At 73.9% G+C, this 55,852-nt stretch carries 54 protein-coding genes, 1 tRNA gene and 1 other RNA gene (2 of these 56 cut by a window edge); 42 read left to right on the top strand and 14 right to left on the bottom strand.

The features are described 5' to 3' along the window. The 9 genes from ACQP60_RS14875 to ACQP60_RS14835 all read left to right on the top strand — a co-directional run. A protein-coding gene (locus ACQP60_RS14875) for an LLM class F420-dependent oxidoreductase (protein ID WP_429734127.1) crosses the window boundary here: on the top strand, positions 1-218 show its 3' end. The gene continues 706 nt to the left of window position 1, outside the view; only the last 218 of its 924 coding nucleotides appear in the window; its start codon lies off the left edge, out of view; its stop codon occupies positions 216-218. 537 nt (positions 219-755) lie between these two features. Next, positions 756-1,448: a DUF624 domain-containing protein gene (locus ACQP60_RS14870; RefSeq protein ID WP_429734125.1), complete on the top strand. Its 693-nt coding sequence runs from the start codon at positions 756-758 to the stop codon at positions 1,446-1,448. Between the two features lie 32 nt (positions 1,449-1,480). Beyond that, the gene (locus ACQP60_RS14865; RefSeq protein WP_429734123.1) at positions 1,481-3,028 is read left to right on the top strand and encodes an extracellular solute-binding protein; all 1,548 of its coding nucleotides are present in this window, start codon (positions 1,481-1,483) and stop codon (positions 3,026-3,028) included. A gap of 67 nt (positions 3,029-3,095) precedes the next feature. Further along, on the top strand, positions 3,096-4,070 hold the full coding sequence (locus tag ACQP60_RS14860; RefSeq protein ID WP_429734121.1) for an ABC transporter permease: 975 nt from the start codon (positions 3,096-3,098) through the stop codon (positions 4,068-4,070). Continuing rightward, complete coding sequence (locus ACQP60_RS14855) at positions 4,070-5,026, top strand: carbohydrate ABC transporter permease (RefSeq protein ID WP_429734119.1); 957 nt, start codon at positions 4,070-4,072, stop codon at positions 5,024-5,026. The genes ACQP60_RS14860 and ACQP60_RS14855 overlap by 1 nt, the downstream gene beginning before the upstream one ends. A gap of 1 nt (position 5,027) precedes the next feature. Further along, complete coding sequence (locus ACQP60_RS14850) at positions 5,028-5,741, top strand: rhamnogalacturonan acetylesterase (RefSeq protein ID WP_429734117.1); 714 nt, start codon at positions 5,028-5,030, stop codon at positions 5,739-5,741. After that, positions 5,738-6,415: a DUF1961 family protein gene (locus tag ACQP60_RS14845; RefSeq protein WP_429734115.1), complete on the top strand. Its 678-nt coding sequence runs from the start codon at positions 5,738-5,740 to the stop codon at positions 6,413-6,415. Before ACQP60_RS14850 ends, ACQP60_RS14845 begins: the two co-directional genes overlap by 4 nt. After that, positions 6,412-9,123 (top strand): exo-rhamnogalacturonan lyase family protein, encoded by a 2,712-nt coding sequence (locus ACQP60_RS14840; RefSeq protein WP_429734113.1) that lies wholly within the window; start codon positions 6,412-6,414, stop codon positions 9,121-9,123. Before ACQP60_RS14845 ends, ACQP60_RS14840 begins: the two co-directional genes overlap by 4 nt. 116 nt (positions 9,124-9,239) lie before the next feature. Next, on the top strand, positions 9,240-10,598 hold the full coding sequence (locus ACQP60_RS14835) for a uracil-xanthine permease family protein (protein ID WP_429734111.1): 1,359 nt from the start codon (positions 9,240-9,242) through the stop codon (positions 10,596-10,598). 19 nt (positions 10,599-10,617) lie between these two features. On the opposite strand, the gene ACQP60_RS14830 is transcribed toward ACQP60_RS14835, so the two are convergent. Both ACQP60_RS14830 and ACQP60_RS14825 read right to left on the bottom strand, forming a co-directional pair. Continuing rightward, entirely contained in the window at positions 10,618-11,253 is a 636-nt protein-coding gene (locus ACQP60_RS14830) for a LytR C-terminal domain-containing protein (protein WP_429734109.1), read from the bottom strand. Positions 11,254-11,314: 61 nt separating this feature from the next. After that, entirely contained in the window at positions 11,315-11,611 is a 297-nt protein-coding gene (locus ACQP60_RS14825; RefSeq protein ID WP_380320948.1) for a type II toxin-antitoxin system VapB family antitoxin, read from the bottom strand. Between the two features lie 212 nt (positions 11,612-11,823). Here ACQP60_RS14825 and ACQP60_RS14820 point away from each other — a divergent pair, with 212 nt between their 5' ends. Continuing rightward, complete coding sequence (locus ACQP60_RS14820) at positions 11,824-13,128, top strand: glycoside hydrolase family 6 protein (RefSeq protein ID WP_429734107.1); 1,305 nt, start codon at positions 11,824-11,826, stop codon at positions 13,126-13,128. A gap of 7 nt (positions 13,129-13,135) precedes the next feature. Here the strand turns inward: ACQP60_RS14820 and ACQP60_RS14815 are convergent, their stop codons facing one another. Further along, positions 13,136-13,915 (bottom strand): methyltransferase domain-containing protein, encoded by a 780-nt coding sequence (locus ACQP60_RS14815; protein ID WP_429734105.1) that lies wholly within the window; start codon positions 13,913-13,915, stop codon positions 13,136-13,138. Positions 13,916-14,030: 115 nt separating this feature from the next. After that, positions 14,031-14,115: transfer RNA gene (locus ACQP60_RS14810), tRNA-Ser, on the bottom strand. Positions 14,116-14,274: 159 nt separating this feature from the next. Between ACQP60_RS14810 and ffs the strand changes: the two genes are divergently transcribed. From ffs to ACQP60_RS14775, 7 genes are all read left to right on the top strand, one after another. Then, an RNA gene (gene ffs, locus ACQP60_RS14805) (signal recognition particle sRNA small type) lies at positions 14,275-14,371 on the top strand. A 424-nt stretch (positions 14,372-14,795) separates the two neighbouring features. Further along, positions 14,796-15,689 (top strand): MetQ/NlpA family ABC transporter substrate-binding protein, encoded by an 894-nt coding sequence (locus tag ACQP60_RS14800; RefSeq protein WP_429734103.1) that lies wholly within the window; start codon positions 14,796-14,798, stop codon positions 15,687-15,689. Between the two features lie 116 nt (positions 15,690-15,805). Next, the gene (locus ACQP60_RS14795; RefSeq protein ID WP_429734101.1) at positions 15,806-17,017 is read left to right on the top strand and encodes a methionine ABC transporter ATP-binding protein; all 1,212 of its coding nucleotides are present in this window, start codon (positions 15,806-15,808) and stop codon (positions 17,015-17,017) included. Then, positions 17,017-17,679: a methionine ABC transporter permease gene (locus tag ACQP60_RS14790; protein WP_429734099.1), complete on the top strand. Its 663-nt coding sequence runs from the start codon at positions 17,017-17,019 to the stop codon at positions 17,677-17,679. The genes ACQP60_RS14795 and ACQP60_RS14790 overlap by 1 nt, the downstream gene beginning before the upstream one ends. A 223-nt stretch (positions 17,680-17,902) precedes the next feature. Continuing rightward, positions 17,903-20,545, top strand: coding sequence for a DNA polymerase III subunit gamma and tau (locus ACQP60_RS14785; protein ID WP_429734097.1), 2,643 nt, complete (start codon positions 17,903-17,905; stop codon positions 20,543-20,545). A 1-nt stretch (position 20,546) separates the two neighbouring features. Further along, positions 20,547-20,984 (top strand): NUDIX hydrolase, encoded by a 438-nt coding sequence (locus tag ACQP60_RS14780; protein ID WP_429734095.1) that lies wholly within the window; start codon positions 20,547-20,549, stop codon positions 20,982-20,984. Further along, positions 20,981-21,385, top strand: a complete 405-nt coding sequence (locus ACQP60_RS14775; protein ID WP_429734093.1) for a VOC family protein — start codon at positions 20,981-20,983, stop codon at positions 21,383-21,385. Before ACQP60_RS14780 ends, ACQP60_RS14775 begins: the two co-directional genes overlap by 4 nt. Positions 21,386-21,441: 56 nt before the next feature. Here ACQP60_RS14775 and ACQP60_RS14770 read toward each other — a convergent pair whose 3' ends face one another. After that, positions 21,442-21,963 (bottom strand): NUDIX hydrolase, encoded by a 522-nt coding sequence (locus tag ACQP60_RS14770; protein ID WP_429734091.1) that lies wholly within the window; start codon positions 21,961-21,963, stop codon positions 21,442-21,444. A gap of 124 nt (positions 21,964-22,087) precedes the next feature. Between ACQP60_RS14770 and ACQP60_RS14765 the strand changes: the two genes are divergently transcribed. The 7 genes from ACQP60_RS14765 (at position 22,088) to ACQP60_RS14735 (ending at position 27,934) form a co-directional block, all read left to right on the top strand. Beyond that, on the top strand, positions 22,088-23,068 hold the full coding sequence (locus tag ACQP60_RS14765) for an ABC transporter ATP-binding protein (RefSeq protein WP_429734089.1): 981 nt from the start codon (positions 22,088-22,090) through the stop codon (positions 23,066-23,068). Next, entirely contained in the window at positions 23,065-23,904 is an 840-nt protein-coding gene (locus tag ACQP60_RS14760; RefSeq protein ID WP_429734087.1) for an ABC transporter permease, read from the top strand. The genes ACQP60_RS14765 and ACQP60_RS14760 overlap by 4 nt, the downstream gene beginning before the upstream one ends. 25 nt (positions 23,905-23,929) lie before the next feature. Further along, positions 23,930-25,213, top strand: a complete 1,284-nt coding sequence (locus tag ACQP60_RS14755; protein WP_429734085.1) for a sensor histidine kinase — start codon at positions 23,930-23,932, stop codon at positions 25,211-25,213. Continuing rightward, entirely contained in the window at positions 25,210-25,815 is a 606-nt protein-coding gene (locus tag ACQP60_RS14750) for a response regulator (protein ID WP_429734083.1), read from the top strand. The genes ACQP60_RS14755 and ACQP60_RS14750 overlap by 4 nt, the downstream gene beginning before the upstream one ends. 60 nt (positions 25,816-25,875) lie before the next feature. Continuing rightward, positions 25,876-26,475 (top strand): recombination mediator RecR, encoded by a 600-nt coding sequence (gene recR, locus ACQP60_RS14745; RefSeq protein ID WP_429734081.1) that lies wholly within the window; start codon positions 25,876-25,878, stop codon positions 26,473-26,475. A gap of 73 nt (positions 26,476-26,548) precedes the next feature. Continuing rightward, on the top strand, positions 26,549-27,118 hold the full coding sequence (locus ACQP60_RS14740; protein WP_429734079.1) for a DUF5063 domain-containing protein: 570 nt from the start codon (positions 26,549-26,551) through the stop codon (positions 27,116-27,118). Positions 27,119-27,157: 39 nt separating this feature from the next. Next, positions 27,158-27,934, top strand: a complete 777-nt coding sequence (locus ACQP60_RS14735; RefSeq protein WP_429734077.1) for a TSUP family transporter — start codon at positions 27,158-27,160, stop codon at positions 27,932-27,934. Here the strand turns inward: ACQP60_RS14735 and ACQP60_RS14730 are convergent. Continuing rightward, positions 27,931-29,697: a peptidoglycan recognition protein family protein gene (locus tag ACQP60_RS14730; RefSeq protein ID WP_429734075.1), complete on the bottom strand. Its 1,767-nt coding sequence runs from the start codon at positions 29,695-29,697 to the stop codon at positions 27,931-27,933. The two genes, ACQP60_RS14735 and ACQP60_RS14730, sit on opposite strands and share 4 nt — an antisense overlap. A gap of 175 nt (positions 29,698-29,872) precedes the next feature. Between ACQP60_RS14730 and ACQP60_RS14725 the strand changes: the two genes are divergently transcribed. Together ACQP60_RS14725 and ACQP60_RS14720 are read left to right on the top strand one after the other, a co-directional pair. Next, a complete protein-coding gene (locus ACQP60_RS14725; protein WP_429734073.1) occupies positions 29,873-31,177 on the top strand; it encodes an aspartate kinase in 1,305 nt (434 codons plus the stop codon). A 7-nt stretch (positions 31,178-31,184) separates the two neighbouring features. Beyond that, entirely contained in the window at positions 31,185-32,300 is a 1,116-nt protein-coding gene (locus ACQP60_RS14720; protein ID WP_429734071.1) for an aspartate-semialdehyde dehydrogenase, read from the top strand. Positions 32,301-32,341: 41 nt separating this feature from the next. Here the strand turns inward: ACQP60_RS14720 and ACQP60_RS14715 are convergent, their stop codons facing one another. Further along, a complete protein-coding gene (locus tag ACQP60_RS14715; protein WP_429734069.1) occupies positions 32,342-33,085 on the bottom strand; it encodes a MerR family transcriptional regulator in 744 nt (247 codons plus the stop codon). Positions 33,086-33,124: 39 nt separating this feature from the next. On the opposite strand from ACQP60_RS14715, the gene ACQP60_RS14710 reads away from it, so the two are divergent. The 9 genes from ACQP60_RS14710 (at position 33,125) to ACQP60_RS14670 (ending at position 40,168) form a co-directional block, all read left to right on the top strand. Beyond that, positions 33,125-33,592 (top strand): DUF6194 family protein, encoded by a 468-nt coding sequence (locus ACQP60_RS14710; protein ID WP_429734067.1) that lies wholly within the window; start codon positions 33,125-33,127, stop codon positions 33,590-33,592. 114 nt (positions 33,593-33,706) lie between these two features. Further along, positions 33,707-34,102: a GntR family transcriptional regulator gene (locus ACQP60_RS14705; RefSeq protein WP_429734065.1), complete on the top strand. Its 396-nt coding sequence runs from the start codon at positions 33,707-33,709 to the stop codon at positions 34,100-34,102. Then, positions 34,099-35,061 (top strand): ATP-binding cassette domain-containing protein, encoded by a 963-nt coding sequence (locus ACQP60_RS14700; protein WP_429734063.1) that lies wholly within the window; start codon positions 34,099-34,101, stop codon positions 35,059-35,061. The genes ACQP60_RS14705 and ACQP60_RS14700 overlap by 4 nt, the downstream gene beginning before the upstream one ends. Beyond that, positions 35,058-35,834: a hypothetical protein gene (locus ACQP60_RS14695; RefSeq protein WP_429734061.1), complete on the top strand. Its 777-nt coding sequence runs from the start codon at positions 35,058-35,060 to the stop codon at positions 35,832-35,834. The genes ACQP60_RS14700 and ACQP60_RS14695 overlap by 4 nt, the downstream gene beginning before the upstream one ends. Before the next feature lie 5 nt (positions 35,835-35,839). Beyond that, positions 35,840-36,610, top strand: a complete 771-nt coding sequence (locus tag ACQP60_RS14690) for a hypothetical protein (RefSeq protein WP_429734059.1) — start codon at positions 35,840-35,842, stop codon at positions 36,608-36,610. Between the two features lie 34 nt (positions 36,611-36,644). After that, positions 36,645-37,628: an ABC transporter ATP-binding protein gene (locus tag ACQP60_RS14685; protein ID WP_429734057.1), complete on the top strand. Its 984-nt coding sequence runs from the start codon at positions 36,645-36,647 to the stop codon at positions 37,626-37,628. Then, positions 37,625-38,431, top strand: a complete 807-nt coding sequence (locus ACQP60_RS14680; RefSeq protein ID WP_429734055.1) for an ABC transporter permease — start codon at positions 37,625-37,627, stop codon at positions 38,429-38,431. Before ACQP60_RS14685 ends, ACQP60_RS14680 begins: the two co-directional genes overlap by 4 nt. Before the next feature lie 40 nt (positions 38,432-38,471). Continuing rightward, positions 38,472-39,440: a bile acid:sodium symporter family protein gene (locus ACQP60_RS14675; RefSeq protein WP_429734053.1), complete on the top strand. Its 969-nt coding sequence runs from the start codon at positions 38,472-38,474 to the stop codon at positions 39,438-39,440. Next, positions 39,437-40,168, top strand: coding sequence for a glutamine amidotransferase (locus ACQP60_RS14670; RefSeq protein WP_429734051.1), 732 nt, complete (start codon positions 39,437-39,439; stop codon positions 40,166-40,168). Before ACQP60_RS14675 ends, ACQP60_RS14670 begins: the two co-directional genes overlap by 4 nt. An 82-nt stretch (positions 40,169-40,250) precedes the next feature. Here ACQP60_RS14670 and ACQP60_RS14665 read toward each other — a convergent pair whose 3' ends face one another. The 4 genes from ACQP60_RS14665 to ACQP60_RS14650 all read right to left on the bottom strand — a co-directional run bounded on the left by ACQP60_RS14665 (position 40,251) and on the right by ACQP60_RS14650 (position 44,519). Beyond that, a complete protein-coding gene (locus ACQP60_RS14665; protein ID WP_429734049.1) occupies positions 40,251-42,608 on the bottom strand; it encodes an immune inhibitor A domain-containing protein in 2,358 nt (785 codons plus the stop codon). A 166-nt stretch (positions 42,609-42,774) separates the two neighbouring features. Further along, positions 42,775-43,161 carry a DUF5655 domain-containing protein gene (locus tag ACQP60_RS14660; RefSeq protein WP_429734047.1) on the bottom strand — a complete coding sequence of 129 codons (387 nt, stop codon included), beginning with the start codon at positions 43,159-43,161 and terminating at the stop codon, positions 42,775-42,777. A gap of 20 nt (positions 43,162-43,181) precedes the next feature. Next, positions 43,182-43,679 carry an NUDIX hydrolase gene (locus ACQP60_RS14655; protein WP_429734045.1) on the bottom strand — a complete coding sequence of 166 codons (498 nt, stop codon included), beginning with the start codon at positions 43,677-43,679 and terminating at the stop codon, positions 43,182-43,184. Between the two features lie 57 nt (positions 43,680-43,736). Further along, entirely contained in the window at positions 43,737-44,519 is a 783-nt protein-coding gene (locus tag ACQP60_RS14650) for an SDR family oxidoreductase (protein WP_429734043.1), read from the bottom strand. 486 nt (positions 44,520-45,005) lie between these two features. Here ACQP60_RS14650 and ACQP60_RS14645 point away from each other — a divergent pair, with 486 nt between their 5' ends. Beyond that, positions 45,006-46,073, top strand: coding sequence for a 3-deoxy-7-phosphoheptulonate synthase (locus tag ACQP60_RS14645; protein WP_429734041.1), 1,068 nt, complete (start codon positions 45,006-45,008; stop codon positions 46,071-46,073). 78 nt (positions 46,074-46,151) lie between these two features. On the opposite strand, the gene ACQP60_RS14640 is transcribed toward ACQP60_RS14645, so the two are convergent. Further along, positions 46,152-47,132: a type IV toxin-antitoxin system AbiEi family antitoxin domain-containing protein gene (locus tag ACQP60_RS14640; protein WP_429734039.1), complete on the bottom strand. Its 981-nt coding sequence runs from the start codon at positions 47,130-47,132 to the stop codon at positions 46,152-46,154. Positions 47,133-47,395: 263 nt separating this feature from the next. Between ACQP60_RS14640 and sigK the strand changes: the two genes are divergently transcribed. Both sigK and ACQP60_RS14630 read left to right on the top strand, forming a co-directional pair. Continuing rightward, on the top strand, positions 47,396-47,968 hold the full coding sequence (gene sigK, locus ACQP60_RS14635) for an ECF RNA polymerase sigma factor SigK (protein ID WP_429734037.1): 573 nt from the start codon (positions 47,396-47,398) through the stop codon (positions 47,966-47,968). Next, on the top strand, positions 47,961-48,689 hold the full coding sequence (locus ACQP60_RS14630) for an anti-sigma factor (protein ID WP_429734035.1): 729 nt from the start codon (positions 47,961-47,963) through the stop codon (positions 48,687-48,689). The genes sigK and ACQP60_RS14630 overlap by 8 nt, the downstream gene beginning before the upstream one ends. Before the next feature lie 124 nt (positions 48,690-48,813). Here ACQP60_RS14630 and ACQP60_RS14625 read toward each other — a convergent pair whose 3' ends face one another. Next, positions 48,814-49,500, bottom strand: a complete 687-nt coding sequence (locus tag ACQP60_RS14625) for a fasciclin domain-containing protein (protein WP_429734033.1) — start codon at positions 49,498-49,500, stop codon at positions 48,814-48,816. Between the two features lie 127 nt (positions 49,501-49,627). On the opposite strand from ACQP60_RS14625, the gene ACQP60_RS14620 reads away from it, so the two are divergent. Beyond that, positions 49,628-51,475 (top strand): cytochrome c biogenesis protein DipZ, encoded by a 1,848-nt coding sequence (locus ACQP60_RS14620; RefSeq protein ID WP_429734031.1) that lies wholly within the window; start codon positions 49,628-49,630, stop codon positions 51,473-51,475. Between the two features lie 96 nt (positions 51,476-51,571). Beyond that, positions 51,572-52,195: a hypothetical protein gene (locus ACQP60_RS14615; protein ID WP_429734029.1), complete on the top strand. Its 624-nt coding sequence runs from the start codon at positions 51,572-51,574 to the stop codon at positions 52,193-52,195. Between the two features lie 15 nt (positions 52,196-52,210). Here ACQP60_RS14615 and ACQP60_RS14610 read toward each other — a convergent pair whose 3' ends face one another. Continuing rightward, a complete protein-coding gene (locus ACQP60_RS14610; RefSeq protein ID WP_429734027.1) occupies positions 52,211-53,611 on the bottom strand; it encodes a DUF4232 domain-containing protein in 1,401 nt (466 codons plus the stop codon). A 139-nt stretch (positions 53,612-53,750) separates the two neighbouring features. On the opposite strand from ACQP60_RS14610, the gene ACQP60_RS14605 reads away from it, so the two are divergent. Further along, positions 53,751-55,034 carry a glycosyltransferase family protein gene (locus tag ACQP60_RS14605; protein ID WP_429734025.1) on the top strand — a complete coding sequence of 428 codons (1,284 nt, stop codon included), beginning with the start codon at positions 53,751-53,753 and terminating at the stop codon, positions 55,032-55,034. A 10-nt stretch (positions 55,035-55,044) separates the two neighbouring features. Continuing rightward, positions 55,045-55,852: the 5' portion of a glycosyltransferase family 4 protein gene (locus ACQP60_RS14600; protein ID WP_429734023.1), read on the top strand. Its footprint extends 449 nt past the window's final position; the window shows 808 of its 1,257 coding nt (coding positions 1-808); it begins with the start codon at positions 55,045-55,047; its stop codon lies off the right edge, out of view.

Genomic DNA, 55,852 nt, shown 5'->3' with positions numbered 1-55,852 from the left:
GCAAGGACGAGGCGGAGTTCGCGCGCCGCGCCGCCGCGATCGGGCGCGAGCCGGCCGAGCTGCGCGAGCACGGCGTCGCCGGCACGGTCTCCGAGGCCGTCGACCTGCTCGGCTCCCTGCGCGACCAGGGCATCCAGCGCGTGTACCTGCAGACGCTCGACCTGCACGACCTCGACCACCTGGACCTCGTGGCGCGCGAGGTCGCGACCCAGCTCTGACGGCTCGGGCCGCCCTCCGCCGAGGTAGTCCCAGGCCACGCGAAGTAGTTCCAGAGCCCGCGAGGTAGTCCCGGGCTGCGCGAGGTAGTGCGGAGCGCGCCGAGGTAGTCCACTCCGCTCCGACGTCGACCCTTCCTGGCGCCACCGGGTACAGATCTCGGCACGACCCGGCCGTCGGAACACCCCTCCGTGAGGCACGGGACCGCCTCTCGTGATCGAGGACGACTACCTCGCGGGGCTGGGAACTACCTCGCGTGCCCTCCGAACTACCTCGCGATGCCCCGAACTACCTCGCGGTGCCCTGGACTACCTCGGCACGGCTTGATGTGTTCCAGGACGGCGCACCGTCGCGCCCGGCCGAGTCCATACCGTGATCTCAACGTTGCAGACGACGTGTTGACGGGTGAAGTTCCGACCCCTACGGTGAATCCATTCAACGCGGGGAATCGCTTTCCTGCGCCGGGTCGGCGACGCCGCCGTCCCGGAGGCTGACCGGGCCGACGACGTGCCCGGCATCGACGGAGATGGGACCGGGCCATGGCACACGAGGGCACGCGCGCGGACGTCGCGACCGCGGCGCGCACGGTGGCCACCGCCGACGGCGGGGCCCGGCTCGAGCGGTGGTTCGGCTGGGTCGACACGCTCGCGTTCCTGGGCCTGCTCAACCTCCTCGTCCTCGCCGGCACGCTGGCCGGGGGAGTGGTGCTCGGCGTCGCGCCCGCGCTGGCGGCCGCGACCGTGGTCAGCCGCACCAGGTTGCGCGGCGACACCCAGCGCGCCGCGCGGGTGTTCGTCCGGACCTGGGCCGCCGGCTTCGGCCGCGCCAACCTCGTCGCGGCACCGGGGCTGCTGGCCGTCGCCCTCACCGGCACGAGCCTCCTCGTGCTCGACGGCGCGCCCACGGCCCTGCGCGCGGCCCTCGCCGTCGTCGCCGGCCTCGGCGTCGTGCACCTGCTGCTCGCGCTCACCATGGACGCCCACTACGACCTGCGCGGCCCCGACGTACCGCGCCTGGCCTGGGCGTTCCTGCTGCGCTTCCCCGGCGCGCCCCTGCTGCTCGCGGCGACGACGGCGCTGGTCGGCGTCGTCACCGCGTTCGTGCCCGGACTCCTGCCCGTCGTCTCGATCGGCGCGTGGGTGTACCTCTGCACGGCCCTCTGCCTGTCCTTCTACGCCGCCAACGACCGCCACCTCGGCGACCCGGCGGCGACCGACCCCCTCGACGAGTGAACGACGACGTGCACTCCGACGAAAGGAACACCATGCGCACACGACGGCTGGCCCCCCTGGCCTTCCTCGCGGTCGGGAGCCTCGCGCTCACGGCCTGCGGCAGCGGCGGCTCCGGCGACGGCGGCGACGGCGGTGGCGGCGAGGCGCTCGACTCGCTGTCGATCATGGCGCCGTACTTCTCGACGACCCCGCCGGAGGACGACGACCCCGTGGGCGCGAAGCTCTCCGAGCTGGCGGGCCTGGACCTCGACATGCAGTGGGTGCCGAACGCCGAGTACGGCGACCGCACCAACGTGGTGCTGGCCGGCGACGAGATCCCCGACGTCATGGTGATCCAGCAGAAGAGCCAGGGCTTCGTGCAGACCGCGGAGGCCGGCGGCTTCTGGGACCTCACCGAGTACCTGGCCTCGGGCGAGTACCCGAACCTCGTCACGGAGAACCCGGACGTCCAGCAGGCGTCGAGCGTCAACGGCAAGGTCTACGGCGTGTACCGGGCCCGCGACGTCGTGCGCACGTCCATCACCATCCGCAAGGACTGGCTGAAGAACCTCGGGCTCGAGGAGCCCACCAACACCGACGAGCTCATGGCGCTCGCGAAGGCGTTCACCGAGGACGACCCCGACGGCAACGGCAAGGACGACACCTACGGGATGATCATCCCCGCCTGGGGCGCCTCGATCGGCACGGGCAGCCCCTACGACGCGATCGAGACGTGGTTCGGCGCGGGCAACGTCTGGAAGGACGACGGCGGCCAGCTCGTCCCCTCGTTCACCACGCCGGAGTGGAAGCAGGCGCTCGACTACGAGAAGCAGCTCATCGAGAACGGCTACGTCAACAAGGACTACGCCACGCGCGACGGTTCGACGCAGTGGAACGAGCCGTTCCTCCAGGGCAAGGGCGGCATCATCATCGACGTCCAGTCGCGCGCGTCGCAGCTCGCGGGCCTGTTCAAGGAGCAGGACCCGAAGACGTACGACCAGAAGGTCGCGCTGCAGGGCAACATCGCCGGCCCGAACGGCGACTTCGCGCTCCCGACGCCGGGCTACAGCGGCTTCCTCGCCATCCCGAAGGCCTCGGTGCAGACGGAGGACCAGCTCGCGCAGGTGCTCACCGCGCTGGACAAGCTGGCCACCAAGGACGCGCAGGTCCTCGAGAACAACGGCATCGAGGGCGACAACTTCACCGTCGACGGCGAGTTCGCCGTCTTCGACAAGGAGAAGCAGGACTACACGGACCTGGTCTCGGGCTCGTGGGCACAGATCGGCACGAACGTCGCCGGCTACGAGGCGTACAAGGCCAAGCCGGAGACCGAGTTCGACGCCGAGCTCGAGCAGGAGCGCGTCGACCTGCAGGCGAAGGACCTCGAGAAGGCGGTCTTCAACCCGGGGGCGGCCTTGGTCTCCGAGACCTACATGACCAACGGCGTCCAGCTCGACCAGATCATCGCCGACGCCCGCATCCAGTACATCAGCGGGCAGATCGACGAGGCGGGCCTCGACGCGGCGATCGCGCAGTGGAAGTCCAGCGGTGGTGACGCGGTCACGGCCGAGATGAACGAGCTCTACGGCCAGCTCGGCTGATGTCCGTCCGGCGCGGGGCCGGGCCCGTCGTGGCCGGCCCCGCGCCCCGTCCGAGATGGAGGCTGCGATGACCGCTGTCGTCGACGTCGAGCAGGCCGGCACGCCCGCGCCCGCCGCCCCTCCCGTGACCCGCCGCCCGCGGCGCGGCTGGGCGCGGATGGTGCGCTACCGGTGGCTGCTGGTGATGATGCTGCCGGGCATCCTGTACTTCCTGCTGTTCCGCATCTGGCCGATGTGGGGCGCGCAGATCGCGTTCAAGAACTACGTGCCGTTCCTGGGGATCCAGGGCTCGCCGTGGGTGGGCTGGCACCACTTCCACGAGTTCTTCTCCAACCCGGACTTCCCGCGGCTGCTGGGCAACACGCTGATCCTGGCGGCCCTGAGCCTGTTCGTCGCGTTCCCGCTGACGATCGTGCTGGCGCTGCTGCTCAACGAGGTGCGCCTGTCGGTGCTCAAGCGCACGGTGCAGACGCTGGTCTACATCCCGCACTTCCTGTCCTGGACCGTGGTGGTGTCGCTGACCGCGTTGCTGTTCGCGATCGGCACGGGACCGCTGTCGTCGTTCCTGGACGGGCTCACCGGCACGGAGACCAACTACCTGGCCGACCCGGACTGGTTCCGCCCGCTGATCCTGCTGCAGACGATCTGGAAGTCCACCGGGTGGGGCACGATCATCTTCCTCGCCGCGCTGGCCAGCGTGGACCAGGAGCAGTACGAGGCGGCCGTGATCGACGGCGCGGGCCGCTGGCAGCGCACCTGGCACATCACGCTGCCCGCGATCCGGCCCACGATCATCGTCATGCTCATCCTGCAGACCGGGGAGATCCTCAACACCGGCTTCGAGCAGATCTACCTGATGTCCAACGCGCTCAACCGCACGGTCGCGGACGTGTTCGACACGTACGTGTACTTCACCGGCATCCAGCAGGGCGCGTACTCCTACTCCACCGCGGTGGGCCTGTCGAAGGCGATCGTCGGGCTGGTGCTGATCTTCGGCACCAACTGGCTCGCCAAGCGCTTCAACCAGCAGGGGATCTTCTGATGGCCGCACCGCTCACCACCGTGCCCACCACGCCTACGGCGTCGCCCGCTCGCGCCTCCCGGCGCGCGTCGCGCCCCTCCACCCAGCACCAGCGGTTCAACACCCGCGCGGGCCGGGCGTTCGACGTCGTCAACGTCGTGCTGCTCGTCGCCGTCGGCCTGCTCGCGCTGTTGCCGTTCCTGTACGTGCTCGCGGGGTCGTTCGCGACCGAGCTGGAGATCACCACCCGGCCGTTCTTCCTGTGGCCGCACGAGTTCACGACCGACTCCTACGCCTCGATCCTGTCGTCGTCGGCGTTCGTGCGCGCCTTCGTCACGACCGTCGTCGTGACCCTCGTCGGCACGCTGGTCCAGCTCGCCCTGACGGCGCTGATGGCGTACCCGCTGTCGAAGGTCGACCTGCCGGGGCGGCGCACCATCATGACCGTCGTCGTGTTCACGATGGTGTTCTCCGCGGGCATGATCCCCACGTTCCTCGTGGTCAAGCAGCTCGGCCTGCTCGACTCGTACTGGGCGCTGGTCCTGCCCATGGCGATCAACCCGTTCAGCCTCATCATCATCAAGAACTTCTTCCAGCAGCTGCCGCAGGAGCTGGAGGAGTCCGCCAAGATCGACGGCGCGCACGAGCTGCAGATCCTGCGCCACGTCGTGGTGCCGCTGTCCAAGCCCGTGCTCGCGACGTTCGCGCTGTTCTACGCCGTCGGCATCTGGAACGACTACATGTCCCCGCTGCTGTACCTGAACGACCAGGACATGTGGACCCTGCAGATGTTCCTGCGGCAGGTCACCGCGTCCGCGTCGATGTCCGCGCAGGACATGGGCACCGAGCTGCCCCCGCCCGCGCAGGGCATCAAGTTCGCGGTGGTCATCGTGGCCACCATCCCCGTGCTGCTGGCGTACCCGTTCCTCCAGAAGCACTTCGCCAAGGGAATGCTCATCGGGAGCGTGAAGGGCTGACATGACCATCCACCTCGCGGGCGACTCGACGGTCGCCCCCACGGACTCCGGCCGCACCTCGGGGCACCCGGAGGTCCCGCTGCTGGGCTGGGGCGACGAGCTCGCCGCGTTCACGGACGCCGTCGTGCGCAACCACGCGATCGGCGGCGCCACGACGGCGTCGTTCCGGGCCGAGGGCCGGTGGGACGCGCTGCTCGCGGAGCTGCGACCGGGGGACACGGTCGTGATCCAGTTCGGGCACAACGACCAGAAGGAGCCGCAGGAGCTCGCGGCCGAGGGCGGGTACACCGACCGGCTCGCGCAGTTCGTCGCGGAGGCGCGCGCGAACGGGGCGCGGCCGGTGCTGGCGACGAGCGTCGAGCGCCGCCTCTACGACGGCGACGGCCCGGACGCCGCGCTGCGGTGGTCGCACGGGCCGTACCCCGCAGCGGTCCGGGCCCTCGGCCACGAGCTCGACGTGCCGGTGCTCGACCTCACGGCGTTCACGCGCTGGCTCTACGGGTGGCTGGGCCGCGACGCCTCGGCCGCTCTGTTCCCGCACGGCGCGGCCGCCGCGCGGGGGCTGCCCGTCGACGACTCCCTGAGCAAGGACAACACCCACTTCACGACGGCGGGGGCGCGCGCCGTCGCCCGCTACGTGGCCGAGGCGCTGGCGTCGCTCGACGGCGTGCACGACGCCGAGGAGCCGCTCGGGGCCTGGGTGGTGCAGCCGTGACGGCGGCGACGGTCGCAGACGTCTACCGCAACGCCCTGGCCGGCCCCGGCGACCTCGACGGCTGGGTCGCCGAAGGCCCGGTCGGCGTCGAGCACCGCGACGGCGGCCTGGTGCTGCGCAGCACCGCGGACGAGGCCGCGCTCGTCGCCGACGGACGCGGCGACCACGCGCACTTCACGTACTGGTGCCCGGAGGTGTTCGGGGCGGACGTCGAGGTCGCGTGGGACTTCCGGCCGCTCGCCGGCGACGGCCTCGCGATGCTGTTCTTCGCCGCGTCCGGCACGGAGGGCCGCGACCTCTTCGACCCCTCGCTGGCCGAGCGCACCGGGTACTACCCGCAGTACCACTCGGGCGACGTCGCGACGCTCCACGTGTCCTACCTGCGCCGCAAGTGGCCGACCGAGAAGCGGTTCCGCACCTGCAACCTGCGCAAGAGCCCCGGCTTCCGGCTCGTCGCGCAGGGCGCCGACCCGCTCCCCGGACCCGAGGACGCCGACGGCCACTACCGGGTGCGGGTCACCAAGCGCGGCGCCGACGTCGCCTTCGCGATCGACGACCTCACCCTCTTCACCTTCCACGACGACGCGCCGCTGGGGGCCGGCCGGATCGGCTTCCGGCAGATGGCCCCGCTCGTCGCCCACTACCGCAACCTCGAGGTGACCCCGCTGTCATGACCACCGCCACCGCCGTCCACACCGACCCCGCCGACACCCCTGCCGTCGAACCGGCGACGGTCGACGTCCCGCTGCGCTGGCTGGACGACGTCGCCCCGGACCTCACGGTCGGGGGCGTCACCTGCGGCGTCCCGTTCCGACCGGGCGTGGTGCGCGACGCCGCGACGCTCGCCGTCGTGGACGCGTGGGGCCGCGCCGTGCCGGCGCAGACGTGGCCCCTCGCGACGTGGCCCGACGGCAGCGTGAAGTGGTCCGGCGTCGCGCTCGGGGCGGCGACGCCGCCCAGCGCGTCGTACCGCGTCGTCGCCCCGGACGCCGCGCAGGGCGCCGGGCAGGACGGCGCCGGGCCCGCGGTCACGGTGGCGGAGCACGACGACGAGGTCGTCGTGGACACGGGGGCCTGCACGGTCGTGGTGGGGCGTTCCGGGCCGGACGTCGTGCGGTCCGTGCGGGTCGGCGGCGTGGAGGTGGCGCGCGCGGGCCGGCTGGTGTCCAGCCGGCAGGACCGCCCGGAGCCCGACCACCGGGGACGGCGCGAGTCGGTGGGCGTGGTGCACGACGTCGTCGTGGAGCAGGCCGGGCCGGTGCGCGCCGTCGTGCGGGTGACGGGAGCACACCGCGACGTCGACCGGGCCCACGAGGACGGCGCACCCGCCTGGCTGCCGTTCACGCTGCGGCTGGTGCTCGCGGCCGGGGCTCCGACGTTCCGGCTGGTGCACTCGTTCGTGTGGGACGGCGACCCCGAGCGCGACTTCCTCTCGTCGCTCGGCCTGCGCTTCGACGTCCCGCTGCGCGCGGCGCCCTACGACCGGCACGTGCGCCTCGCGGGCGCCGACGGCGGCCTGGTGCGCGAGGCAGTGCAGGGCGTGACCGGGCTGCGCCGGGACCCGGGCGAGGACGTGCGCGCGGCCCAGGTGGCGGGCCGCGCTACCCCGCCGCTGGAGGAGTGGGACGAGCGGGTCTCCGGCCGGCTGCGCTGGGTGCCGACGTGGGACGCCTGGTCGCTGCGCCAGCTCAGCGCGAACGGCTTCACCGTGCACAAGCGCACGGCCCCCGGCCGGCCGTGGATCGACGTCGCGCAGGGCACGCGGTCCGAGGGGCTGGGCTACCTGGGCGACACGGGCGGCGGCCTGGCCGTGGGGCTCACCGGGTTCTGGCAGTCGCACCCGACGGGGATCGACGTCGAGCGCGCGACGTCCGACGTCGGCTCCCTCACGACCTGGCTCTGGTCGCCCGACGCCGCGCCGATGGACCTGCGCTTCTACCACGACGGCCTCGGCCAGGACACGTACGACGACCAGCTCGACGCCCTCGAGATCACGTACGAGGACTACGAGCCGGGGTTCGGGAACGCGCACGGCATCGGCCGCACGCACGAGCTCACCGTCACCGCCTTCGCCGCCACCCCCGACGCCGACGCGCTCGCCCGCCTCGCCGCGGGCACCGCCGCCCGACCCCAGCTCGTGCCGACGCCCGAGGCGCTGCACGCCGCGCGCGTGCTCGGCGACTGGGACCTCGTGGACCGGGGCACGCCCGAGCGGGCCGCGCTCGAGGACCGGCTCGCCACCATGCTCGACTTCTACGTGGGCCAGGTGGACCAGCGGTCCTGGTACGGGTTCTGGAACTTCGGCGACGTCATGCACGCCTACGACCCCGACCGGCACGTGTGGCGCTACGACGTGGGCGGCTACGCCTGGGACAACTCCGAGCTCTCCCCGGACCTGTGGCTGTGGACGTCGTTCCTGCGCACCGGCCGGGCCGACGTCTTCCGGCTCGCCGAGCGCATGACCCGCCACACGGGGGACGTGGACGTCTACCACGCCGGACCCTGGCAGGGGCTGGGCAGCCGGCACAACGTGCAGCACTGGGGGTGCAGCGCCAAGCAGGTGCGCATCTCGACCCCGGCCTACCGGCGGCCGCACTACTTCCTCACCGGCGACGAGCACACGCGCGACCTCATGCTCGAGCTGCGCGACTCCGACCGGAACTTCCTCGGGCTCGACCCGACGCGCAAGGTGCGGCCCGACGCCGCCACCTACCGTCCGCGCCGCGATGCGCTCGCCGTCGGGCTCGGCACGGACTGGAGCGCCCTGGCCGCCACGTGGCTCGCGGACTGGGAGGCCACGGGGAACGAGCGGTCGCGTGACCGGCTGGTCGGCACCATGACCGACATCGGCGCCCTGAAGCACGGCTTCTTCACCGGCGAGGCGCTGTACGACCTGGACGCCGGCCGGTTCGCCACCGACCGCGACCGGGTGACGGTGTCGCACCTGTCCGCCGTCTTCGGGCTGGTGGAGATCTGCTCGGAGCTCGTGTCGCTGGTGGATGCGGGCCTCGTCGACGCGCCGGGGTTCAAGGAGGCGTGGCTGCAGTACTGCCGCCTCTACCTCGCCACCCCGGCCGAGCAGGAGGCCGAGCTCGGCGTCGCGCCGTCGGGCACGAACCTCGAGCAGGCGCACTCCCGCCTCGCCGCGTACGCCGCGGCGCACCTCGGCGACGACGGCCTCGCCGACGTCGCGTGGCGCGCCTACTTCCGGGGCGGGGAGTTCATGGGGGAGGAGGCCTTCCACCCCGTGCCGGTGCTGCCGCCCGAGTCCCTGGTGCGGATCGACGAGGCACGGACGCTGTCCACGAACGACGCCGCCCAGTGCAGCCTCGCCACGATCCAGAACCTCGCCCTGGTGGGAGCCAGGCTGCCGCGGGGGTGAGCCCAGGAGCGGCGCGGGCCAGTACGCTGTGCGGCGGCAATCTTCACCGGACGTTCACGGGCGAGCGACAGCGGTGAGCACGGCGGCCCGCACGCGGGCCCGACGGACGGAGCACCATGAGCCTCGGCTGGACCAAGCACGGTGACGGCAGGCACGTCGCCCCCGGCGACGTCGTCGCCCCCGACGAGCGGCTGAGCTGGCCGCGCACCATCGGCATCGGCATGCAGCACGTGGTGGCCATGTTCGGCTCCACGTTCATCGTGCCGCTGATCACCGGGTTCTCGCCCGCGACGACGCTGTTCTTCTCGGCGATCGGCACGGCGCTGTTCCTGCTGATCACGCGCAACCGGCTGCCCAGCTACCTGGGGTCGAGCTTCGCGTTCATCGCCCCCATCACCGCAGCGACGGCGTCGCACGGGGAGTCGGTGGCCGTGGGCGGCATCCTCGTCACCGGCCTCGTGCTCGCGGCGATCGGCGCGCTGGTGCACTTCGCCGGCGCGCGGTGGATCGACGTCGTCATGCCGCCGGTCGTGACGGGCACGATCGTCGCGCTCATCGGCCTCAACCTGGCACCCGCCGCCTGGGGCACGTGCACCGAGTCCGTCGTCGACGGCGAGATCGTGCAGGCGTGCGACAGCGGCTTCCGCGCCGCGCCGCTCACGGCGACGATCACCCTGGCGGCCATCATCCTCGTCACGGTGCTGTTCAAGGGCATCATCGGCCGCCTGTCGATCCTGGTCGGCGTGGTGATCGGCTACGTCGCCGCGCTGCTCCAGGGACAGGTGAGCTTCGACGCGGTCCGGTCGGCCGGCTGGTTCGGCTTCCCGCACTTCGTCACGCCGACCTTCGAGCCGGCGGTGCTGGGCCTCTTCGTCCCCGTGGTGCTGGTGCTCATCGCGGAGAACGTGGGCCACGTGAAGTCCGTGGCGGCCATGACCGGCAAGAACCTCGACGACGTCGCGGGCAAGGCCCTGTTCAGCGACGGCCTCGCGACGACCCTCGCCGGCGTCGGCGGCGGCTCCGGCACCACGACGTACGCCGAGAACATCGGCGTCATGGCCGCGACGCGCGTGTACTCGACGGCCGCGTACTGGGTGGCCGCGGTCACCGCGCTGCTGCTGTCGATGTCGCCCAAGTTCGGGGCGCTCATCGCCACCATCCCGGCGGGCGTCCTGGGTGGGGCGACGACGATGCTCTACGGCATGATCGGCATCCTGGGCGCCCGCATCTGGGTGCAGGGCAAGGTCGACTTCGGCAACCCGGTGAACCTCACCACCGCCGCCGTCCCGCTCATCATCGGCATCGCGAACTTCACGTTCTCTGCCGGCGAGCTCACGTTCGAGGGGATCGCGATCGGCACCGCGTCCGCGCTGGTGATCTACCACGGCATGCGCGCGATCGCGCGGTGGCGTGGCACCGGCCAGGAGCCGGCCTCGCCGGCGTCGGCGCCCGCCGCGGCCGGGGCGACGGACTGACGACCGGGGTGACCCTGCCCTAGTCCTTGGGCAGGGACACCTGGGAGATCGGGGTGATCTCGCTGGCGGGCACGCACCCCTCGGCGTCCTTCATCGGGGTCTCGGCGTCCAGCAGCACGTCGTCCTGGTTGAGGGGCGGGCTGTACTCCTCGCCGACGAGGAGGTCGACGGTGGCGCCCTTGCGGTCGTCGAGCACGAGGCGGACGTCGGGGTACTGGGCGGCGAGGGTGTAGGCGCGGGTGATGCCCTTGGTGCCGAACCGGACCTCGGACTGTCCCAGCTTCTCCAGCCAGTTGCCGGTGTCGACGACGTCGAAACCGCGGTCGCTGAGCTCGTCCCCGTTCGCGCTCGCCAGCGGCGAGCTGCCGTCGGCGGCGTTGTAGACCCGCACCTTGACCTTCGAGTACGGCACGGGCAGCGCGCCGTCGGGCTGGCCCTTGACCTGGGGAAGGCAGGGCTCGGGCTGCGGGGCCTCGGCGACCGGCGTGTAGATGGGCCGGGAGAAGGGTGAGCTGATGGCGCCCGAGTACATCGCGGCGGCCGCCAGGCCGGCGAGCAGCAGGAACGCGATGAGGAGCCCGAAGACCACGGCCTGCCGCTCGTGCTCGCGCTTGCGGCGAGTCTCGCGGACCGGGTCAGGGGCAGGTGATGTCACGCGAAGAAACTACCCGAGTTCGGGGGATCGTTCGCGGGAGCGCCGCCGGTCGTGGCGGGAGTCACCGGAGCACGAGGACCCGGGCGTGCAGCACGGGCCGCTGCTGGAGAGCGGCCCGCACGGCGCGGTGCAGCCCGTCCTCGAGGTACAGCACGCCCTGGTACTCCACCACGTGGGCGAAGAGGTCGCCGAAGAACGTCGAGTCCTCCGCGAGCAGGTGGTCGAGGTCCAGCGTGCGCTTGGTGGTGACGAGCTCGTCGAGGCGCACCTGGCGTGGCGGCACGTCCACCCAGTCCTTGGCGGTGACGTGCCCGTGGTCGGGGTAGGGACGGCCGTCCCCCACGGCCTTGAAGATCATGGCTGCCATCGTAGGGGCGAGCCTGTGACCGGCCGCGATGGTGCCTCGCGATACGGACACGATCCCGTCACGATCCCGTCACGGACGCCGTCCGACCGCATCGCGGCTCGCCTCTTTCGCCGGGCGCGCGGTCGTGGGACGCTGGGAGCCGCATCAGCATGGGAGCGCTCTCATCCGGGAGCGCCGACCGGTACCGATCAAGGGAGATCGTCGTGGTCCTCGGTTCCTCTCGTCGCCCCTCCGTCCCGACGGCGCTCAGGTCGGCGCTGGTCCTCGCCGCGGCCGGGGGCCTCGCCCTGGGCGGTCTCTCGGCCTCGGCGGCGCCGCCACCCCCGCCCGACCCGCAGCTGTGGGTGGACCCGGACAGCTCGACGATCGGCCACGTCGAGGACCTGGGCCTGACCGGTGACGCGCGCGACGACGCGCTCGCGCTCGCGGGCGTCCCCTCGGCGACCTGGTTCACCGGGGGCACGCCGCGCGAGGTGAAGCAGGACGTCAAGGACGTCGTCGTGCACGCGCACGCCGACAAGGCGGTCCCCGTGCTGGTCGCCTACAACCTCCCGTTCCGCGACTGCGCGCAGTACTCCGCGGGCGGCGCGACGTCGCTCGCCGAGTACACGGCGTGGATCGACGGGTTCGCGCGCGGGATCGGGAACAAGCAGGCCGTCGTGATCCTCGAGCCGGACGGGCTCGGCATCATCCCCTGGTACACGACGGTCGAGGGGAACCAGGAGTGGTGCCAGCCCGCAGAGGCCGACCCCGCGACGGCCGCGGCGGAACGGTTCGCGATGCTCAATCACGCGGTGGACACCCTGGCCGCGCTGCCGGGCACGAAGGTCTACCTCGACGCGGGCAACAGCAAGTGGCTCAACGTGGGCGACAACGCCGACCGCCTGCTCAAGGCCGGCGTCGAGCGGGCGGACGGCTTCTTCCTGAACGCGTCGAACTACCAGTACACCGAGAACTCCGAGGCGTACGGCCGATGGATCTCGTCGTGCCTCGCGCTGGTCACCGAGGTGGGCGGGGCGGTCGCCGACTGCGGGAACCAGTACTGGAACGGCGGCCCCGCGAACGACTGGTCGGGCGTGGAGATGTCGCACTACGGGCGCTGGTCGGCGGACGCCACGGACCCGGCGCTGAGCACCGCCGGCGTGGACTCCCGGTACGCCGAGCAGCTCGGTGACGTGCGGCCCACGACGTCGTTCGTCGTCGACACCTCGCGCAACGGGCAGGGTCCGTGGGACCCGGCGACGTCCGAGAACTCGTACTCCGACGCCGAGGACTGGTGCAACCCGCCCGGGCGCGGGCTGGGGCTGCGGCCCACGCTGGACACCGGCGAGCCGCTGGTCGACGCCTACCTGTGGATCAAGGTGCCGGGGGAGTCCGACGGCCAGTGCTTCCGCGGCACGGGCGGCCCGCTCGACCCGGAGCGCGGCATGGTCGACCCGCCCGCCGGGCAGTGGTTCGTGGAGCAGGCGGACGAGCTGGTCGAGCTCGCGGTGCCCGCGCTGGGCTGAGGTTCGCCTACCGGCGCAGCTCCACCAGGTGCCGGGCCGAGTGCGCGACGAACGGTCCGTCGGTGACGATCCGCTCGTGCAGGTCGCGCAGCTCGGTCCGGTACGCGTCGACCGTGAACCCCGGCACCATCCACACCACCTTGCGCAGGAACCAGACGACGGCGCCGACGTCGTGGAACTCGATGCGCAGGCGCTCGGCCCGCAGGTCCACGAGCTCGAGCCCGGCCGCGCGGGCGTCGGCCACCTCGTCCTCCGGGTCGCGGCCGCGCCGGACCTCCTCGGGCTGGGGGCCGAGGAAGAACTCGACGAGCTCGAAGACGCTCGCCGGCCCGACGTGCTGCGCCAGGTACGTGCCGCTCGGCCGCAGCACGCGCGCGATCTCCGTCCAGCGCGGCACCACCGGGTGCCGGCTGGTGACGAGGTCGAACGCGCCGTCCGCGAACGGCAGCGGGGTGCCGTCCGGGTGCTCGGTCGTGGCGGCGTCGTCGTGCGCGACGACGGCGCCCCCGAGCGGGTGCAGCAGCCGCGTCGCGGCGGCGACGTTGGGCGGCCAGCCCTCGGTGGCGACCAGGAGGCGGGGGAGCGACGGCGCCGCGGCGAGCACCTCGCCGCCACCGGTCTGCAGGTCGAGCGCGGCGTCGACCGTGGCGAGCCGCTCGTGCAGCAGCCGGGAGTAGCGCCAGCTCGGCCGCTCCTCCGTGGCGCGGCCCTCCAGCCAGGAGAAGTCCCAGCCGGACATCGGCGCGGCGTCGGCCTCGGCGACGAGCTCGTCGAACGTGCGGTCCATCCCGCCATCGTCCGGGCTCGGCCTCGTGGTTGCCAACGACATTGTCGTCGTCGGTGCGGCGGCGCCGGAGACGACGACGGGGCCCGCACCGTGTGGTGCGGGCCCCGTCTGCCGGCGGAGGATGGGGGATTCGAACCCCCGAGGGCGTGAACCCAACACGCTTTCCAAGCGTGCGCCATAGGCCGCTAGGCGAATCCTCCTGGAGCGCGACCCGCATCCTGCGCGGGCAGCCCCAGAAGAATAGCCGACACCCTGCCGTGGCTCCGAATCCTGCGGGGGTGACGGCGGTCTCTGCCCTGGCTCCGCCGTTTTACCGCCGCCGGTTTCGGGACGGGGTGGGGTCTCGGTTAGGCTGTCGGGCAGACCCCTCGTGCGGCACCATCTCGCCGAACTCCCCCAGGGCCGGAAGGCAGCAAGGGTAAGTGAGCTCTGGTGGGTGTGCGGGGGGTCCTTCACGTCCCAGCCACGACGGCCGACCCGCCTCCGCAGCGTCGCGAGAGTGCCGCGGGTCACAGAATCCATGATGTGGACGCGATTTCGTCCACTGCGTGAGATTTCCCGGCCCCGGGCTTGGTGAACCGGGCCGCGGGTGGTCACTCTGAGGGCATGTCCCGCATCGCCACCGCAGCAACCTCGACCGCGCGCTCCTGCCGTCGCGGCGAGATGTGCCGCGCCGCGATGACGACGGGCCCCATGACCACCTGCCGAATGTGCGTGCTCGGCTGACGCCTCACCGGCATCGCGCCCGACGACGTCGTCGTCGCCCCTCCCCGGCCCGCCGGGGAACCTCTCTTCCCGCCGCCTCGAGCTGATGGCCGTGGCCGCCGCACCCCACCCCGCTCATCGGCGCCGTACCCGGCGCCTGCCCGGAAGGACCACCATGTCCCGGAACCCTGCCCGCACCCGCCTCTTCGCCGTCACCGCGATCGCGGCGGCGTCCACCCTCGCCCTGTCCGCCTGCGGCGGCGGCTCCGGCAACGCCGAGGGCGACGGCACCCTCCGCATCGGCGTCGTCGGCGCGTCCGACGACAAGTGGGCCGTCTTCACCGACAAGGCCAAGGAGGAGGGGCTCGACGTCGAGCTCGTCGACCTGCAGGACTACACGCAGGCCAACCCGTCGCTCTCGCAGGGCGAGCTGGACGCGAACCAGTTCCAGCACCTGCAGTTCCTCGCCGGCTACAACGTCGACGCCGACGACGACCTGACGCCGATCGGCGCCACCGCCGTCTACCCGCTGGGCCTCTACTCGGAGAAGCACGCCTCCCTCGAGGAGATCCCCGCCGGCGGCGAGGTCGCCGTGCCGAACGACCCGACCAACCTCGCCCGTGCGCTCCTCGTGCTGCAGGAGGCCGGCCTCATCGAGCTCAAGGACGGCGGCAGCGCCGTCTCCACCGAGGCCGACGTGCTGCCCAGCTCCAAGGTCACCGTGACGCCGGTCGCCGCCGAGCAGACGCCGATCCAGCTCAAGTCCGTGGACGCGTCGATCGTCAACAACGACTTCCTCGAGGACGCCGGTCTCGACCCTGCCAGCGCCCTCTTCCAGGACGACCCCGACTCGGAGGCCGCCGCGCCGTACATCAACGTGTGGGTCGCGCGCGCCGAGGACAAGGACGACCCGGACCTGGCGAAGCTGGTCGAGATCTCCCACTCCGACGAGGTCGTCGCGGCCGAGCAGAAGGCCTCCGGCGACACCGCCGTCATCAAGGACAACTCGCCCGAGGAGCTGCAGGAGATCCTGTCCGGCCTCGAGGACGACATCCGCAACGCCTCCTGACCCGACGACGGCCGGGGCGCGCGGGCCAGCCCGCGCGCCCCGGCCGTCGTGCTGGGCACGATGGACACACGCGGGCCCGGTACAGCGGACGACGAGCGCACAGTGAGGACGAACAGGTGAGCGAGACCGTGAGCGACAACGCGGCCGGACCGGCCCCCGGGACGCCGGCGATCGAGCTGCGCGGGGTGTCGAAGACGTTCGGCGAGGGCGACCGCGCGGTGCACGCCGTCGACGACGTGTCCCTCACGGTCCGCGCGGGCGAGATCTTCGGCGTCATCGGCTACTCCGGCGCGGGCAAGTCCACGCTGGTGCGCCTGGTGAACGCGCTGGAGACCGTCACGGCGGGCTCCGTGCTCGTCGAGGGCACCGACCTCACCGGACTCCCGGAGCGCAAGGTCCGCGCGATCCGCGCGCGGATCGGCATGATCTTCCAGCAGTTCAACCTGCTGAGCTCGCGCACCGTCGCGGGCAACGTCGCCTACCCGCTCAAGGTGGCGCGCTGGCCCAAGGAGAAGCGCGCCGCCCGGGTGGCGGAGCTGCTCGAGTTCGTCGGGCTGTCCGACAAGGCGCGCGCCTACCCGCGCCAGCTCTCCGGCGGGCAGAAGCAGCGCGTGGGCATCGCCCGCGCCCTCGCGACGTCGCCCACCATCCTGCTGGCCGACGAGGCGACGTCGGCCCTCGACCCCGAGACCACCCGCGACGTGCTGGCCCTGCTGCGCCGCGTCAACGCGGAGCTCGGCCTCACCATCGTCGTCATCACGCACGAGATGGACGTCGTGCGCTCCCTGTGCGACCGCGTCGCCGTCATGGAGCACGGCAAGGTGGTCGAGGTCGGCGACGTGTACGACGTCTTCTCCGCGCCCAGCGCCGACGCCGCCCAGCGGTTCGTCGGCACGTCCATGCACGACCGGCCCTCGCCCGACGCCCTCGCCCGGCTGCGCGAGCGCCACCCCGGCCGCCTCGTCACCGTCGGGGTGCGCGAGGGCGCGAGCTCGGGCACCGAGCTCTTCCGCCTGCTGCGCGAGCACGAGGTGGACGGCTCGGTCGTCTTCGGCGGCATCAGCGAGGTCGGTCAGCGGCCGTTCGGCTCGCTCACCGTCGAGCTCGTCGCCCCCGACGACCGCATCACGACCTTCCTCGCCGCGCTGCGCGAGCACGCCGACGTCGTCGACCTCGGCACCGCGGCGCGACCCGTCGACGACCCGCGCGCCGTCCGCGCGGAGCACGACCCGCAGGGCGAGCGTCCCGATCCCGCCGACGACCTCGGTGACCCGTACGGCGTCGCCCGCGACGCCGTCCTGCGCCACGGCCACCTCGGAGGTGCCTGATGAACCGCGACTGGTCCACCCTGTGGCCGCTGCTGTGGGAGGCGTTCGGCCAGACCCTGCAGATGGTGACGATCGCGCTGCTGACCGGCGGCATCGCCGGCCTGGCGCTGGGGCTCGCGCTCTACGTGACCCGGCCGGGCAACCTGCTGGCGAACAAGACCGTGTTCGGCGTCCTCAACGTGGTCGTCAACATCGTGCGCCCGATCCCGTTCATCATCTTCGTGACCCTGCTCGGGCCGGTGACGCTGCAGGTGGTCGGCACGACGCTCGGCACCGAGGCGTTCATCTTCCCGCTGTCGGTCATGACGGCGTTCGGCACGTCGCGGATCGTCGAGCAGAACCTCGTGGGCATCGACCCCGGCGTCGTCGAGGCGGCCCGCGCGATGGGGGCGTCGTCCTGGCGCATCATCATGACGGTGCTGGTCCCCGAGGCGCTCGCCCCGCTGATCCTCGGCTACACGTTCCTGTTCATCGCGGTGCTCGACATGTCCGCCATCGCCGGCCTCATCGGCGGCGGCGGGCTCGGTGACTTCGCCCTGCGGTACGGCTACCAGCGCTACAACTGGATGGTCGTGCTCGTCACCGTCGCCGTGATCATCGTCATCGTGCAGGTCGTGCAGTGGGTGGGGAACCGCCTGGCGCGCAAGGTGCTGCACCGCTGAGTCAGGTTCTCGGGACCTCGACGTAGTACCTGTCCATGGTTCCCGGCCGGGAATCGTGGCCAGTGACTACGTCGATAGTCAGACGACCTGCCCGGCCGCCACGAGGTGCGTCGTCGCGAGGTCTCCGGCGGCGTAGTCGGCCAGCTCGGCCGCGCCCGCCCCGCCGACGGCGCCCCCGTGCAGCGGCCTCGTCGGTGTCGGCTGCGGCGTCTAAGGTGGCCGGGTGACGACAGCCCTGTACCGCCGCTACCGGCCCGAGACGTTCGCCGAGGTGATCGGCCAGGAGCACGTCACCGCACCGCTCATGCAGGCCCTGCGCAGCGGGCGCGTCAACCACGCGTACCTGTTCTCCGGCCCGCGCGGCTGCGGCAAGACGACGTCCGCCCGCATCCTCGCGCGCACGCTCAACTGCGCGCGGAACACCCCGGACAGCCCGCTCGACACCCCGTGCGGCGAGTGCCCGTCGTGCGTCGAGCTGGCGCGCGGCGGCCCCGGCTCGCTCGACGTCGTCGAGATCGACGCGGCCAGCCACAACGGCGTCGACGACGCCCGCGACCTGCGCGAGCGTGCCACGTTCGCGCCCGCCCGCGACCGGTACAAGATCTTCATCCTCGACGAGGCGCACATGGTGACGCCGCAGGGCTTCAACGCCCTGCTCAAGATCGTCGAGGAGCCGCCGCCGCACGTGAAGTTCGTCTTCGCAACGACGGAGCCCGACAAGGTGATCGGCACCATCCGGTCGCGCACCCACCACTACCCGTTCCGGCTCGTGCCGCCGGACGTGCTCGGCCCGTACCTCGAGCAGCTCACCGCCGCCGAGGGGATCGAGCTGGGCGGTGGCGTGGTGCCGCTGGTGACCCGCGCAGGCGGCGGGTCCGTGCGAGACAGCCTCTCCGTGCTCGACCAGCTCATCGCGGGCGCCACCGACGGCGTGGTCGAGTACGACACCGCCGTCGGGCTGCTCGGGTTCACGCACGCCACCCTGCTCGACGACGTCGTCGACGCCCTCGCCGCGCGCGACGGCGCCTCGATCTTCCGCGTGGTCGACCAGGTGATCGCCACCGGGCACGAGCCGCGGCGGTTCGTCGAGGACGTCCTCGAGCGGCTGCGCGACCTCATCGTCATCGCCGTCTCCGGCGACGCCGCGGAGGCCGTGCTGCGCGGGCTACCCGCCGACCAGCTCGAGCGGATGCGTGTCCAGGCGGGCCGTCTCGGGGTCTCCGAGCTGTCGCGCGCCGCGGACCTCGTCAACGCCGCGCTCACCGAGATGACCGGCGCCACCTCGCCCCGGCTGCACCTCGAGCTGCTCTGCGCGCGCCTGCTGCTGCCCGGCGCCGACGACGGCGCCGAGGGGCTCGCGGCGCGCATCGACCGCCTCGAGCGCGGCGTCATCGCGGCGGGCGGCGCGCCCGTGCCGCCCGCCGACGGTCATGCCCCGGCGGCGTCCACGACGGAGCCCGCCACCGAGACCACGAGCCGGCCCACGACGGCGGGCAGCGCCGGCGGGCTGAGCGGTGCCGCCGCCGCCCGAGCCGCCCTGCAGGCGAGCCGGCGCCCGGCCGCAGAGCCCGACCCCGAGCCCGTGCGTGTCACCGAGACGGCGCCCGCCGCCGAGCCGGAGCAGGAGCCCGCGGACGTCGAGCCGGTCGAGGCCGCTGCGCCCGTCGAGCCGGAGCCCGCGGAGGCCGACGCGGCCGAGCCCGCCCCCTCCGTCGAGGAACCGGCGGCGGACGAGCAGGTCGAGCCCGCGGGGTCCGTCGAGCACGGTCCGGCAGCCTCCGTGGAGCCGGAGCCGGAGCCGGACGTCGAGCCGGAGCCGGAGCCGGAGCCCGCGCCGGTCGTCGAGGCGGAGCCCGTGGCGCCGGCCGTCACGTCCGAGGTGGTCCGGAGGCGCTGGCGCGAGGTCCTGGCCGCCATCCAGAGCCCGCAGGCCGCCGCGTTCCTCGGCGAGAACGCCCAGGTGAAGAGCCTCGAGGGCGACGTGCTGCGGCTCGGGTTCGCGCCGGCCGTCGTCGGGCTGGCGCGCCGCGGGCGGCCGGAGACCATCTCGGACGCCGTCTACCAGGCGCTCGGGGTCGCCGTGCGGGTCGAGATCGTCGAGAACGAGCCCGGCCCGCGGCCGCGGGAGGCGGGCAGCAGCGCTTCTGCGGCGTCCGAGCCGGGCGGCGACGCTCCCGAGGAGCCCGACGTCTCCGTGCGCCGTGACGGCCCTGCGCGGCCCGGTGTCCCTTCGGCCGGCGAGGGTCGGTCCGGCGGTGGTGTCACGGGTGCCGGCCCGGGGGCGGGCCCCCGGGCCTCCGCCACCACGGTCGCGGCGAGCGACCCTCGCCCGCACGCGGCCGTCGCGGTCGTCGACCCGCCTGCGCCGCAGGGGCCCTCGCGACAGGCCCCGCAGCCGCAGGCGTCGCAGGTCGCCTCGATCGACGAGGCCGACGCCGCCTGGCTCGCGGGCGTCTCCCTGCACGAGCCCCCGCCCGACGACGAGCCCGAGCCGCCGCTCGACGAGCCGGCCGCCGCGACCCCCGTCCGTCCGGCGCCGCGGCCCGCGCCCGAGGCCGCGCCGAGCCCGCAGGTCGCGAGCGCGCCCGCACCGGCCGCACAGACCGCTCCGTCGGCGTCCGCCGCGGCCCCGCCCGCGCGCGAGACGCCGCGGCAGGCCGCCGAGCGCCGGGTGCGCGAGGCGCAGCAGTCGGAGGGTCGGTCGACGGGCCGGTCGACGTGGGCGCCCGCGTCCGGCGGGAACCCCGCCGACGACGAGCCCTCCGCCGACGACCCCGACATCACGTCCACGGGGATGGTCGGCGTGCAGCTCGTGGTGCAGGTGCTGGACGGCAAGATCATCGAGGAGATCGCGGAGCAGCCCTGACATGACCAGCCACACCGGAAGCACCATCCCCGGAGGCGCCACCACGCTGCACATCGTCGCGGCCGTCATCGTGCGCGACGACGGCCGTGCGCTGCTCGTGCGCAAGCGCGGCACGACGGCGTTCATGCAGGTGGGCGGCAAGATCGAGCCCGGCGAGGATCCGTTCGCCGCGCTCGTGCGGGAGTGCGCGGAGGAGATCGGCCTCGTCGTCGACCCGGCCGCCGTCCGCCCGCTCGGGCGACGGACCGCCGTCGCCGCCAACGAGCCGGACCACGTGGTCGACGCGCACGTCTTCGAGGTCGCCCTGCCCGTCGGGTTCGCCGTCGAGACGCGCGCCGAGCTCGAGGAGCACGCCTGGGTCGACCCAGCCGCGCCGGTCGCGCCGCACCCGCTCGCGCCGTTGTCCGCGGACCTCATGGCCGACGTCGCCGCCCGATGAGCTCGGGGCCGCGCCGCGGCGCGATCCACCACGTCGAGCTCTGGGTGCCGGACCTCTCGCGCGCCGTGCGCTCCTGGGGCTGGCTCCTCGGCGAGCTCGGCTACCGCCCGCACCAGTCGTGGGAGCACGGGCGATCGTGGCTGCTGGACGACGGCTACGTCGTGGTCGAGCAGAGCCCGGCGCTCTCCGCCGCCACCCACGACCGGCGCCGCCCGGGCCTGAACCACCTCGCCCTGCACGCCGGGTCCCGCGCGCAGCTCGGCGTGCTCGTCGCGGCCGCACCCGCGCACGGGTGGACGCTGCTCTACGCGGACCGGCATCCGTACGCCGGCGGCCCCGGCCATCACGCTGCCTATCTCGAGGACGCGGACGGCTTCGAGGCCGAGCTCGTCGCAGACTGACCGCTGCGGGCCGGCACTACCTCGCGCGGACCGGTACTACCTCGCGAGAGCCCGAACTACCTCGGCAGGGCGGCGCGCAGGTCGCCCAGCCAGCCGGCGAGGTTGGCCACGGAGTCGGGCATGAACGGCAGCTCGTCGAGCATCCGCAGGAAGCGGGCGGGCGCCACCCACGCGCCCCAGGCGACCTCCTCGGGCTGCCAGGTGACGGGTCCGTCGTAGGTGCACTCGTAGAGGAACTCGCGCATCCGCGTGCGGTCGTCGGCATAGTCGGCGAACCCGAGCGGCACCAGCTCCACGCCGGTGACGCCGAGCTCCTCCGCCAGCTCGCGGCGCGCGGACTCCAGCGGGTCCTCCCCGGCGCGCAGCACGCCGCCGGCGCAGAAGTCGTAGCGACCGGGATACAGGTCCTTCGTGTCGGTGCGGCGGTGCACGTACACCTCGCCGGCGCCGTTGCGCACCACGACGGCGGTGGCCGCGTGCCGCAGGTTCTCCGCGCGCACCCGGGACCGCGGCGCCGCCCCGCACGGGCGCCCCGCCTCGTCGTACAGCGCCACGACCTCGTCAGCGGACCCGTCCATGCGAGCATCCTGCCGCACCGGTCGCCCCGGCATGACAGATGTCACGACGCACCCGTGCGCGCCTCACGGAACCCGGTGACGGGTGGCACTACCTGCGACGACACCCCGCCGCGAGGGTGGAGGCATGACTTCGGAACCCATCGTCCACGTCCGCGGGGCACGCCGCCGGTACGGCACGTTCGAGGCCGTCCGCGGGGTCGACCTCGACGTCCACCGCGGCGAGCTCGTCGCCCTGCTCGGCACCAACGGCGCGGGCAAGACGTCGTTCGTCGAGCTGGTCGAGGGGCTCGCGCCCGCCTCGGGCGGCACGGTCCGGGTGCTCGGTCGCGACCCGTACCGCGAGCGGCGGCACGTCGTCGGCTCGCTCGGGATCATGCTGCAGAGCGCCGGGTTCTCCGGCGACCTCACCGTCGCGGAGACGGCGCGCACCTGGGCCGGCACCCTGTCCCGCCCGCGCCCGGTCGCCGACGTCCTCGCCGCCGTCGGGCTGGAGCACCGCGCCGACGTGCGCGTCGCCAGCCTCTCGGGCGGGGAGAAGCGCCGCCTGGACCTGGCGCTCGCGACGATGGGCGACCCCGAGCTCCTCTTCCTCGACGAGCCCACGACCGGCCTCGACCCGGAGAGCCGCCGCGCCACCTGGGCGCTGGTGCAGGGCATGCTCGACGCCGGCACCACGGTGCTGCTCACCACGCACTACCTGGAGGAGGCGGAGCAGCTCGCCGACCGCATCGCGATCATGCAGGCCGGCCGGGTGGTGCGGACCGGGTCGGTCGCCGACGTCGTCGCCGCGGAGCCCGCCCGCGTCGAGGCCGTGGTGCGCAACGAGACCGGCCGGGCCGTCACCCCGGCCGTCACGGACCTGCCCGCGCTGGCCGGCGTCGTCGGCGTCCCCGACGTGGACCGCACGGGCCGCCTGCGGCTGCGCACCACGCGCCTGCAGGACGACCTGCTCACCTTGCTGCAGTGGGCCGACGCCCGGCGCCTGCGGCTCGACGACCTCGATGCCCGCGCGGCGTCTCTCGAGCAGGCGTTCCTCGCCCTCGACGACGCCGCTGCGGGCGCGCCCGGCCCGACCCGCACGACCGACACGGAGGCAGCGGCATGACCACCACGACCACCACCCCCGCCCCTCGCCGGGACACGACGGGCACGGGCGGCGGCGCCCGCCGTGTCGCCGCCCTCGCCCGCGCGGAGCTGCGCCTGCTGGTGCGCAACCGCACCGCGCTGTTCAACGCGCTCGCGCTGCCGCCGATGACGGTGGCGCTGTTCGCCGCCCTCGGCACGGTCGGCGACGGCGGTGCCCCCGCCGCGACGGCCACCCTGCTGCTGAACCTGCTGACGTTCATGGCGCTCGCGTTCGTCGTCTACTACAACCTCACGGTCGCGTTCGTGGCCCGGCGCGAGGAGCTGGTGCTCAAGCGCTACCTGGTGGGCGAGTGCTCCCGGGGGGAGATCCTGGTCGGTACGGCCGTCCCGGCGGTCGTGGTGGCGCTGGCGCAGACGGTGCTGGGGATCGTCGCGGTGTCGGTGTTCCTCGCCCCGCCCGCGTTCGTCAACCCGCTGCTCGTGGTGGTGGCCGTGCTCGGCGGGGCCGCGATGCTCACGCTGTTGGCCGCCGCGACGTCCGGGCTGTCCCGGACCGTGGAGTCCGCGCAGCTCACCACGCTTCCGCTGCTCATCGTCGCGATCCCGTTCGCCGGCCTCTTCGGCGCGCCCGGCGCGTCGAGCGGAGTGCTCGACACGATCGGCACGTTCACCCCGCTGCGCCCGATCACCGACCTCATGCTCCTCGGCGCCGGCGGGATCGACGGCGACGGCCAGGTGGTGACGTTCGCGGAGACGTTCGGCGCCGCCGCGGTGCCCGTCGTCGTGCTCGCGGCGTGGACCGCGCTCGGCGTGCTCGCCTCCCGGCGGTGGATGCGGTGGGAGCCGCGGCGGTGACCCACCCGCGTGGCAGGCTGGCCCCGTGACGACCGACCGGCCGACCGCGGTGCCGCGCACCGGCGGTGCTCGCGGGGTCGAGCTGTACACGCGCGTGAGCCTGTACATGTTCGTGCTCCTCGAGCCGTTCTTCTCCCTCTACGCGGTGGCGGCGCTGTCCCGGCTCGGGGTGACACCGTCGGCCGGCGGCGCCGCCGCCCTCGTGGTCCTGGTGCTCACGCACACCGGCCTGTGCCTGGCCGCGGTGCACACCGGGTTCGACCGGGCGTTGTGGTCCGGCCGGCGGCCGCGTCCCGTCGTCGTCGCCCTCCTGCTCGCGACCGTCGCCGTCGCCGTGGCGGCGGTGGCGGTGCTCCCCGCCCTGGCCGGCGGGGGCCTGGGCGACGATCCGCGCGGCCTGATGATCGGGGTGTGCGGCGCGGCAGCCTGCGGTGCGCTCGCCGTCGCGAGCCGGTACCGGCGGGTGGTGCTCGCCGGGATCGTCGTCGGGGCGGTGGTCGCCGTCCTCCGGGTGCTCGCGGGCGTCGAGCCCGTCGCGGCCTCGGTCCTCGCCGGCGCGGTGGTCTTCGTCTTCACCATGTTCTGGGGCGGCACGGTGCGGATGTCGATGTGGATGGTCGAGGTCGTGCGCCGGCTCGACGACGCCCGCGGGGTCGCGGCGCGACTCGCCGTCGCGGAGGAGCGGCTGCGCATCGCCCGCGACATGCACGACGTCGTCGGGCGGGCCCTGTCCGCCGTGGCCGTGAAGTCGGAGCTGGCCGCGGCGCTGGCCCGGCGCGGCGACCCGCGCGGCGCGGACCAGATGGACGAGGTGCGCACCCTCGCGCAGGAGTCGCTGCGCGAGGTGCGCGGCGTCGTCGCCGGCTACCGCAGCGCGAACCTGGCCACGGAGCTCGACGGCGCGCGGTCGGTCCTGCGGGCGGCGGGCGTCTCGGTGCGGGTCGTCGGCGACGTGCCCGACCTCGCGGCCCCGCAGGCCGAGGCCCTGGCGTGGGTGGTGCGCGAGGGCGTCACCAACATCGTGCGGCACTCCGACGCCCGCGAGGCCCGCATCGACCTCGCCGACCTCCGCAGGCCCGCCGGTCGCGGCGCACCCGAGCTGGCGCTCACGGTCACCAACGACGGCGTCCGCGCCACCCCGCCCGCCCCCGACGGAGGGGGAGCGGGGCTCGTCGGGCTGCGCGAGCGCCTGGCGGCGGTGGGCGGGGCGCTCGACGCCGAGGCGCGCGGCGACCGGTTCGTGCTCACCGCCCGCGTGCCCGCGCCTCCGCCCGAGCACCCCGCCCCCACCAGGGAGGTCGCCGCATGATCCGCGTCGTGCTCGCCGACGACGAGACCCTCATCCGCGACGCCGTCGCCCAGCTCCTCGACCTCGAGGCCGACCTGGAGGTCGTGGCGGTGGCCGGCAGCGGCCCCGAGGCGGTCGCCGTGATCGGGCGGCACCGGCCCGACGTCGCGGTGCTCGACCTGCAGATGCCCGGCATCGACGGCATCGAGGTCGCGGAGCGCGCGCGGTCCGTGGCGCCGGGGTGCGGCGTCGTCGTCGTGACGAGCCACGGGCGGCCCGGGCACCTCAAGAAGGCGCTCGCGGCGGGGGTGCGCGGGTTCCTCCCGAAGACGGCGTCCGCGGCGGTGCTGGCGGCGACCGTCCGGCAGGTGGCCGGCGGCGGCCGGTACGTGGACCCGGAGCTGGCCGCCGACGCCATCTCCGCGGGCGACTCGCCCCTGACCGCCCGCGAGGCGGACGTGCTCGAGCTCGCGGCGGACGGCGCGCCCGTCGAGGAGATCGCCGAGCGCGCGGCGCTGGCCCCCGGCACGGTGCGCAACTACCTGTCCTCGGCGGTGGCGAAGCTCGGCGTCGCCAACCGGCACGAGGCGGCGCGGCTCGCGCGCGCCCAGGGCTGGGTCTGAGCGGCGGTCCGGGCGCCGGGGCGGCCGGACCGTCCCCGCCAGCCCGTAGGCTGGACCCTTGTGTACGAGGGCGCAGTCCAGGACCTGATCGACGAGCTCGGCCGCCTTCCCGGCGTCGGGCCCAAGAGCGCGCAGCGGATCGCGTTCCACCTGCTCGCGGCGGACGCGGCCGACGTGCGCCGCCTCGCCGACGCGCTCACCGAGGTCAAGGCGCGCGTGCAGTTCTGCGAGACGTGCGGCAACGTCGCCGAGTCGGAGCGGTGCCGCATCTGTGCCGACCCGCGCCGCTCCGACGACGTGATCTGCGTGGTCGAGGAGCCCAAGGACGTCGTCGCGATCGAGCGCACGCGCGAGTTTCGCGGCCGGTACCACGTGCTCGGCGGCGCCATCAACCCGATCGAGAACGTCGGCCCCGACGACCTGCGCATCAGCCAGCTCATGACGCGCCTCGCCGACGGCACGGTCACCGAGGTCATCCTCGCCACCGACCCGAACATCGAGGGCGAGGCCACGGCCACGTACCTGTCGCGGCTCATCGGGCCCATGGGCGTCACCGTCTCCCGTCTGGCCAGCGGCCTGCCCGTCGGGGGAGACTTGGAGTACGCGGACGAGGTGACCCTCGGGCGCGCGTTCGAGGGCCGGCGGGTCGTCGGCGGCTGACCAGCCGAGACGCCCGCGCCGGGCGCCGACCAGCAGCACCGACGCCGTCACCGCGGCGGGAGGGGGCAGGACCGTGGGGGAGATCGAGCCAGGCTCGGAGTTCCGGGACGTCGCCGAGCAGATGTCCGCGCAGGCGCGCGTGTTCCTGTCGACGACGACGCAGGTGGCGTCCGGCGCCGCCCCGGGCGCGGAGATCGCGCTGCTCATCCTCGCGACGTCCGACCTGCTGTCCGCGGGCGCGCGCCTCGCCGCCATCGTGGACGTCGTCCCCGCCGAGCGGTGGGAGCCGGACGCCGGCCCCGAGACCGACGTCGACCCGCTGCGTGACGCGCTGGCGCAGATGTTCGACGGCTTCGACGACTACGTCGAGGTGTCCGACCCGGCGCTGAGCGCCGACGTCGCACCCGCGACGCTGTCCGGCGACCTGGCGTGCGTCGCCGAGGAGATCGCCAAGGGCCTGCAGCACTTCGACGACGGCCACGAGCTCGAGGGCCTGTGGTGGTGGCAGTTCAGCTACCTGTCGTCGTGGGGCGAGCGCGCGTCGTCGGCGCTGCGCGTGCTCCAGGGGGTGTTGGCGCACCTGCGGCTCGACGTCGCGGACGACGTCGCCGCCGAGGCGGAGTACGACGCCCTGCACTCCTGAGAGGGTGGCCCACCCGGGCGCCGTGCGAGGATTCCCCGCGTGCCCGACCTCGACACCCTCACCATCGTGCTGCTCGTGCTGGCCGGGCTCACGGCCGGCTGGGTCGACGCCGTCGTGGGCGGCGGCGGCCTAATCCAGCTTCCCGCGCTGCTGCTGGTGCCGGGCATCTCGCCCGTGCAGGCGCTGGCCACGAACAAGCTCGGCTCGATCATGGGCACGTCCACCAGCGCCGTCACGTACTACCGGCGCGTGGGCCCGGACCTCACGACGGCGGGCCCGATGGCGCTCGCCGCGCTGGCCGGGGCGTTCGGCGGGGCGGCGCTCGCGAGCCGCATCCCGGCCGACCTGTTCAAGCCGATCATCCTCGTGGTGCTCGTCGGCGTGGCCACGTACACCGTGCTCAAGCCGAAGCTGGGTGCGCACGACAACCTGCGCTGGGAGGGCAACCGGCACCGCTGGACGGCCGCGGGCATCGGCCTCGTCATCGGCGCCTACGACGGACTGCTCGGCCCGGGAACCGGCACGTTCCTCGTCATCGCGCTGGTGAGCGTGCTGGGCTACGCCTTCCTTCCGGCGTCCGCGCTGGCGAAGATCGTCAACTTCGCGACCAACCTCGGCGCGCTGCTGTTCTTCGTGCCCCACGGCGCCGTGCTGTGGGGCCTGGGCCTGATGATCGGCGCGGCCAACCTCGTCGGCGCGTACGTCGGGGCACGCATGGCCGTGGCGAAGGGCAGCGCGTTCGTGCGCGTCATCTTCGTCGTCGTGGTCGGCGCGCTGATCGTCAAGCTGGCCTACGACGTCGTCACCGGGGCCTAACGGTGCGAGGGGCCGGCGGGGAACTCGTTCAGCAGCGCTGACGTGACCTTCACGTCCCGCAGCTCGCTCCAGCCGACGGCGCGGGTGAGCCGCCACCAGGCGTCCCGGGTGTAGACGCGCTCCCTGCGGCCGTCGTGGAGCCGGTAGAGGTAGCCCGTCCGCTCGGACCTGGCGAAGTACGAGATGTGCTCGACGTCGAAGGCGTTCTTGGCCCGGTCGGGGATGCGGGGGTCGGCGCAGTCGCCGCCCCAGTGGCGCACGGTGCCGCAGGACGTCGCCCACATGAGGTCGCCGTCGCCGTCGAGCATGACGTAGCGGCCGGACGGCACCCGGGCCCAGCGGGAGTCGAAGTCGGTGCCGCGGGCCAGGCTCGTCAGGAAGGACCGGCTCGCGTACGAGGCGCGGCCGAGCCGCTTCGCCAGCGCCGCGCGGGCCCCGGTGCTGGTGATGAGATGGCGGGTGGAGCCGGAGACGAACCAGACCTCGCCGCTCGGGACGCGGGGCCGGTACTCGACGAGGTACCCGGTGCTCGTGTTCCACAGGTGCCGCCACCGGGCCTGGCCGTCCTCGACCTTGCTGCGGATCTCGGTCAGGCGCCGGTAGATCGAGGCTCCCGGGCAGGCGGTGCTGCCGACGTCCCGGTGCCCGGAGATCCGGGCCTCGCGCGCGCCGTCGAGGGTGGTGTAGCCGCGGGCGGGGACTCCGTGCAGCGACAGCTTCCAGGCCAGCAGGTCGATGACGCCGCGGACGGCCGCGTCGCTGACCGTGGCCTGGTCGTAGTTGCCGAGCACCGACACCCCGACGGTCTCGTCGTTCACCCCCACCGCGTGCGCGCCGACGATCTCGAGCTCGACGCCGCCGTCGCGTCCCTCCCAGATGCGTCCCCACCGGTCGACGAGGAAGTTGTACCCGATGTCGCCCCAGCCGCGGGTCTTCGCGTGGTACGTGTAGATGCCGCGGATGATCGACGGCACCTGCGCGGACGTGTAGCTGTTGGTGCCGGCCGTGTGGTGGATGATCGCGCCCTTGACCTGACCCTGCCGCGGGGTCCACGTCATGAGGGACTCGTCGGCGCCCCAGTCGGCGCGGGAGCGGATGGCGGGGCCGTCGTGCTGGTCCCCGGTCGCCACGGCGCCCGCGAGCGACACGGCGCCGCCGGCACCCATCCCGAACGGCGAGAAGCCCCCGTCGGCGTCGAGCGACGAGTCCGAGGCCGCGCGGTCCACCGCGCCCTCGCCGGGGTCGACGGTGACCAGCCCGACGCCGCGCACGTCCTCGGCCGCCGTGTTCTCGACCGTCACCTCGACCCGGTCCACGTCCCCGACGACGAGGGGCGCGGTCCCGCCCTCGGTCGCGTCGGGGTCAGGGGCCTCGACCTCCATCGGGCTCCACGGCGACCAGGTGGCACCGTCGTCGTCCGAGGTGCGGGCCCGGATCACCAGGTCGGCGTCGGCGCGGCCCGACCAGGTGACGCCGACGGTCGCGAACCCGCTGACGTCGGAGGCGGCGATGACGACGTCGTCGCTCGCGGCCCGCGCCTCGTCCGAGCCGAACGAGCTGGCGGTGCCGGGACCCGGCGGTGCCGCCGGCGTCACCTCGACGGTCGCCGCGACGGCGGACGGGTCGTCGCCCGCGGTGCCTCCGGCGGACGTCGTGGCGGGCCGCGGGAGGTGCGGCACCGCCACGGCCGCGGGGGCGCCCGCGGCGACGAGGGTGAGCGCCACGGCGGTGGCGGCAGCGGATGTCCAGCGGGGTGCTGTCATCGGTCGGTCTCCTGGCGCGGATGGCAGGGGGACGACGCCAACCTAGACCGGCGCGGGTCACGATGCGAGACGGCAGCGGTGGTGCCGCCGGGACGGCACGTACCATCGACGGGCAAGCACACGCCCCGGCGGACCGTTGAGAGAGACGGAGGCCGGCCAGCAGAAGGTTGTGACAATGGCACTAGTCGTGCAGAAATACGGCGGATCATCCGTCTCCGACGCCCACAGCATCAAGCGGGTGGCGAAGCGGATCGCCGCGACCAAGCGAGCGGGGAACGACGTCGTCGTCGTGGTGAGCGCCATGGGCGACACCACGGACGAGCTCCTCGACCTCGCCGGGCAGATCACCCCCCTCCCCCCGCAGCGCGAGCTGGACATCCTCCTCACCTCCGGTGAGCGCATCTCGATGTCGCTGCTCGCGATGGCGATCACGAACCTCGGGGTCAAGGCGAAGTCCTTCACCGGCCAGCAGGCCGGCCTCATGACCGACGCGGTGCACGGCCGCGCCCGGCTCGTGGACGTGGTGCCGCACCGCATCCGCGAGACGGTGGAGAAGGGGCAGGTCGCGATCGTCGCGGGCTTCCAGGGGGTCAGCTCCACCAACGACGTGACGACGCTCGGCCGCGGCGGCTCGGACACGACGGCGGTCGCGCTCGCGGCCGGCCTCGACGCCGACGTCTGCGAGATCTACACCGACGTCGACGGCGTGTTCACCGCCGACCCGCGCATCGTCCCGAACGCTCGCAAGATCGACCGCGTCACCTACGAGGAGATGCTCGAGCTCGCGGCGTCGGGTGCGAAGGTCCTCGCCCTGCGTGCCGTGGAGTACGCGCGCCGCTACGACGTGCCCGTGCACGTGCGCAGCTCGTTCAGCAACACCACCGGCACCCTCGTCACCGGCACGCACGGCGACGCGATCGACCCGAACGCCCCGGCGGCCGAGCAGGAGGAAACCCAGATGGAAGCCCCGATCATCTCCGGCGTCGCGCACGACCGCAGCGAGGCCAAGATCACCGTCGTCGGCGTGCCGGACAAGCCCGGCACCGCGGCCCGCATCTTCGAGGTCGTGGCCGGCGCCGGCGCGAACATCGACATGATCGTGCAGAACGTGTCGGCGGCCCACACCGGGCTCACGGACATCTCGTTCACGCTGCCGCACGCGGACAGCCCCAGCACCCTGGCCGCGCTCAACGCGCTGCAGGAGGAGCTCGGGTTCGCGTCGCTGCAGTACGACGACCAGATCGGCAAGCTGTCGCTGGTCGGCGCGGGCATGAAGTCGCACCCCGGCGTCTCGGCGCGCCTGTTCGGCGCCCTGCGCGACGCGGGCATCAACATCGAGATGATCTCCACCTCGGAGATCCGCATCTCGGTGGTCACCCGGGAGGACGCCCTGGACGACGCCGTGCGCGCCATCCACACCGCGTTCGACCTGGACTCCGCCGACGGCGAGGCCGTCGTCTACGCCGGCACCGGGCGGTGACGCGCTGATGGTCCAGATCAACGAGTCCGGGGTCAACGTCGCCGTCGTCGGCGCCACCGGCCAGGTCGGCGGCGTCCTGCGCCGCCTGCTCGCCGAGCGGGCGTTCCCGGTCAAGGAGCTGCGGTTCTTCGCCTCCGCGCGCTCGGCGGGCAGCACGCTGCCGTTCGAGGGCGTGGACGTCGTCGTGGAGGACGTCGCGGCCACGGCCACCGACGACCTCGCCGACGTCGACGTCGCGATCTTCTCGGCCGGCGGCGGCACGTCGCGCGAGCACGCGCCGCGGTTCGCCGAGGCGGGCGCCGTCGTCATCGACAACTCGTCCGCGTGGCGCCTCGACCCCGAGGTGCCGCTCGTCGTCTCCGAGGTGAACCCCGAGGCGATCGCCGACGCGGCCAAGGGCATCGTCGCCAACCCGAACTGCACCACGATGGCCGCCATGCCGGTGCTCAAGCCGCTGTCCGACGAGGCCGGGCTGGAGCGGCTGCGCGTCGCGACCTACCAGGCGGTGTCCGGGTCGGGCCTCGGCGGGGTCAAGGAGCTCGCCGACCAGGCGCGCGCCGCCGTCGCCGGCGACCTCGAGGGCCTCGCGCACTCGGGCGGGGCCGTGACGTTCCCGGAGCCCTCGACGTACGTCGCGCCCATCGCGTTCGACGTGCTGCCGCTCGCGGGCAACCTCGTGGACGACGGCTCGGGCGAGACCGACGAGGAGCAGAAGCTCCGCAACGAGTCCCGCAAGATCCTCGGCCTGCCCGACCTGGCCGTCGCGGGGACCTGCGTCCGCGTGCCGGTGTTCTCCGGGCACTCGCTGGCGATCCACGCGGAGTTCGGTGCCGCGATCACGCCCGAGCGGGCGCGCGAGCTGCTGGCCGGCGCGCCCGGCGTGGAGCTGGCGGACGTCCCGACGCCCCTGCAGGCGGCGGGCGCCGACCCGTCGTTCGTCGGCCGCATCCGCACCGACCAGTCCGTGCCCGGCGGGCGCGGTCTCGTGCTGTTCGTGTCGAACGACAACCTGCGCAAGGGCGCGGCCCTCAACGCCGTGCAGATCGCGGAGATCGTCGCCGCCGACCTGGCCGAGCTCGACGCGCTCGACGACGTCGACGCGGCGGAGGCCACCCCGGCCTGACACCACACCGCCGAACAGGCACTTACGCACCCTCTGAGCCTTCAGAGGGTGCGCAAGTGCCTGTTCGGCGTTCGGGGCTGCGGACGGCCCGGGTTGTCCACCACGGCGGCGAGGTCGGCCCCGGCCCTGAGGAGGGCGACGGACCGGGCGGCGATCCGCTCCAGCCGCTCCCGCAGCGCGGCCTCGGCGTCGGCGGTGCCGCCGAGCCCACCCAGCGCGGCGACGACGTCCCGCAGCGCGGGGATGCCGTACCCCGCGGCGCGGAGGGCGGCGACCACGCGGGCGGCGGCGACGGCGGGCACGTCGTAGACGCGCGCGCCGAGAGAGCCCACCCGCTCCGGCGTCAGCAGCCCCTCGGCCTCCCAGTGCCGCAGCGTGGAGGCGCGCACCCCGAGCGCGTCGGCGAGCTCGGTGATCGTCAGGCTGCTCCCGGGGGAGGGCGTTGCGGGTTCGCCCCGGATCGACCCCAGCGCGTCGAGCGCCTGGAGGGTTCTCGTGCGTTCCGTGGCGAGCTGTGCGTGCAGGTCGTCGACCGCGGCGGCGGCCTCGGCAAGCGGCGCCCCCTGAAGCCCCGCCATCGTGCGCCGCGCGACGACCGGTCCGACGGCGGTGGCGAGCGCCCGGTAGGCGCGAGCAGCCAGGACGTGGCGCGGGTCGTACGCGCGGTAGCCGTGGGGACCGCGCTCCGCGGGCGGCAGGACGCCGAGCCGTTCGAGGTCGCGCACCTGCTGGACGGAGTAGCCGGCGGCGCGGGCGACGTCGACGGTACGCAGCGGACGATCCATCCTCACCCCACAGAAGCACTTCAAGGTCACGCTTGAAGCATGACGATACCGACGAGCATGGATCAGATCATCGCGGCCGTGCGGCGGCTCGAGGGCGCCCTCGTCCTCGAGCCCCGCGCAGGGGACGGGACGCCCGAGATCGCGTGGGGCGACGCGTTCTTCTACTACGCCCCGGACGGGCAGGTGCCCACGACCGTGCAGCCGTACGGCACGGTCGTCACGAAGAACTACCCCGACGACACCTCCTGCGACCTCGACCGGCCCGGCCGGTGGCGGGTCAACGCGCACGTGGGCCGCGAGCGGGCGCGGGGGCTCGTGGGCGGCGAGGTGGCGTGGGGCGACGTCGAGGCCGACGTCCTGCTCCCGCACCCGGTGTACGGGGAGCTGGGGTGGGTGTGCGTCGTGAACCCGGCCGACCGGACGACGCCGCAGGTCCTGGACCTGCTGCGTGAGGCCCACGACGACGCCCGCCGGCGGTACGAGCGTCGTCGCCGGGCGCGGGGCTGACGCGGGGCCGGGGCGGCGAGGTGCGTGGAAGGGGTTGCGCGGCGCGGCAGGTCTATGGTTCATTAGTCGAGTAATGAACCCCAGAACCACTGAACCTGCCGTGAGGAGGCCCGCGTGTTCGACGGTCCCGAACCCATCTACGTGCAGATCGCCCAGATGATCCGCGCGCAGGTGCTCGCCGGTGAGCTCGCGGAGGAGGAGCAGGTCATGTCGACCACTCAGTTCGCCACGACGTTCCGCATCAACCCCGCCACCGCCGCCAAGGCCTTCACCGGCCTGGTGGACGAGGGCGTCCTGTACAAGCGCCGCGGGCTGGGCATGTTCGTCGCCCCCGGGGCGCGCGAGCGGCTGCTGGAGCAGCACCGCACGGCGTACTTCGACGACGTGCTCGGCCCGGCGCTCGCCCAGGCCGACCTGCTCGGCATCCCGACCGACGACCTCGTCGCGTACGTCCTCGGCACCGGGCGCCGGAAGTCCGGCGGCCCCACGACCACCACGGAGGAGTCATGACCCCCGCACCCTTCGGCGCCCGTCTCGACGACGTCGTCGTCCGGTTCGGAGCCCAGCGCCGGCTGACCATGGACGGCGCGGCCGTCAAGGACGAGGGCGGCACCGCCCTGGACGGCGTCACCCTCGACCTGCGGCCCGGCGTGATCACCGGGATCCTCGGCCGCAACGGCGCCGGCAAGTCCACGCTGCTCTCGCTGCTGGCCGCGTTCAACCGGCCCACCGAGGGCACGGTCCGCGTCGGCACGGGCGAGCTGTTCGAGGACCCGTGGGAGAACCCGTGGGCCACCGCCAACGTGCAGTTCGTCCGCGAGAGCGGCGACCTCATGGACGACGAGAAGGTCGCCACGACGCTGCGGTACTACGCCGACCTGCGCCCCTACTGGGACGACGACCTGGCCGGCCGACTGCTCGACCTGTTCGAGGTCGACCCCCGCAAGAAGCCCACGGCGCTCTCGCGCGGCAAGCGGTCCGCCGTCGGCGCCGTCATCGGGCTCGCGGCGCGCGCGCCGCTGACGATCCTCGACGAGGTCTACCTCGGCATGGACGCCCCCACGCGGTACGCGTTCTACGACGAGATCCTCGCCGACTACGCCGAGCACCCGCGCACGATCCTGCTGTCCAGCCACCTGGTGGAGGAGGTCGAGCGGCTGTTCGAGGACGTCGTCGTGCTGCACCGCGGCAAGGTCCTCCTCGCGGAGCCGGCCGAGGACATGCAGTCCCGCGGGTTCAGCCTCACGGGCCCGGTCGCCGCGGTCGAGGAGCTCGCCCGCGGGCGGCGCGAGCTGCACCGCCAGCGCCTCGGCGCCACGGTGCAGGTCACGATCGAGGGCGCGCCCGACGACGGCGCGTCGGCCGCGGCCCGGGCGGCCGGCGTCGAGCTCGGGTCGCTGCCGCTGCAGGACCTGTTCGTGCGGCTCACGCAGCCGCAGGACGGCGAGCGGACGGGGGAGCGGCGATGAGCGCCGTCGTCGTCACGCGGGCGGACCGCGACGCCTTCGTGGCCCGGGTGCACGCCCGCGCGGTGCGTCGCGTGGCGCGCTCCGTCGGCCAGGCGTCGCTCGTCATCGGGGCCGCGTTCTGGGCCATCTTCCTCGTCACGACCGTCGGCGTGCCGCTGGTCGTGCACCAGGCCGGCGGCGTCATGGGCGGGGGAGTGATGACGGGCGCCGAGTACGCGGCCCCCTGGTTCGCGCTCTCTCTCGGCATGATCGCGCTCGCCTCGCTCGTCGTGCCGCACCTGGCGGCCGGCGGCACCCGCCGGTCGCTCGTGGTGGGCGCGCTGGCGGCGGCCCTGGTGGCCGGCGTGGCCTACGGCGTGGCCTACGCGCTGATGCTGCTCGTGGAGCGCGGCCTGTTCGGGGCGCTCGGCTGGGAGTGGCAGCAGCTCGGCAGCGGGCTCGACGCCGGTGGCGCGTGGCTCGTGGTCACCGGCGTGGGCGAGGCGATCTCCGTCGTCGTGTACATGCTGGTCGGGATGGCCGCCCAGGCCGCCTACCGGACGTTCGGCGTCTGGCGCGGGACGGCGCTGCTGCTGCCGGGCCTGGCGCTGCTGCTCCTCGTGGACCACGCGACCCGGAACGGCGCGTTCGCGGACGCCCTCGGCGGCCTCGGGCTCGGCGGGGACCACGCGCCCGCCGGGCTCGGCCTCCTGCAGGCGGTCGTCGTCCTGGCCCTGGCCGTCGCCTGGATGTGGTGGCAGGTGCGCCTCCTGCGCCTGCGGCCGACGAGGTGAGCGCGATGCCGACGACGACCACGATGCCGGACGGCACGACGACGCCCGCCCGCGCGCACCACGCCGCCGCCACCCGTGCCGCCCGCCGCCGGTACCTCCGCGCGGTCCTCGTCGCCGGGGGCTGGTTCTGGGCCTGCTGGGCCCTGCTGGTGATCAGCCTCCCGCTGGTCGTCGACCGGTACGGCGGCGAGGCGGACGGCCTCACCTACGACGCCGCGGGTGGCCCGGTGCGCTGGGTCGGGTTCGCCGTCGGCGTGATCGTCACGGCGAGCACGCTGACCGTGCACGTCGCGGCGGGCGGCACCCGCCGCTCGCTCGTCGAGGGCGGGCTGCGCGCGGCGGCCGTCGCGGGGCCGGTCCTCGCCGTCCTCGGCGTGCTCCTCACCCTCGCGGAGCGCGCGACGTACGCCCGGCTCGGCCGGCCCTGGCAGGGTCCGGCCGCGTCGCTCGGCGTCGACTCCGCGACGGGGATCGTCGTCCAGGTCGTGGGGGAGTCGCTCGTCGTCGTCGCCTACCTCCTGGTCGGCGTCGCCGTGGCGGCCGGCTACCGGCGGCTCGGCGCCTGGCGGGGCACCCTGCTCGTCGTCCCGCTCCTCGTCCCGTGCGTGCTGGCGGACGTCGCCACCCGCACCGGCCTGTTCGCCCTCCCGCTGCGCGGCGGGTACGACGACGTCGCGCTCGGCGTCGTCGGCACCGTCGGCGGCGCGCTGGTCGCCGCCGCGCTGGCCGCCGTCGTCGCGACCCGCACGCTCCGCCCCGTCCCGTTCCGCCCCTGACGCACCACCCGAGAAGAAGCGAAGGAGACCCGAGATGGCAGAGCCCGTCGTGGAGGTCCGCAACCTCCGCAAGACGTACGGACCGAAGGTGGCCGTGGACGACGTGTCGTTCGCCGTCCAGCCCGGCGAGATCTTCGGCATCCTCGGCCCCAACGGGGCCGGCAAGACGACCACCGTGGAGACGCTCGCCGGGCTCCGGCAGGCCGACGGCGGCACCGTGCGGGTGCGCGGCATCGACACGCAGCGCGACCCCGCGGCCGTCAAGGACCTCCTGGGCGTGCAGCTCCAGGAGGCCACGCTCCACGACAAGATCACGGTCGGGGAGGCGCTGCGGCTGTTCGCGGCCTTCTACAGCGACCCCGCCGACCCGGTCGAGCTCCTCCGGCTGCTCGACCTCACCGAGCACGCCGACAAGCAGTTCGCGAAGCTGTCCGGCGGGCAGAAGCAGCGGCTGTCCATCGCCCTGGCGCTGGTCGGCAACCCGGAGATCGCCATCCTCGACGAGCTCACCACCGGGCTCGACCCGCAGGCGCGGCGCGCCACCTGGGACCTCGTCGAGCGGGTGCGGGCCACCGGCGTGACGATCCTGCTGGTCACCCACTTCATGGAGGAGGCGGAGCGCCTCTGCGACCGGCTCGTCGTCATCGACGCCGGCCGCGTCGTCGCCGAGGGCACGCCCGCCGAGCTCATCGACGGCCTCGAGGGCGGGCGCACCGTCGTCGTGCGGTTCGCCCCGCAGGACGTCGAGCGCGGACGGCGCGAGCTCGCCGTCCTCGCCGACCGCGACCCCGAGGTCGAGGGCGTCGCCGCCGTCGACGGCTCCGACGTCGAGCTCGCCGTCACCGGCACCCGCCGGGTGCTGTTCTCCCTGGTCCCGGCGCTCGCCGCCGCCGACCTCGTGCCCGACGACGTCCGCACCGTCTCCCGGTCGCTCGAGGACGTGTTCCTCGCCGTCACCGGACGCACCTACGACCCCGAGTCGCCGTCCGCCCTCGTCACCGAAGGAGCCCCGTCATGACCACCGCCGTCGCCACCGCCCCCGTGCGGACGACCCGCCGCTGGCGCGGGTTCGGGCCGCTGCTGCGCACCGAGACCATGGTCTGGCTGCGCGACTTCACGTCCGTGTTCTTCGGGGTCCTCTTCCCGTCGGTGCTGATGGTCGGCGTCGGGTTCGCGATCCCGGGCATGCGCGACCCGATCACCGACGTGCCGCCGGGCTCCGCCTGGTACGGGGTCCCGGCGATCGCGACGTTCCTGCCCACCGTGCTCGCGATGGCGGTCGGGACGCTCGCGGTGCTGTCCCTGCCGGTCACGTTCGCGACGTTCCGCGACAAGGGGGTGCTGCGCCGCCTGTCCACCACGCCGCTGCGTCCGCAGGGGATGGTCGTCGCCCATCTCCTCATCAACGTCGGCACGAGCCTGGTCGGGGCCGCGCTCGCCATCGTGGTGGCCGAGGTGGCGTTCGGCATCGTGGCCCCCGAGCAGCTCGGTGTCGTCGTCCTCGCGTTCGCGCTCGGGCTGCTGTCGATGTTCTCGCTGGGCATGCTCATCGCCGCGGTCGTCACCAAGCCGGCGACCGCGAACGCGGTCGGGTCGCTGGTCTACTTCCCCCTGCTGTTCCTCGCGGGGCTGTGGACGCCCGGCCCGATCATGCCGGACTTCGTCCGCGAGATCGGCGTGTACACCCCCATGGGTGCCGCCGCGCAGGCGATGGACACCGGCTGGTTCGGGGAGGGGTTCCCGCTGCTCCAGTGCGTCGTCATGGTGGCGTGGACCGCGGTGCTGCTGCCGCTCGCGGCGCGCCTGTTCCGCTGGACGTGACCTGCGCGGCGGCCGAGCGCGGGGAGTAAGGTCCCACCCCATGCGCAGAGTGGCTGAGCTCGCCGGGAAGTGGTTCGCCGTCCTCGTGGTGCTGGGCGGGGTGGCGGGGCTGCTGGCCCCGACCGCCCTCGCCCCCATCGCGGACCAGACGCCCCTGTTCCTCGGGATCATCATGTTCGGGATGGGGCTCACGCTGCGGGGCTCCGACTTCGGGCTCGTCGTGCGGCGGCCCTGGGCGGTGCTGCTCGGCGTGGTCGCGCAGTTCACGATCATGCCGATGCTGGCCTGGGCGATCGGGCACCTGTTCGGGCTCGAGGGCGAGGCGATGATCGGCATGATCCTCGTCGGCGCCGCCCCCGGCGGGACGGCCTCCAACGTCATCGTGTACCTGGCCAAGGGCGACACGGCCCTGTCGGTCACGCTGACCTCGGTGTCCACGCTGCTGGCGCCGCTGCTCACCCCGGCCCTGGTGCTGTGGCTCGCCGGGTCGCAGCTCGACGTCACCTACGGTGCGCTGGTCACGTCCATCGTGCAGATCGTGCTCTTCCCCGTGCTGGCGGGCCTGCTGGTGCGGGCGTTCGCCGGCGGGATCGTGGAGCGCTACCTGCTGCCGTACCTGCCGCTGGTCTCCGTGCTCGGCATCGTGATCGTCGTCGCGGGGATCGTCGCCGCCAACGCCGACGCCGTGCTGAGCACCGGCATCCTCGTGGCGCTCGCCGTCGTCCTGCACAACGGCCTCGGCCTGCTGCTCGGGTACGGCGCGGCGAGCCTGGCCCGGCTCGACGAGGCCGCCCGCCGCGCGGTGAGCGTCGAGGTGGGGATGCAGAACTCCGGCCTCGCGGCCAGCCTCGCCACCACGTACTTCACGCCCGCGGCCGCCCTGCCCGCCGCGCTGTTCTCGGTCTGGCACAACGTGTCCGGCTCCATCCTGGCGTCGTTCTGGGCGCGGCGTCCCGTCGTCGCGGACGACCGGCGTGCGGCCGAGGGGGCGTCTAGCCTGCACCCGTGAGGCCGTTCCTCTTCCTGGGCACCCGCGCGGAGGACGCCGCGGCCGACGGCGAGTACGAGGCGGTGCTGCGCTACTCCGGGCTCACGCCGGAGTCCCTACGACGGGTGCGCCTCGAGCGGGAGCCGCTGCCACCCGTCGACCTGGACGCGCTGTCCGGCGTGATCGTCGGGGGCGGGCCGTTCAACTCCTCCGATCCGGAGGACGAGAAGTCCGCCGTCCAGCACCGCGTGGAGCGCGAGATGGCCGCCCTGCTCGACGTGCTGGTCCAGCGGGACTTCCCGTTCCTCGGCGCCTGCTACGGCGTCGGGACGCTCGGCACGCACCAGGGCGGCGTCGTCGACCGCACCTATGCCGAGCCCGTCGGCCCCGCCGAGATCGAGCTGACCCCCGAGGGCCTGGCCGACCCGCTGCTCGCGGGGATGCCCGCCCGGTTCACCGCGTACCTGGGGCACAAGGAGGCGGTGCGCGAGCTGCCGCCGTCCGCCACCCTGCTCGCCCGCTCCGCCGACGCCCCCGTGCAGATGTTCCGCGTCCGCCGGAACCTGTACGCCACGCAGTTCCACCCCGAGCTGGACCTGGCCGGCATCGAGCAGCGGGTCGAGGTGTACCGGGAGTACGGCTACTTCCCGCCGGAGGAGGGCGACCGCATCGTCGCGCGCTCCCGCGAGCACCGCGTCACCGAGCCGATGAAGATCCTGCCGAACTTCGTGTCCCGCTACGCCCGCTGACCCCCACGAGTCGTCAGAGCCACGTCGGGCTGTCAGAGCCAGGTGGGGGTAGAGACCCACCTGGCTCTGACAACTCGCAGGGTCAGCCGCGCGTGCGGGGCGTGGTGACGTCCACGGTCATCACGCCGTTCTTGGCGTTGACGGCCTTCACCTTGATCTTCGTGCCCGTGCCGCCGACGACGACGGACCCGCCGGGGTTCGTCTCGTCGTAGTAGGCGTTCGGGTCGGTGTCGTCGAAGACGCTGTCGGCCTTGTTCGCCCAAGTGCGCAGCGTCGTCATGCCCGCCTCGGTCTCCCGGTGCAGGGTGAACGCGTCGGACCTGCCGAGGCCGAACGTCGCGTCGAACGACTGGATGCGGTTGCGGGCGACCGTGCCGTCCGACCACCGCAGCGCCTGCGCGTTCGCGTCGACCGGCAGGGCCTGCCCGCCGCCCGGGTGCTTCGACGTGTTGTTGTCGCCGTAGAAGCTGTTCGCGTACCAGACCAGCAGGCCGTCCTGGTACGGGAAGTGCTCCACGGTGTTCGGCTTCGACGCGGTCCAGCCGAAGTTGTACGGCCCGGTCTTCAGGGTCGTGTCGTAGCCGGCGTACTGCCGGTTCTCCGCCACGTAGTAGTGCGAGTACTCGACCTCGTACGTGCCGTCCGCCCCGATGAGCTGGAAGCCGTCGTTCGTCCAGCCCTCGAACCCGCCGGAGAAGTCCTCGCTCAGCGCGTCGCCCACGGCCACGTCGTCGACGAGGAGGCCCGTCTCGTTGACCCCGCCGTCGCTCGCGTACCGGAACCGCACCTGCGCCGCCTGGCCGGCGTACGACGAGAGGTCGGCCGTGAGGTCGACCCAGCCGTCGGAGGTCCCCGTGATCCCGCCCTTGGCGTCCGTGGCGGAGAGGTTCGTCTCCAGCGCCGTCCACGAGGAGCCGCCGTCGGTCGAGATCTCGGCGTACGCGTAGTCGTAGTCCTTCTCGATGTCGTACCAGGCCTTCGCGGTGAGCGAGGCGCCGTCCGGCACCGAGAACGACGGCGAGGTCAGCGTCGAGCTGAGGTTGTTCCCCGTGCCGGAGTAGGCGAACTCGCCGTCCTGCGGGTCGACGCCGAGGTCGACGTCCTTGACGCCGTCCGGCAGGTTCACCACGACCGCCTGCGGCTTCGTCGTGGCGTGGTACGACGGTCCGAGCTTGACCGTCGCCCGCTCGCCCGGCTCGACGGTGGCGTAGTCGAGCCAGCCGAGGAACAGCTTCTCGGTGGCGCCCATGTGGTTCGGCGTGGTGCCGATGGTGCCGTCGCCGTGACCTAGCCACGAGCCGGAGCTCATGAGGTTCCAGAAGGCGGTGCCGTTCTCGCCGCCCGCGGTGTCGTAGTAGTCGGGCAGGCCGAGGTCGTGACCGAACTCGTGCGCGAAGACGCCGAGGCCGCCGTTCTCCGGCTCCGTGGTGTAGTCGCGGATCCAGAGGTCCGAGTCGCCGATCTTGATGCCGCCGGCCTTCGGGAAGCCCTCCGGCCCGTCGGTGCCCGTGCCGGCCTGGTTCACCGCCCAGCGGTGCGACCAGATGGCCGACTCCGGGGCGCCTGCCTCCTCGCCCTCGCCCGCGTGGATCGCCTGGAAGTGGTCGATGTAGCCGTCGGGCTCGTCGAAGATGCCGTCGCCGTCCAGGTCGTAGCGGTCCCAGACGTCGAACGACTGCAGGTACTCCGTGATCTCCTCGGCGGTCTTGCCCTGCGCGAGCTGGTCGGCGTACCAGGCGTCGGCGGCGTCCTGGATGAACCGCGTCATGTCCTTCTGGGACTCGCCCAGGTCCTCGCCCGTCTCCGGGTCCTTCTGGTTGGAGCCGTAGCTCGCGCCGTTGTACGGCACGGTCACCCAGTCGGACACGTCGCCCTGCAGGTCGAAGCGGCCCGACGACATCTCGTCGTAGACGCCGGCGAACGACTCGCCGCCCTGGTCCTCCAGCCCGGTGAAGAACATCTCCCGGTAGTGCTCCTGGGAGAAGTCGGGCTCCCAGTAGGTGGAGTTGTCGCTGCGCGTCGGCTCGGGGATCTCGTTGCGCACCGGCCCGGCGGCGGCGTCGGGGTAACGGCCCTCGGGGTCGGGCTGGTCGCCGAACTGGACCAGGAACGTCAGCAGCTGCGCCGTCTGCTCGGTCTCGTACTCGACCCACTGGTTCTTGCCGACCTTGATGGCCTGCGACGAGGCGTCGCCCGCGCTGCGGGTCGTGACCTGCGCGTCGCCGGTGGCGAGCCGGTCGACGGCCTCCTGCTTGAGCGCGGTGCGCTTCTCCGCCAGCGGGTCCGGGCGCAGGTCCTCCTTGACGTGCGCGGCGGGGTCGGACGGCGGGGCGTCGGACGCGGGCGCCGAGGACGCCGACGCCGCGATGCCGGGAGCGAGGACGGCGGCGGTCAGCAGGGCTCCCGCTGCGCCGAACGCGCTCGTGGTACGTGCTCTCACGGTTTTCCTCCAGGGGTGTCGGAGCGACCCGGCCGTGGGGGGCCGGGCACCGTCGTGCCGGGCGCATCGGTGTGCCCGGGCAAACTGTGGCGGGGCACACATAACCACTTCCAGGTTTCGCCCGCGAGACGAACAGCGCACGTGTCGCGGACCGGGAGGAACGTCGTCAGCCCGCGGCGTCGTAGGCCTCGCGCACCCAGGCGGCGACCTCGTCGTCCAGCTCGTCGACGTCCCGGACCTCGACGTGGTGGGTCCATGCGCCCGACGTCGGGTGCGCCACCTGCTTCACCCGCGACGACGTGTCCTCGCGGGCGAGGACGAACGAGACGACGGCGGGCACGTCGACGTGGTCGCGCAGCCCCACCCACGGCGGCCAGACGAACGCGAAGCCGCGCCGGCGGCGGAACGCGACCTGCGTCTTCGTGGTGCGGGTCGTGACGTCGTCGCCCGTGACCTGGGCGACGAGGTCCGCGAACGCCCGGCAGATCGCCAGGCCCGTGGCGGAGTGCGCGAACAGCTCCTCGGGGGTGGACGGCGTGGCGGGGGTCGGCACGGTGCGGTCCTCTCGAAGGGTCAGCGCACGAAGTAGGGGGCTCCGGAGCCGGCGGCCAGCCAGCCCAGGGCGTGACCGACGCGTTCCGCGGACGACGGCGCGAGGTCCGCGGGGACGTCGTCGGGCGCGAACCACGCGACGTCGGTGGACTCGTCGTCAGCGACGTGCGCCCGCTCCGCAGCGGCGGGGCTCGCCGCCCGGCACAGGAAGCACAGGTCGAGGTACTGCGAGCGGTCGCCGTTCGGGTAGTCGACCGGCGGGGTGACGGTGACGGCCACGAGCGCGTCCACCACGACGTCGACGCCCGTCTCCTCGAGCACCTCGCGCGCGAGCCCCACGGCCGGGTCCTCGCCCGGCTCGAGGATGCCGGACACCACGGCCCACAGGCCGTTGTCGGAGCGGCGGCCGAGCAGCAGCCGGCCGTCGTCGTCGAGCACGACGGCGGACACCCCCGGCAGCCACAGCAGGTCGTGGCCGACGTGGGCGCGCAGCGCGGCGACGAAGTCGGGGACGGGCATGCCGTCGACCCTACGGCCGTCCCGCGTCGACCGCCGGGTCTCCGCCGCGCCCGGTCCTCACGCGACGAGCGACTGCCCGCCGTCGACGAACACCTCCGTGCCGGTCACGTGGCTGGCCGCGTCGGACACGAGGTAGGCGATGGTCGCCGCGACCTGTGCGGCGATGCCGGGCTCCTCGCCCGTGAGGGGGATCTGACCCTCGGGGAACTCCGCGGGCACACCGAGGCCGTCGGTGTGCCGCTGCTCGGTGTTGTCGTCGATCTCGGTGTCGATCGCCCCGGGGCACACCGAGTTGACGCGCACCCCGCGCGGACCGAGCTCGACGGCGGCCATGCGGGCGAACGCGACCTGGCCCGCCTTGCTGGTCGCGTAGGCGGACGCGCCGGAGTTGCTGAACGTGCGGGTGCCGTTGATCGAGGACACGACGACGACCGCGCCGCCCTGCCGCACCAGCAGGGGCACCGCGAACCGCACGGTGTGGAACGTGCCGGTGAGGTTCGTCGCGATGGTGTCCGCCCACTCCTGCGGCGCCAGCTCCTCCAGCGGTGCCCAGACCCCGTTCACACCGGCGTTGGCGACGACGACGTCGAGGCGCCCGAGCTCCGCCTCGACCCGGTCGAGCACGTCCCGCACCGCGTCGGCGTCCGCCACGTCGGCGGCCACGGGAAGGACGGTGCCGCCGTCTCGCCGGATCTCCGCGGCGACGTCGTCGGCGCTCTCCTGCCGGTGCCCGAGCGCGACCACCGTGGCGCCCTCCCGGGCGAGGCGGACCGCCGTCGCGCGCCCGATGCCCGACCCCGCCCCCGTGACCAGCGCCACCCTGCCGTCCAGACTCCGCATCGTCCCCCCAGTGCTCGATCTCGTGCTCGACCGTCCCGACGCTAGGAGGGGGTCCGGATGCTCGCGCGGCGGTCGGGGCGCGAGGGTCGCGTGGCCGGGGACCGGATCGTGGACGCGAGTGGACGGAGGCGGGGGGTCCGACGTACCGTCGTCGCCGTGGACATCCGTTGGTATTGGCGCTTTACGCCGGCTCCGGTAGGGGCTCGGCGGGCCGACGCCTGACCGACACCACTTCACCGGAGCCAGCACAGGGCCTGGGACGCATCGTGCGTCCGGGCCCTTCGTCGTCAGACGGGCCGCTCCGGTCGGGCATGGACCCACGGTTCGCGACGTGACGACGACGCCGAGCCCCACCCCGACCGCCCCGCCGCCGACACTCCAGGAGTCCCCACGATGAGCACCACCAGCGCCACGACCGCCACCACCGCCCACCCTGCGCCGTCCGAGCTCGCGCCGTCCGAACCCGGCCGGCCGCATACTGACCTGATGGCAGAGACCTCCGACCTGCGGGTCCGCGCGCTCGACCCGCTGCCCGCGCCGGGCGCCCTGCGGGCGGAGCTGCCGCTCGGCACCCCGCGCAGCGACCTCGTCACGACGTCCCGCCGCGAGGTGCGCGACGTCCTGCGTGGTGAGGACGACCGCCTGCTCGTCATCGTCGGCCCGTGCTCCGTGCACGACCCGGCCGCCGCGCTCGACTACGCCCGGCGGCTGGCGCCGGTGGCGCGCGAGCTGTCGGACGAGCTGGTCGTCGTGATGCGGGTGTACTTCGAGAAGCCGCGCACCACGGTGGGCTGGAAGGGCCTCATCAACGACCCGCACCTGGACGGCTCCCACGACGTGCACCACGGCCTCCGCCTGGCGCGCGAGGTGCTGCTGGGCGTGCTCGACGCGGGCGTGCCCGCCGCGTGCGAGTTCCTGGAGCCCACCAGCCCGCAGTACATCGCCGACGCCGTGACCTGGGGCGCGATCGGCGCGCGGAACGCGGAGTCGCAGGTGCACCGGCAGCTCGCGTCGGGCCTGTCGATGCCGGTCGGCTTCAAGAACGCGACGGACGGCGACGTGCAGATCGCCGTCGACGGCTGCATCACGGCGGCGAGCGAGCACACCTTCTTCGGGGCGGACGCGCAGGGGCGCGCGGCCGCGGTCGAGACGACGGGCAACCCGGACTGCCACGTCATCCTGCGCGGCGGCCGCGGGGGCCCGAACTACTCCGAGAAGGACGTCGCGGACGCGCTGGCGGTGGCGCGCACGTCCGGCCTCGGCGGGGCCGTGGAGGCGGGCGTCGTGGTGGACGCGTCGCACGGCAACTCGAACAAGGACCACGTGCGGCAGGCCGAGGTGGTGCGCGAGCTCGCCGGCCGGATCGCCGACGGCGAGCGCGACGTCACCGGCCTGATGATGGAGAGCTTCCTCGTGGCGGGCGCGCAGAAGCCCGGGCCGCTCGACGGGCTCGTCTACGGCCAGTCCGTCACCGACAAGTGCCTCGACTGGGACACCACCGCCGAGCTCCTCGGGGTCCTCGCCGACGCCGTGCGGCAGCGGCGCGAGGCCTGACCCGACCGACGTCCGTCCCTGCCCGCCGCCTTCCGCCTGGGGGAGGGCAGGCTCCGGGGACGGACGTCGGACGGCGTGTCAGCGGTCGAGCCGCAGCACGATCCCCGGGCGGACGGGACGCCGGTACCAGCCAGCGGCGAGCAGCTCGCGGCGCACGGCCGGACCCACCTCGCCGCGCCAGGCGTCCCGGCCCGAGAAGCGCCGGACCACGGTCTGCGGAGTCACGATGCGGTTCTGTCGTCGGCGGTCGGCGAAGACCGCCTCGGGGGTCGAGTGCACGTCCCGACCGTCGATCTCGACGAGGAGCGCCCGGCCGTCGGGCAGCAGCCAGGCCAGGTCGACGCGGGCGAACGGCCGCCCCTCCCCGTCGGCGACCGGCAGCTGGAGGACGTCCGGCGGACACCCGGAGTCGACGCACGACAGACGCGCCCAGGTCTCGGCCGGTGACTCCGCGTCCCCGTCGGCCGACGACCACCAGCCGTGGGTGCGTGCGATCCCGGGGTGGCGTGCGGCAGAGGCGTGCGCCGCCGTCAGCTCCGACGGGGTGAGGAGCCGCTGGTGCAGGGCCGAGTCCATGAGGGCCACCGCGTGCCTTCGGTCCAGCGCAGGCACCGCCTGGACCAGGGCGTCCGAGACCGTGGCCGCCGGCAACCCGCCGGGGGCGGTGCGTGCCCGGACCACGATCCGACGAAGGCGTACCGGTGGGCGCGGTCGGCGGGCTGCCCCGGTGGGCAGGGTGGCCTCCGGCTCGACGACCTGCGGAGCTCCCTGCACGCCGTGCAGGACCAGCGCGCACAGGCCTGTCGCGACCGCACCCGGGTGGGCGAGCACCCCGAGGACCGCCGCACGTCGTCGGGCCTGCTCGACGGGACGGTCTCCGTGCGCCGGCACGAGGTCGTAGACCGTCCGCGCCGCCACCTGCCAGTCGCGCCGGACGTGCGTCGCGACCTGGTCGCGGGTCACGCCGTGCTCCAGGCACTGCCCGACGGACGCCAGCCCCGCCTGCCGTCCGGCGATGTCCAGCAGCGGTCCGGGCACGGGCGGCAGACGTCGAGGCACGCGTCCGAGTGCACCAGGACGGAGCCACCTCCGGCTCCCGTTCTCCACAGGCAGCCCGACCTCTGTCCCTGGAGCGGGTCTTCCCGTCGGCCGAGAGCAGCATGCAGGGACAGACGTTGTCGGGGAGTGACCCGAGGCACACCACCGACGCCCATCCGGGAGGCCGACCGCGCCGAACCACGAGTGTCCCGGAGGGCCCGGGACGGACGCACGAGGAGCCGATGGCGCTCGATCCGACCTGCTCGGTGCGGCAGACTGACCGGGTGCCGCCACCTCTGACCGACCGCGGGGCCGTCGACGCCGCGCTGTCCGCGTGCGCGGGTGGCGACCCCGCGACGTTCGGTCCGGTCTACGACGCGCTCGCCCCCGTCGCGCACGGGACGGCGCTCGGCGTGCTCCGTGACCCGGACCACGCCGCCGAGGTGACCCAGGAGGTGATGGTGGAGGTGTGGCAGACCGCAGCCCGGTTCGACCCGGCACGCGCCTCCGCGCGCACCTGGGTCGCGACCCTCGCCCGCCGGCGGGCCGTCGACCGCGTCCGGGCGGAGCAGGCACGCCGTGACCGTGACCAGCGTGACCTCGACGCGTCCGTCGCCGGCGCTCCCCACGACGTCGTGGCCGAGGACGTCGAGCGGCGGCTCGAGGGCGCGGCCGTGCGTCGCTGCCTCGACTCGCTGACGGCGACGCAGCGGGAGGCGGTCGTCGAGGCGTACTACGGGGGTCGCACGTACCGGGAGGTGGCCGAGCGCCTCGGCGCCGCGCTGCCCACGGTCAAGAGCCGGATCCGCGACGGCCTCGGCCGCCTGCGCGACTGCCTGGGGGTGGCCCGTGGCTGACGACGACGCGACGCGCGACGCCTGGGACCTGCTCCCCGCGTACGCCCTGGACGCGGTCGACGACCTGGAGCGCCGGGCGGTCGAGCGCCTGCTCCAGACGGACCCGGGCGCGCGACGGGCCCTCGACGAGTACCGGGACGTCGTGGCGGCGTTCGCGGTGGAGGCCGAGCCGCCCGCGCACCTGCGTGACGTGGTGCTCGCCCAGGTCTCCGGCGCCCCGCAGCTCGAACGGCCGGCCAAGGCCGCAGGGCCGGAGAGGTCGCCGGTCACCCCGCCGCGCCGCCGCTGGGGCCTGGTCGCCGCCGCGGCGGCCGCGGTGGTCGCGGTCGCCGTGCCGACCACGATCGCCGTACGGGAGCACCGGGAGACGGTCCAGCTGGAGGCGCAGGCCGACCGGGTCGCCCAGATGCTCGCCGACCCGGACGCCCGCCTCGTCACCGCGCCCGTCGAGGGCGGTGGCGAGGCCACCGCCCTGGTCTCCGGCGGCGACGTCCTGGTCTCCGCCGAGGGCATGCCCGCCCCCGACGAGGGGCACGCCTGGCAGCTGTGGATCGTCGCGGACGGCGCGCCAGTGTCGGCCGGCCTGATGCCCCCGGCGACCGGCGGCGTGTCGCGGGCGCTCGTCGAGGGCGGGGCCGGGCACGTCGTCGCGGTGACGCTGGAGCCGGCGGGCGGCTCGGACCGGCCGACCACCGACCCCGTGCTGGCGATCGAGTCCTGACCCGCGGGCCCCGGCTCGCGCGAGATCTCCGCACGTCCGTCCGCACGTGGAAGGGCCGCCGCACGCCCTGCGTGCGGCGGCCCTGCGAGCCTCGTGACGGACGACCGGGGTCGCCGGCGCGGCATCACATCGGCGGCATCAGCACCGAGTCGACGAGGTAGACGGTGGCGTTCTGGGTCATCACGCCGCCGCAGATCACGTTCGCGTCGTTGACCTTCAGCTCGTCGCCGGAGCCGGTGACCTCGAGGGTGTCCCCCTGGACGGTCTCGTGCTCGCCGGCGATGTCCTCCGGGAGGACCTGACCGGGCACCACGTGGTAGGTCAGGACGGTCGTCAGCAGGTCGGCGTCGGTCGACAGGGTGTCGAGGGTCTTCTCGTCCACCTCAGCGAACGCGTCGTCGACCGGCGCGAACACGGTGAACTCGCCGCCGTTGAGGGTGTCGACCAGGTCGACGTCGGGGTTGAGCTCGCCGCTGACGGCCTTCGTCAGCGTGGTGAGCATCGGGTTGTTGGACGCGGCCACGGCGACCGGGTCGGTCGACATGCCCGTGATGGAGCCGGCGCCGTCGGGCACCTGCTCGGCGTAGGCGTCGCAGCCGGGGCCGACGAGGTTCGCGGCCGGGTCGGCGGACATGTCCTCGCTCATCTCGTCCGACGGCTCGTCGGAGGCCGTCGGCGCCTCCTCGGTCATCGTCTCCTCGGAGCCGGACCCGGCATCGGAGCCGGAGTCGGACGAACAGGCGGCGAGCCCCAGCAGGGCCAGGGTGGCGAAGCCGGCGGCGGCGGTGCGGGTGCGAGTGCGGACATTCATCGTTCTCTCTCCTTGCGTCGTCGCCCCTCCGGTCCGGGGCGTTCGACGGGGGTTCGGAGCGGGCGCGGCGCCGGATGGGTGTGGTCTGCGATCCCATCCGCCGGCCCCACGGTTCCGAACGAGGGGCATGGAGACCCTGGTCCTGATCGGTCTGCTCGGTGGCCTCGTCACCGGCATCTCGCCGTGCATCCTGCCGATGCTCCCGGTGATCTTCTTCGCCGGCGGGGTGCAGGGCGCGCGCGAACCTGCGCTGCGGTTCGACGTGCCCACCGCGCTGCGCACCGGCGCGGGCGGGCGGGTCGAGACGGGCGTCGCGCCGGCGGGCGGGGGAGCCTCCGTCGCCCTGACCGACCCGCCCGTTCGGCGTCGCGCGCGGTCGTGGCGCCCCTACCTCGTGATCGCCGGCCTGGTGCTGAGCTTCAGCGCGATGACGCTGCTGGGCTCGCTGGTCCTGGGCGCGCTCGGGTTGCCGCAGGACCTGCTGCGCTGGGTCGGCATCGTGCTGCTCGCGGCGCTCGGGGTCGGGATGATCGTGCCCCGGTTCGAGGAGATGCTGGAGCGCCCCTTCGTGCGGCTCGCGTCGCGGGGGTCGCGCCGCGCGGCGGGCCAGGACCGGGGCGCGTTCCTGCTCGGCCTCGGGCTGGGGGTGCTCTACGTGCCGTGCGCCGGCCCCGTGCTGGCCGCGATCACGGTGGCGGGCGCCACCGGTGACATCGGCGCGGGAACCGTGGTGCTCACCGTGTCGTTCGCCGCCGGCGCGGCGGTGCCGCTGCTGGTCTTCGCGCTCGCCGGACGGCGCGTCGCGGAACGGGTCTCGGCGTTCCGCCGGCACCAGCGCGGCATCCGGGTCACGGGCGGCGTCGTCGTCCTCCTCCTCGCGGGGGCGCTCGCGCTGAACCTGCCCCAGCAGCTCCAGCGCGCGCTGCCGGACTACACCGGCGCGCTGCAGCAGCAGGTGGACGAGAACGCCTCCGTGCAGGACGCGCTCGACCTGGGCGGCATCGTCACCGACGCGAACCGGGAGCTGTCGAACTGCTCCAACGGGTCGGCCGAGCTGGCCGACTGCGGCACCGCTCCGCCGCTCACCGGCATCACGCGGTGGCTCAACACGCCCGGCGGCCAGGCGCTGGACCTGGCCGACCTGCGCGGCAAGGTCGTGCTCATCGACTTCTGGACCTACTCCTGCATCAACTGCCAGCGCGCCGTCCCGCACGTGAGCGCCTGGTACGACGCGTACGAGGACGCCGGCCTCGAGGTGATCGGGGTGCACACGCCGGAGTTCGCCTTCGAGCGCGAGACGCGCAACGTCGTCGCCGGGGCCCGCGACCTGGGCGTCGAGTACCCGATCGCGCAGGACAACTCCTACTCCACATGGACGACGTACCGGAACCGGTACTGGCCGGCCGAGTACCTGATCGACGCCCAGGGCACCGTCCGCTACATCAAGCACGGGGAGGGCGGTTACGACGTCACCGAGCAGCACGTCCGCGACCTGCTGCGCGCCGCCGACCCGGACGTCGACCTGCCGCCCGCCACCGACGTCGCGGACACGACGCCCGGCGAGGAGACGACGCCGGAGACCTACCTCGCGCTCAACAAGGTGTTCAACTACTCCGGCTCGCCCGAGTACGGCTCCGGCCGGGAGGCGTTCGCCCACCCGGACGACCAGCCGCGGGACACCTTCTCCCTCGGCGGCACGTGGGACGTCGACTTCCAGGGCGCGACGGCGGCCTCCGACGACGCGACCGTGCGGCTCGCGTACCGCTCGACCGACGTGTTCACCGTCCTCGGCGGCGAGGGGACGGTCACCGCCCGCGTGCTCGCCGACGACGGCAGCGTGCGCGCCGAGCGCGAGATCGACGTGTCCGGCAACCCGACCCTGTACGACGTCCTGCGCGGCGACGGGCCGACCGCGGGGGTCGTGGAGCTCGACGTCCCCGCGCGCGTCTCCGTCTACACCTTCACGTTCGGCTGACGGCCGGTGCGCGAGCGTCTCCGGCCGCCAGGAATCACCCGCGGACTCCTGACCGGTCGAGGCGCTCGCGGCCTGACCAGGGGCTAGGCTCCCGGCGTGCGCGACGACGGGGGTCCTCGGTACTGGCGGGTCCGGCGCTCGATCGTGCTGGTCGTCGGCGCCCTGGTGCTGCTGGCCGCCGCACTCGCCGGGTGGTGGGGGCTGTCGGCGAGCGCGACGGTGCAGTCGGGGTCCTTCCAGTCGGGGACGACGGGCCACCCGGACGAGTGCGCGTTCCCCGACGACGACCTGTGGGCCCTCTACGCCCGGGACGAGGAGGTCGTCGCCATGCTCACGGTCCGGAGCGACTCCCGGTGGCCGGTCGAGGTGACGAGCCTGAGCCCCGACGTGTTCCGGTTCGAGCGTCGGGTCGCCGGGCCCGGCGACGGCTACGTGTTCCACGACCCGGCGGACGGGCCACCGGCCGAGGCGGAGACCGCGGACCGGGTCGTCATCCCGGCCGACAGCGAGGCCGCGCTGTGGATCGTCTCCCCGCTCGACGACGGCGCCCCCGTCGGGACGGACGTCCGCGTCGGGGTGGGCCAGGCGCCGGTGCGGGTCCGCTCGCTCGGGATCGCGCGGGAGACGACGATCGACTTCGACCAGACGCTCTGGGTCAGCGGGCTCGACAGCGGATCCGCCGAGTTCCGGCGTCAGCTCGAGGGGCTCTGCGCGGGCTGACGGCGCCGGACGCGCTCACGACCAGCCCTCGGCGGCCTGCACCCACGGGCCGACGCGCACCTCCGCGCCGTCGAGCACGTCCAGCTCGGCGGCACCGGAACCCGGGAGCTCCGGGGTGAGGGGCACGGGATCGGCGCCCGGGACGGCGACGACGTCCACGGCGGCCGTCACGTCCGGGTCGTTCGCCGTCGACATGGCGCGCCACTGCACGGAGGCGAGCACGCGCTCGCCCGGCGGCACGACGACTCGGCCCGCGACGACGCCCGGTGCGGACGGTGCGGTCGTGACGTCGCCCTGCGGCTCGCCGTCGGCGTTCCGGAACACGAGGTCCGGCACCCCGTCGAGCGCGCACGGGAGCTGGGAGACGTTCTCGGCGTGCACGGAGAGGTACCGGCCGCCGGCCGCGGCGTCCGGGGTGCCGAGCGTGAGGCGCAGGTCGTCGCCGGTGCAGGCGAGGGCGTCGTCGTCCGCGGGCCACGGGTCGACGCCTGCGGGCAGCGGCATGGTGTGCTCCTCGGGCGCGGGCGGCGGCGACGCCGCGACCCAGCCGTCCGTGCGCTCGCCGTAGCCCGGCTCGGTGAGGGAGTACGCGAGGTGTCCGTCCCCGACGGCGCGCGCCGGGTCGTCGAGCCAGCGGGTCACGGCGTCCGCCGTCGGCGACGTCGTCGGCCCGGCCAGCCGGACCTGGAGGCCCAGGACGACGCCGCCCGTCACGACCACGTCCTCGGGCACCTGAGCGCTCACGGCCACCGACGCGACCCCCGGCTGCTCGGCAGCCTCGACGGCGAGCCGCGCGACCGCGGCGTCGGGCACCCGTCCGGAGGCGTCGTACTGCAGGGTGCCGTCGGCCGTGCGCAGGGACGCGGCGATCTCCTGCTCGGCGGCGGCCTGCGCCAGCCGCACCAGCCCCTCCCCGTCGGCCACCTCCGCGCCGACGCCGCTCACCGTCGTCGCGCCCGCGCGGCGGAGGGCGAACGCGTCCGCGACGGACGACGCGTCGCCGTCCTCGGCCACCCACGCCGTGAGGGGGTAGACCCCGACGCCGTTCACGGTGCGTGGCTCCCCGGCATGCAGCGTCGTGGTGCGCGATAGCGTCCGCACGCCGTCGACCCGGGCGGCGGCCACGACCTCGTCCGCCCGTGCCGCGGCCGTGCTCGCGGCCGCGGGGGAGAGCCCGTCGTGGAGCACGACGTCGACGTCGACGCGGGCGACGTCGCCGTCCTTCGCGTCGCGGGTCGAGACCTCGTAGCCGGCGACCTCCGCGGAGTCGACGCCGGGGACGTCGGCGGCCTGGCGGGCGGCGGCGCGCAGCTCGTCGGGCACCGGGTCCCAGGGCCGCCAGACGACGACGAGGACCGCGAGCGCGGCGGCCACGACCAGGGCGCCCACCAGGGCGGACAGGCGTCGTCGGGTCACGACGTGAGCGTGCCAGACCGGCGGGGCGGGCGAGCGGCGAGCCTGGGCGTGCTCTGTGCAGATGCTGCGCCCTTCCGGATGAGAACCCCCTCATGGTCGCCTCATCCGTGACTCAGGCAACCTCCGCAGGGTGGCCAGGGTGCGACAGATATCAGCGCTCGACCCCGAGCTCCCGGCGCGGCGCCGGGTCGCGTTCTACTCCCACGACACGCAGGGCCTCGGCCACGTGCGGCGCACGTCGCTGCTGGCCCGCGCGGTGGTGGACGCCGACCCGGACGTCGACGTCCTCCTCCTGTCCGGCGCGCGGGAGGCGACGAGCCTGCCCCTGCCGGAGCGCACGGAGGTCGTGACGCTGCCGCGCGTCGGCAAGGACCCCGACCGCGGCTACGGGCCGCGCACCTGGGGCGGCACGCTCGACGACGTCGTCCGCGTCCGCGCGGGCGTGCTCGACGGCGCGCTCGCCGCCTTCCGCCCCGACGTGCTCGTGGTGGACAAGGTGCCCCTCGGCGTCGGCGGCGAGCTGCTGCCCGCGCTGCGGCGCCTGCGCGCGGACGGCCGCACCGCGTGCGTGCTCGGGCTGCGCGACGTGCTCGACACCCCCGAGGTCGCCGTCCGCGAGTGGCGCGAGCAGCGCAGCACGTCGGTGATCGAGCGGTTCTTCGACGAGGTGTGGGTGTACGGCGACGCACGCGTCTACGACCCGCTCACCGAGTACGCGCTTCCGGAGCACGTCGCCGCCAAGGCTGTGTTTACGGGATACCTCGGTCGCGGTCGCGCGTCCACCACCTCCACCGGATACCTCGGGAGCGGTCGCACCGATGTGGCGGCGACGGCGGCGCCCGCCGAGCCCTACGTCCTCTGCCTCGTCGGTGGCGGGCAGGACGGCGCGGCGCTCGCGGAGGCGTTCGCCGCCGCGCCGCTGCCCGCGGGCCACCGCGGCGTGCTGGTCACCGGGCCGTACCTGCCCGAGGCGGCACGCGACCGGCTGGGCACCGTCGCCGCCCGCGACGACCTCGAGGTGCACGCGTTCGTGCGCGACGTCGTCCCTCTGGTCGAGGGCGCCGCCGCCGTCGTGACGATGGGCGGCTACAACTCCGTGTGCGAGCTGCTGGCGTCGGGCCGCCCCGGCCTGGTCGTCCCGCGCACGCACCCCCGCGCCGAGCAGCTCGTGCGGGCCTGCCGGCTCGCCGACCTCGGGCTGCTCGACGTCCTCGTGGGCGCGATCATGCCCGGTCGGGTGGGCGCCTGGCTCGCCCGCACCGCTGCCGGCGTCGCGCCCCGACGGCCCGAGGTCGACGTCGACCTCGACGGGTTGTCGCGCGTCCCGGAGCTCGTCGACCGGCTCGTCGCCGGCGCCACGCGCCCGGCGGCTGCCACGCACCCGCAGGACCAGCAGGAGGAGGAGCACCGTGCCACGGCCTGAGACCACCCCCATGACTGCCTCGACGCCACCAACCCCGCGCGTCGGCTACGTCACCAAGATGTACCCGCGCTTCTCGGAGACGTTCATCGTCAACGAGGTGCGCGGCCTGGAGCGCCGCGGCGTGCCGATCGAGATCTTCTCCCTGCGCGCGCCCGTCGACACCCGCTTCCACGCGGCCCTCGCCGACGTCGCCGCGCCGGTCCGGTTCGTGCCGCGCGCGGCCCGCGCGTCGGACGCCTGGTCGGCGCTCGGGGAGGCCCACGACCGGCTCGACCTGCGAGCCCTGCCCGCCGCCGTGCTCGCGGACCTGCTCGCCGCCGACCCTGAGGACGCCGTGCAGGCGCTGTGGGTGGCGTCGGCCGCGCACGACGCCGGCCTGACCCACCTGCACGCGCACTTCGGGTCGGTCGCGACGACGGTCGCGCGGCTCGCCGCCGCCGTCCTCGGCATCGGGTACACGTTCACCGCGCACGCGAAGGACATCTTCCACGAGTCCGTCGACCCCGCCGACCTGCGGACGAAGCTCGCCGACGCCCGCGCCGTCATCACCGTGAGCGACCACAACCTCGCCTACCTGCGCGCCACCTACGGCCCGGCGGCGGACGCCGTCGTGCGCGTGTACAACGGGCTCGACCTCGACGAGTACGCCCGCGCGACGGCGCCGCGACGGCCCGGGCGCGTGTGCGCCGTCGGCCGCCTCGTCGAGAAGAAGGGCTTCGGCGACCTGCTCGACGCGCTCGCGCTCCTGGTGGCGGACGGCCGCGACGTGCACCTCGACCTCGTCGGCTCCGGCCCGCAGGAGGCGGAGCTGCGCGACC

The organism is Isoptericola variabilis, from assembly GCF_050311655.1.
GTDB lineage: Bacteria > Actinomycetota > Actinomycetes > Actinomycetales > Cellulomonadaceae > Isoptericola > Isoptericola variabilis.
This window is presented reverse-complemented; position numbering and strand designations above follow the sequence as displayed.

Excerpts from the sequence above, each read along its gene's own strand:
- ACQP60_RS14760 (WP_429734087.1), top strand. The coding sequence starts at position 23,065 with ATGACCACCACGACCACCACCCCCGCCCCTCGCCGGGACACGACGGGC.
- ACQP60_RS14775 (WP_429734093.1), top strand. The coding sequence starts at position 20,981 with ATGAGCTCGGGGCCGCGCCGCGGCGCGATCCACCACGTCGAGCTCTGG.
- ACQP60_RS14680 (WP_429734055.1), top strand. The coding sequence starts at position 37,625 with ATGACCACCGCCGTCGCCACCGCCCCCGTGCGGACGACCCGCCGCTGG.
- ACQP60_RS14620 (WP_429734031.1), top strand. The coding sequence starts at position 49,628 with ATGGAGACCCTGGTCCTGATCGGTCTGCTCGGTGGCCTCGTCACCGGC.
- ACQP60_RS14765 (WP_429734089.1), top strand. The coding sequence starts at position 22,088 with ATGACTTCGGAACCCATCGTCCACGTCCGCGGGGCACGCCGCCGGTAC.
- ACQP60_RS14800 (WP_429734103.1), top strand. The coding sequence starts at position 14,796 with ATGTCCCGGAACCCTGCCCGCACCCGCCTCTTCGCCGTCACCGCGATC.
- ACQP60_RS14645 (WP_429734041.1), top strand. The coding sequence starts at position 45,006 with ATGGCAGAGACCTCCGACCTGCGGGTCCGCGCGCTCGACCCGCTGCCC.
- ACQP60_RS14850 (WP_429734117.1), top strand. The coding sequence starts at position 5,028 with ATGACCATCCACCTCGCGGGCGACTCGACGGTCGCCCCCACGGACTCC.
- ACQP60_RS14690 (WP_429734059.1), top strand. The coding sequence starts at position 35,840 with ATGCCGACGACGACCACGATGCCGGACGGCACGACGACGCCCGCCCGC.
- ACQP60_RS14715 (WP_429734069.1), bottom strand. The coding sequence starts at position 33,085 with ATGGATCGTCCGCTGCGTACCGTCGACGTCGCCCGCGCCGCCGGCTAC.
- ACQP60_RS14840 (WP_429734113.1), top strand. The coding sequence starts at position 6,412 with ATGACCACCGCCACCGCCGTCCACACCGACCCCGCCGACACCCCTGCC.
- ACQP60_RS14790 (WP_429734099.1), top strand. The coding sequence starts at position 17,017 with ATGAACCGCGACTGGTCCACCCTGTGGCCGCTGCTGTGGGAGGCGTTC.
- ACQP60_RS14835 (WP_429734111.1), top strand. The coding sequence starts at position 9,240 with ATGAGCCTCGGCTGGACCAAGCACGGTGACGGCAGGCACGTCGCCCCC.
- ACQP60_RS14860 (WP_429734121.1), top strand. The coding sequence starts at position 3,096 with ATGACCGCTGTCGTCGACGTCGAGCAGGCCGGCACGCCCGCGCCCGCC.
- ACQP60_RS14730 (WP_429734075.1), bottom strand. The coding sequence starts at position 29,697 with ATGACAGCACCCCGCTGGACATCCGCTGCCGCCACCGCCGTGGCGCTC.
- ACQP60_RS14625 (WP_429734033.1), bottom strand. The coding sequence starts at position 49,500 with ATGAATGTCCGCACTCGCACCCGCACCGCCGCCGCCGGCTTCGCCACC.
- ACQP60_RS14770 (WP_429734091.1), bottom strand. The coding sequence starts at position 21,963 with ATGGACGGGTCCGCTGACGAGGTCGTGGCGCTGTACGACGAGGCGGGG.
- ACQP60_RS14675 (WP_429734053.1), top strand. The coding sequence starts at position 38,472 with ATGCGCAGAGTGGCTGAGCTCGCCGGGAAGTGGTTCGCCGTCCTCGTG.
- ACQP60_RS14700 (WP_429734063.1), top strand. The coding sequence starts at position 34,099 with ATGACCCCCGCACCCTTCGGCGCCCGTCTCGACGACGTCGTCGTCCGG.
- ACQP60_RS14695 (WP_429734061.1), top strand. The coding sequence starts at position 35,058 with ATGAGCGCCGTCGTCGTCACGCGGGCGGACCGCGACGCCTTCGTGGCC.
- ACQP60_RS14825 (WP_380320948.1), bottom strand. The coding sequence starts at position 11,611 with ATGATCTTCAAGGCCGTGGGGGACGGCCGTCCCTACCCCGACCACGGG.
- ACQP60_RS14815 (WP_429734105.1), bottom strand. The coding sequence starts at position 13,915 with ATGGACCGCACGTTCGACGAGCTCGTCGCCGAGGCCGACGCCGCGCCG.
- ACQP60_RS14750 (WP_429734083.1), top strand. The coding sequence starts at position 25,210 with ATGATCCGCGTCGTGCTCGCCGACGACGAGACCCTCATCCGCGACGCC.
- ACQP60_RS14865 (WP_429734123.1), top strand. The coding sequence starts at position 1,481 with ATGCGCACACGACGGCTGGCCCCCCTGGCCTTCCTCGCGGTCGGGAGC.
- ACQP60_RS14685 (WP_429734057.1), top strand. The coding sequence starts at position 36,645 with ATGGCAGAGCCCGTCGTGGAGGTCCGCAACCTCCGCAAGACGTACGGA.
- ACQP60_RS14870 (WP_429734125.1), top strand. The coding sequence starts at position 756 with ATGGCACACGAGGGCACGCGCGCGGACGTCGCGACCGCGGCGCGCACG.
- ACQP60_RS14655 (WP_429734045.1), bottom strand. The coding sequence starts at position 43,679 with ATGCCCGTCCCCGACTTCGTCGCCGCGCTGCGCGCCCACGTCGGCCAC.
- ACQP60_RS14855 (WP_429734119.1), top strand. The coding sequence starts at position 4,070 with ATGGCCGCACCGCTCACCACCGTGCCCACCACGCCTACGGCGTCGCCC.
- ACQP60_RS14780 (WP_429734095.1), top strand. The coding sequence starts at position 20,547 with ATGACCAGCCACACCGGAAGCACCATCCCCGGAGGCGCCACCACGCTG.
- ACQP60_RS14720 (WP_429734071.1), top strand. The coding sequence starts at position 31,185 with ATGGTCCAGATCAACGAGTCCGGGGTCAACGTCGCCGTCGTCGGCGCC.
- ACQP60_RS14725 (WP_429734073.1), top strand. The coding sequence starts at position 29,873 with ATGGCACTAGTCGTGCAGAAATACGGCGGATCATCCGTCTCCGACGCC.
- ACQP60_RS14710 (WP_429734067.1), top strand. The coding sequence starts at position 33,125 with ATGACGATACCGACGAGCATGGATCAGATCATCGCGGCCGTGCGGCGG.
- ACQP60_RS14650 (WP_429734043.1), bottom strand. The coding sequence starts at position 44,519 with ATGCGGAGTCTGGACGGCAGGGTGGCGCTGGTCACGGGGGCGGGGTCG.